This window comes from Mucilaginibacter sp. P4_D1 (genome assembly GCF_056401935.1).
This window is the reverse complement of the sequence record NZ_JBFUIJ010000007.1, coordinates 1-57,671: the sequence shown is the minus strand read 5'-3', so window position 1 is coordinate 57,671 and position 57,671 is coordinate 1. Positions and strand designations below refer to the sequence as shown.

The 57,671-nt window shown below is 42.8% G+C and carries 48 protein-coding genes and 4 tRNA genes; 20 read left to right on the top strand and 32 right to left on the bottom strand.

Annotated features, from left to right (window positions below):
* Nucleotides 1-302: 302 nt before the first annotated feature.
* Nucleotides 303-1,979 (top strand): hypothetical protein, encoded by a 1,677-nt coding sequence (locus tag AC1DV1_RS09050; RefSeq protein ID WP_477357787.1) that lies wholly within the window; start codon nt 303-305, stop codon nt 1,977-1,979.
* Between the two features lie 211 nt (nt 1,980-2,190).
* On the opposite strand, the gene AC1DV1_RS09045 is transcribed toward AC1DV1_RS09050, so the two are convergent.
* The 8 genes from AC1DV1_RS09045 to AC1DV1_RS09010 form a co-directional block, all read right to left on the bottom strand.
* Nucleotides 2,191-2,643: a cold-shock protein gene (locus tag AC1DV1_RS09045; protein WP_477357784.1), complete on the bottom strand. Its 453-nt coding sequence runs from the start codon at nt 2,641-2,643 to the stop codon at nt 2,191-2,193.
* Nucleotides 2,644-2,943: 300 nt separating this feature from the next.
* A complete protein-coding gene (locus tag AC1DV1_RS09040; protein WP_477357781.1) occupies nt 2,944-3,411 on the bottom strand; it encodes a hypothetical protein in 468 nt (155 codons plus the stop codon).
* A gap of 280 nt (nt 3,412-3,691) precedes the next feature.
* Nucleotides 3,692-3,764: transfer RNA gene (locus AC1DV1_RS09035), tRNA-Gly, on the bottom strand.
* Nucleotides 3,765-3,859: 95 nt separating this feature from the next.
* Nucleotides 3,860-4,132, bottom strand: coding sequence for a GIY-YIG nuclease family protein (locus AC1DV1_RS09030; RefSeq protein ID WP_477357778.1), 273 nt, complete (start codon nt 4,130-4,132; stop codon nt 3,860-3,862).
* A 91-nt stretch (nt 4,133-4,223) separates the two neighbouring features.
* A tRNA-Gly gene (locus AC1DV1_RS09025) sits at nt 4,224-4,296 on the bottom strand.
* A gap of 54 nt (nt 4,297-4,350) precedes the next feature.
* Nucleotides 4,351-4,435: transfer RNA gene (locus AC1DV1_RS09020), tRNA-Leu, on the bottom strand.
* A gap of 179 nt (nt 4,436-4,614) precedes the next feature.
* Nucleotides 4,615-4,687: transfer RNA gene (locus tag AC1DV1_RS09015), tRNA-Gly, on the bottom strand.
* A 112-nt stretch (nt 4,688-4,799) separates the two neighbouring features.
* Nucleotides 4,800-5,282 carry a regulatory protein RecX gene (locus AC1DV1_RS09010; protein WP_477357775.1) on the bottom strand — a complete coding sequence of 161 codons (483 nt, stop codon included), beginning with the start codon at nt 5,280-5,282 and terminating at the stop codon, nt 4,800-4,802.
* A gap of 61 nt (nt 5,283-5,343) precedes the next feature.
* Here AC1DV1_RS09010 and AC1DV1_RS09005 point away from each other — a divergent pair, with 61 nt between their 5' ends.
* Entirely contained in the window at nt 5,344-7,809 is a 2,466-nt protein-coding gene (locus AC1DV1_RS09005; RefSeq protein WP_477357772.1) for a bifunctional UDP-N-acetylmuramoyl-tripeptide:D-alanyl-D-alanine ligase/alanine racemase, read from the top strand.
* Between the two features lie 594 nt (nt 7,810-8,403).
* The gene (locus tag AC1DV1_RS09000; RefSeq protein WP_477357770.1) at nt 8,404-8,997 is read left to right on the top strand and encodes a DUF502 domain-containing protein; all 594 of its coding nucleotides are present in this window, start codon (nt 8,404-8,406) and stop codon (nt 8,995-8,997) included.
* A gap of 315 nt (nt 8,998-9,312) precedes the next feature.
* On the opposite strand, the gene AC1DV1_RS08995 is transcribed toward AC1DV1_RS09000, so the two are convergent.
* The 3 genes from AC1DV1_RS08995 to AC1DV1_RS08985 form a co-directional block, all read right to left on the bottom strand.
* Nucleotides 9,313-10,560 (bottom strand): TCR/Tet family MFS transporter, encoded by a 1,248-nt coding sequence (locus AC1DV1_RS08995; RefSeq protein ID WP_477357767.1) that lies wholly within the window; start codon nt 10,558-10,560, stop codon nt 9,313-9,315.
* Between the two features lie 81 nt (nt 10,561-10,641).
* Complete coding sequence (locus AC1DV1_RS08990) at nt 10,642-11,160, bottom strand: 3'-5' exoribonuclease domain-containing protein (protein WP_477357764.1); 519 nt, start codon at nt 11,158-11,160, stop codon at nt 10,642-10,644.
* 127 nt (nt 11,161-11,287) lie between these two features.
* Nucleotides 11,288-12,508: a TCR/Tet family MFS transporter gene (locus tag AC1DV1_RS08985; protein ID WP_477357761.1), complete on the bottom strand. Its 1,221-nt coding sequence runs from the start codon at nt 12,506-12,508 to the stop codon at nt 11,288-11,290.
* A 194-nt stretch (nt 12,509-12,702) separates the two neighbouring features.
* On the opposite strand from AC1DV1_RS08985, the gene AC1DV1_RS08980 reads away from it, so the two are divergent.
* Together AC1DV1_RS08980 and AC1DV1_RS08975 are read left to right on the top strand one after the other, a co-directional pair.
* Nucleotides 12,703-13,887, top strand: coding sequence for an acetyltransferase domain-containing protein (locus AC1DV1_RS08980; RefSeq protein ID WP_477357758.1), 1,185 nt, complete (start codon nt 12,703-12,705; stop codon nt 13,885-13,887).
* Between the two features lie 116 nt (nt 13,888-14,003).
* Nucleotides 14,004-15,956 carry a redoxin domain-containing protein gene (locus AC1DV1_RS08975; protein WP_477357755.1) on the top strand — a complete coding sequence of 651 codons (1,953 nt, stop codon included), beginning with the start codon at nt 14,004-14,006 and terminating at the stop codon, nt 15,954-15,956.
* A gap of 169 nt (nt 15,957-16,125) precedes the next feature.
* Here the strand turns inward: AC1DV1_RS08975 and AC1DV1_RS08970 are convergent, their stop codons facing one another.
* Entirely contained in the window at nt 16,126-16,833 is a 708-nt protein-coding gene (locus AC1DV1_RS08970) for an LOG family protein (RefSeq protein WP_090649563.1), read from the bottom strand.
* Between the two features lie 148 nt (nt 16,834-16,981).
* The gene (locus AC1DV1_RS08965; protein ID WP_477357752.1) at nt 16,982-18,484 is read right to left on the bottom strand and encodes a sodium:solute symporter; all 1,503 of its coding nucleotides are present in this window, start codon (nt 18,482-18,484) and stop codon (nt 16,982-16,984) included.
* Nucleotides 18,485-18,787: 303 nt separating this feature from the next.
* On the opposite strand from AC1DV1_RS08965, the gene recR reads away from it, so the two are divergent.
* Genes recR through AC1DV1_RS08950 form a run of 3 tightly spaced genes read left to right on the top strand, consistent with a single transcriptional unit; the run spans nt 18,788 to nt 21,044 of the window.
* The gene (recR, locus tag AC1DV1_RS08960) at nt 18,788-19,405 is read left to right on the top strand and encodes a recombination mediator RecR (protein ID WP_090649569.1); all 618 of its coding nucleotides are present in this window, start codon (nt 18,788-18,790) and stop codon (nt 19,403-19,405) included.
* Nucleotides 19,406-19,408: 3 nt separating this feature from the next.
* Nucleotides 19,409-20,242: a glycosyltransferase family 2 protein gene (locus tag AC1DV1_RS08955; RefSeq protein WP_477357749.1), complete on the top strand. Its 834-nt coding sequence runs from the start codon at nt 19,409-19,411 to the stop codon at nt 20,240-20,242.
* Entirely contained in the window at nt 20,229-21,044 is an 816-nt protein-coding gene (locus tag AC1DV1_RS08950) for an SDR family oxidoreductase (protein ID WP_477357746.1), read from the top strand. Before AC1DV1_RS08955 ends, AC1DV1_RS08950 begins: the two co-directional genes overlap by 14 nt.
* A 150-nt stretch (nt 21,045-21,194) precedes the next feature.
* Here the strand turns inward: AC1DV1_RS08950 and AC1DV1_RS08945 are convergent, their stop codons facing one another.
* Nucleotides 21,195-22,139: an ion channel gene (locus AC1DV1_RS08945; RefSeq protein ID WP_477357743.1), complete on the bottom strand. Its 945-nt coding sequence runs from the start codon at nt 22,137-22,139 to the stop codon at nt 21,195-21,197.
* A gap of 442 nt (nt 22,140-22,581) precedes the next feature.
* On the opposite strand from AC1DV1_RS08945, the gene trpD reads away from it, so the two are divergent.
* Genes trpD through trpA form a run of 5 tightly spaced genes read left to right on the top strand, consistent with a single transcriptional unit; the run spans nt 22,582 to nt 26,646 of the window.
* On the top strand, nt 22,582-23,571 hold the full coding sequence (gene trpD, locus AC1DV1_RS08940; RefSeq protein ID WP_477357740.1) for an anthranilate phosphoribosyltransferase: 990 nt from the start codon (nt 22,582-22,584) through the stop codon (nt 23,569-23,571).
* 2 nt (nt 23,572-23,573) lie between these two features.
* Nucleotides 23,574-24,218: a phosphoribosylanthranilate isomerase gene (locus AC1DV1_RS08935; protein WP_477357737.1), complete on the top strand. Its 645-nt coding sequence runs from the start codon at nt 23,574-23,576 to the stop codon at nt 24,216-24,218.
* Complete coding sequence (gene trpB / locus AC1DV1_RS08930) at nt 24,202-25,383, top strand: tryptophan synthase subunit beta (RefSeq protein ID WP_477357734.1); 1,182 nt, start codon at nt 24,202-24,204, stop codon at nt 25,381-25,383. The genes AC1DV1_RS08935 and trpB overlap by 17 nt, the downstream gene beginning before the upstream one ends.
* Before the next feature lie 3 nt (nt 25,384-25,386).
* Nucleotides 25,387-25,836: a hypothetical protein gene (locus AC1DV1_RS08925; RefSeq protein WP_477357731.1), complete on the top strand. Its 450-nt coding sequence runs from the start codon at nt 25,387-25,389 to the stop codon at nt 25,834-25,836.
* Between the two features lie 39 nt (nt 25,837-25,875).
* On the top strand, nt 25,876-26,646 hold the full coding sequence (trpA, locus tag AC1DV1_RS08920; RefSeq protein WP_477357728.1) for a tryptophan synthase subunit alpha: 771 nt from the start codon (nt 25,876-25,878) through the stop codon (nt 26,644-26,646).
* Nucleotides 26,647-26,684: 38 nt separating this feature from the next.
* On the opposite strand, the gene AC1DV1_RS08915 is transcribed toward trpA, so the two are convergent.
* From AC1DV1_RS08915 to AC1DV1_RS08890, 6 genes are all read right to left on the bottom strand, one after another.
* On the bottom strand, nt 26,685-26,834 hold the full coding sequence (locus AC1DV1_RS08915) for a hypothetical protein (RefSeq protein WP_477357725.1): 150 nt from the start codon (nt 26,832-26,834) through the stop codon (nt 26,685-26,687).
* A gap of 277 nt (nt 26,835-27,111) precedes the next feature.
* Nucleotides 27,112-28,299, bottom strand: a complete 1,188-nt coding sequence (locus tag AC1DV1_RS08910; RefSeq protein WP_477357722.1) for a tetratricopeptide repeat protein — start codon at nt 28,297-28,299, stop codon at nt 27,112-27,114.
* A gap of 42 nt (nt 28,300-28,341) precedes the next feature.
* A complete protein-coding gene (locus AC1DV1_RS08905) occupies nt 28,342-28,962 on the bottom strand; it encodes an L-threonylcarbamoyladenylate synthase (protein ID WP_477357719.1) in 621 nt (206 codons plus the stop codon).
* Between the two features lie 612 nt (nt 28,963-29,574).
* Entirely contained in the window at nt 29,575-31,698 is a 2,124-nt protein-coding gene (locus AC1DV1_RS08900) for an ATP-binding response regulator (protein ID WP_477357716.1), read from the bottom strand.
* Between the two features lie 597 nt (nt 31,699-32,295).
* Entirely contained in the window at nt 32,296-32,649 is a 354-nt protein-coding gene (locus tag AC1DV1_RS08895; protein ID WP_477357713.1) for a hypothetical protein, read from the bottom strand.
* Between the two features lie 868 nt (nt 32,650-33,517).
* On the bottom strand, nt 33,518-33,952 hold the full coding sequence (locus tag AC1DV1_RS08890; RefSeq protein ID WP_477357710.1) for a hypothetical protein: 435 nt from the start codon (nt 33,950-33,952) through the stop codon (nt 33,518-33,520).
* Between the two features lie 355 nt (nt 33,953-34,307).
* On the opposite strand from AC1DV1_RS08890, the gene AC1DV1_RS08885 reads away from it, so the two are divergent.
* The 5 genes from AC1DV1_RS08885 to AC1DV1_RS08865 all read left to right on the top strand — a co-directional run bounded on the left by AC1DV1_RS08885 (nt 34,308) and on the right by AC1DV1_RS08865 (nt 39,960).
* Nucleotides 34,308-34,517: a hypothetical protein gene (locus tag AC1DV1_RS08885; protein WP_477357707.1), complete on the top strand. Its 210-nt coding sequence runs from the start codon at nt 34,308-34,310 to the stop codon at nt 34,515-34,517.
* Complete coding sequence (locus AC1DV1_RS08880) at nt 34,504-34,755, top strand: PIN domain-containing protein (protein WP_477357704.1); 252 nt, start codon at nt 34,504-34,506, stop codon at nt 34,753-34,755. Before AC1DV1_RS08885 ends, AC1DV1_RS08880 begins: the two co-directional genes overlap by 14 nt.
* On the top strand, nt 34,745-34,939 hold the full coding sequence (locus AC1DV1_RS08875) for a PIN domain-containing protein (protein ID WP_477358131.1): 195 nt from the start codon (nt 34,745-34,747) through the stop codon (nt 34,937-34,939). The genes AC1DV1_RS08880 and AC1DV1_RS08875 overlap by 11 nt, the downstream gene beginning before the upstream one ends.
* A gap of 127 nt (nt 34,940-35,066) precedes the next feature.
* Nucleotides 35,067-37,079, top strand: coding sequence for a glycoside hydrolase family 127 protein (locus AC1DV1_RS08870; RefSeq protein WP_477357701.1), 2,013 nt, complete (start codon nt 35,067-35,069; stop codon nt 37,077-37,079).
* A gap of 652 nt (nt 37,080-37,731) precedes the next feature.
* Nucleotides 37,732-39,960: a putative Ig domain-containing protein gene (locus AC1DV1_RS08865; RefSeq protein WP_477357698.1), complete on the top strand. Its 2,229-nt coding sequence runs from the start codon at nt 37,732-37,734 to the stop codon at nt 39,958-39,960.
* Nucleotides 39,961-40,089: 129 nt separating this feature from the next.
* On the opposite strand, the gene AC1DV1_RS08860 is transcribed toward AC1DV1_RS08865, so the two are convergent.
* The 12 genes from AC1DV1_RS08860 to AC1DV1_RS08805 all read right to left on the bottom strand — a co-directional run bounded on the left by AC1DV1_RS08860 (nt 40,090) and on the right by AC1DV1_RS08805 (nt 54,155).
* Nucleotides 40,090-41,367 (bottom strand): MFS transporter, encoded by a 1,278-nt coding sequence (locus AC1DV1_RS08860; RefSeq protein WP_477357695.1) that lies wholly within the window; start codon nt 41,365-41,367, stop codon nt 40,090-40,092.
* Between the two features lie 10 nt (nt 41,368-41,377).
* Nucleotides 41,378-41,611 (bottom strand): hypothetical protein, encoded by a 234-nt coding sequence (locus tag AC1DV1_RS08855; protein ID WP_477357693.1) that lies wholly within the window; start codon nt 41,609-41,611, stop codon nt 41,378-41,380.
* 4 nt (nt 41,612-41,615) lie between these two features.
* Nucleotides 41,616-42,206 carry a TetR/AcrR family transcriptional regulator gene (locus tag AC1DV1_RS08850; RefSeq protein ID WP_477357690.1) on the bottom strand — a complete coding sequence of 197 codons (591 nt, stop codon included), beginning with the start codon at nt 42,204-42,206 and terminating at the stop codon, nt 41,616-41,618.
* A gap of 379 nt (nt 42,207-42,585) precedes the next feature.
* Nucleotides 42,586-43,491: a hypothetical protein gene (locus AC1DV1_RS08845; protein ID WP_477357687.1), complete on the bottom strand. Its 906-nt coding sequence runs from the start codon at nt 43,489-43,491 to the stop codon at nt 42,586-42,588.
* A gap of 156 nt (nt 43,492-43,647) precedes the next feature.
* Nucleotides 43,648-44,481 carry a sterol desaturase family protein gene (locus tag AC1DV1_RS08840; protein WP_477357684.1) on the bottom strand — a complete coding sequence of 278 codons (834 nt, stop codon included), beginning with the start codon at nt 44,479-44,481 and terminating at the stop codon, nt 43,648-43,650.
* A 196-nt stretch (nt 44,482-44,677) separates the two neighbouring features.
* On the bottom strand, nt 44,678-45,682 hold the full coding sequence (locus AC1DV1_RS08835; protein WP_477357681.1) for a fatty acid desaturase: 1,005 nt from the start codon (nt 45,680-45,682) through the stop codon (nt 44,678-44,680).
* Between the two features lie 120 nt (nt 45,683-45,802).
* Nucleotides 45,803-46,804: a YncE family protein gene (locus AC1DV1_RS08830; protein ID WP_477357678.1), complete on the bottom strand. Its 1,002-nt coding sequence runs from the start codon at nt 46,802-46,804 to the stop codon at nt 45,803-45,805.
* Between the two features lie 56 nt (nt 46,805-46,860).
* Entirely contained in the window at nt 46,861-49,962 is a 3,102-nt protein-coding gene (locus AC1DV1_RS08825) for an efflux RND transporter permease subunit (RefSeq protein ID WP_477357675.1), read from the bottom strand.
* Nucleotides 49,962-50,915, bottom strand: a complete 954-nt coding sequence (locus tag AC1DV1_RS08820) for an efflux RND transporter periplasmic adaptor subunit (RefSeq protein ID WP_477357673.1) — start codon at nt 50,913-50,915, stop codon at nt 49,962-49,964. Before AC1DV1_RS08820 ends, AC1DV1_RS08825 begins: the two co-directional genes overlap by 1 nt.
* A gap of 1 nt (nt 50,916) precedes the next feature.
* Nucleotides 50,917-52,152, bottom strand: a complete 1,236-nt coding sequence (locus tag AC1DV1_RS08815) for a TolC family protein (protein WP_477357671.1) — start codon at nt 52,150-52,152, stop codon at nt 50,917-50,919.
* An 81-nt stretch (nt 52,153-52,233) separates the two neighbouring features.
* Entirely contained in the window at nt 52,234-53,481 is a 1,248-nt protein-coding gene (locus tag AC1DV1_RS08810) for a sensor histidine kinase (protein WP_477357667.1), read from the bottom strand.
* Complete coding sequence (locus AC1DV1_RS08805) at nt 53,478-54,155, bottom strand: response regulator transcription factor (protein WP_477357664.1); 678 nt, start codon at nt 54,153-54,155, stop codon at nt 53,478-53,480. The genes AC1DV1_RS08810 and AC1DV1_RS08805 overlap by 4 nt, the downstream gene beginning before the upstream one ends.
* A 237-nt stretch (nt 54,156-54,392) precedes the next feature.
* Between AC1DV1_RS08805 and AC1DV1_RS08800 the strand changes: the two genes are divergently transcribed.
* Nucleotides 54,393-54,806: an EamA family transporter gene (locus AC1DV1_RS08800; protein ID WP_477357661.1), complete on the top strand. Its 414-nt coding sequence runs from the start codon at nt 54,393-54,395 to the stop codon at nt 54,804-54,806.
* Nucleotides 54,807-55,000: 194 nt separating this feature from the next.
* Nucleotides 55,001-57,472: a TonB-dependent receptor gene (locus AC1DV1_RS08795; RefSeq protein ID WP_477357658.1), complete on the top strand. Its 2,472-nt coding sequence runs from the start codon at nt 55,001-55,003 to the stop codon at nt 57,470-57,472.
* Nucleotides 57,473-57,671 lie beyond the last annotated feature (199 nt).

The window sequence follows — 57,671 nt, the reverse complement described above, 5'->3', positions numbered from 1 at the left end:
GAAATTAATTACAGACTGAAACGTCTTAATATCTCGTTCTGATTGTCCGTGCAATATATTTATCTAAATATCAAATAGTTGAATTGCTATTCTGGTCTGAATTCTATACGTTAAGCGATAATTAATCTTTTATTAATCGCCCCAGGCTTACTTTATAAGCAACCAATAATATCAGCGAAAATTTCACAAAATCTACTAAACAAATTAATCTGCAGCTATGAAAAGGAAACTCTTTGTACCTCCGTAGTGGGTACGCAGCTCCGTCGTTTAACCAATTATTAATTTTTTAATATCAATCCTTTATGACTTTTAAGAAAACCAATCTTATCTTGATGATAGCTTGCACGGCTGTCATCATCAGCTGTTCCAAAAATAAACTTAGCGCCCCAGCTACAACTCCGGATGGAAAAACAACCAAGCTTAAAACCTCGGCTTCTGCCGCCGGCGACGTTGTTGGTAAAGTGATAGTAGGCTACCAGGGCTGGTTTGCTGCACCTGGCGATGGTTCGCCCCTTAATACCTGGTGGCACTACGCTTCCGGCGACCCCTTTGGTGTGCCAACACCAACCAATGCCAGCATTATATCCTGGCCAGATGTTCGCGAGTATACCAGCACCTACACGGCATCCAATTTTGGCAACCTGGGCAATGGTCAGCCGGCCAAATTGTTTTCTTCGTTCAACGATCAAACAGTAAACACCCATTTTTTATGGATGCAACAAAACAACATCGACGGAGCTGCCTTACAACGCTTTAACCCTAACGGGCAGGAAGGGCCAATCCGCGATGCTATTACCGCTAAAGTTAAAACAGCAGCAGAAACCTACGGGCGTAAATTTTACATTATGTATGATGTGGGCGGCTGGACTAACATGCAATCGGAAATTAAAACAGACTGGACCAACAAAATGGCGGCCTATACCTCATCATCGGCTTACGCTAAGCAAAATGGTAAGCCTGTTGTGTGTATATGGGGCTTCGGTTTCAATGATACCAACCATCCCTGGTCGGCGGCGGTATGTCTTGATGTTATTAACTGGTTTAAAGCCCAGGGCTGCTATATCATTGGCGGCGTGCCTGCTTATTGGCGCGATACAAATAGTACCGAAGTTAGGCCAGGCTTTTTGGCGACATATAACGCCTTGAACATGATTTCGCCCTGGATGATTGGGAAGATTTCAAATACCTCGGAAGCCGATGGTTTTTACACCGACCATAATGTTGGCGATCAGTCTTATTGTAACGCCAATGGTATTGATTACCAGCCATGCGTTTTACCCGGCGATTTGCAAAAACACCAAAGAGTTCATGGCGATTTTATGTGGAGGCAATTTTATAACATGGTAAGGCTGGGCGCCCAGGGCATTTACATCTCCATGTTTGATGAATACAACGAAGGCAATCAGATTGCCAAAACAACCGAAACATCGGCCTATACGCCCGCTGGTTTGGGCTTTTTTTCGTTGGATGAAGACGGCACGGCTTGCTCTGCAGATTATTATTTACGCCTTACAGGCGATGGCGGCAAGATGCTGAAAGGCCAGATTGGGCTTACGGCTACACGCCCTACGCTACCGGTGGTATCGGGCAGTGTTCCTGCACCCATAGGGCAAACAATTACCATTAAGGGAAACAATAATCTTTATGTAAGCAGTGAAAACGGTACGCAGGCAATGAATTGTAACCGTACTACGGCACAGGGCTGGGAGCAATTTACCATTGTTGATGCTGGCGGAGGCAAGGTTGCCTTGATGAGCCAGGGTAAATATGTGTCTTCTGAAAACGGTACCCAGGCTATAAATTGCAACCGCACGTCGATTGGGGCCTGGGAACAATTTGACTGGGTAAACAACGGGAACGGCACATTTTCGCTGAGAGGAAACAACGCGAAATATGTTTCGAGCGAAAATGGTACCCAGGCTATGACCTGTAATCGCACCGCTGCCCAGACTTACGAATCGTTCCGCGTAAATCAATAGATATCTTAACGCAATTGAGTTTTTAAACTATTTTAGATGGCCGGCATATCGATAGCCGGCCATTTATTTAGACACCGATATCAGGAAGAAAGCTTTTTAAAACCGCTTCCGTAACCGAAAGGCGATACCTTAATTCCCGGTTTTTAGCCATTTTAACAAATGGCTATTGGAATGTCCAATGTTTTCGGAAATTAATGACCGCGAATGACGACTATTGCTTTTTTACTTTAATTGCATTCAAACCCTTGGCTCCCTGCTCGGTTTCAAATGTTACCTTATCGTTTTCCTGGATTGCTTCTGTAAGGCCGTTAGCATGTACAAAAATACTTTCCTGGCTTAGCAGGTCTTTGATAAATCCATAGCCTTTAGAATCATTATAGAAGGCAACCACGCCTTTACGCACCGGATCGGCAGGTGCAAGGTTTTCCTGTTTGGGTACGCCAATCTGGATATCCTCTGCTATAATCTTTTTCTTTTTAGCCGGATCGGGTGGGGTAGAGGTGATATTGCCATTCTCATCGATATAGGCCATCATATCTTCCAGTCCTTTTCCTTTACCTGAATTTGCTTTCCTTTCTTCAGCTTTATCTTTCTTATCCAGTTGCTTTTTAAACTTTTTCTTTTCTCTTTCTTTTTTACTAAATGTTTCTACTGATCTACCCATAAATTTAATATACGAAAAAACAGGGACATATGTGACATTTTTCTTGGGATTTGAAAAATATTTTTTTTTACCCGGATGCTGCCTGTTTTAAAGTAAGGTAACCGGAGATCGGTAGTACTTGGTTTCGGCGTACGACTATGGCTAAAGCCCCGGGCGCGATGGTTACATTGATCCGGTCACTTTAACCTGGATCGCTGAGTTTAGTCTATTTGTTTCGCGCTATTGAATTATTACAGGTGAATCTCAACGCATAAAAGTCTAATTTCGCAGCGTTGGCCGAGTTCAAAGCACTGCAAAAGACTATGTATTCCTGCTTGCTGCTTGTTGCTTATGTTTTCGTCGTGGAACCGGCACAACTTTGCAGCAATTGCCATCTTTGTCAAGTTGCTTGTTCGGAGGTAAGTATAATCCGTTTGTTTTTATGTCCTCGTTTCTTGTTAGCGTATTATCCGGATGGATTTTTCCTTCACGTATTTCGTAGTAAGCCGATGGTATATAATACATCGAATCGGGATTAACATACGCTTCCGTTAAATCCCTGCCCCCAAATTCCAGGTATCCATCATTGTCATAATCTTTAATAGGTGAAATAATGGCGTCAACCAGCAAAGTGGCTTTTGTGGGCGTGATTAAAAATACGTTTAAGCGGTCAACATTGGGGTTGCCAGCCATCGCGATAAACAACAAAACAGAACCATGATCTTCTATTAAGCGATTGGCCTTGCTTTCATAAAGTACGTCGTCGGCGTACCGTATTTTAAGTATCATTTTATTATCGTAAAGAATTTGCCGCCCGACCACTTTGATTGTATGGCCTGCCAATGTTTTAAAGCTTAATGTATTTTTTAGAGGTAACCGAAATGCAGAGAGCGTAACAACGGCGATTGCTAAAACTAAAATGTACTTGTAGTTCATGTTACGTGCAAAATAGGTACTTATTTTGACATCACCTAACTTTTAGACTGACCCCTTGATCCCTTATTTTTCGTCTCCGGCGATCAGAAACTGGCCATAAAAAAACCCCTCTTTTTGCAGAAGGGCTTTAATGAGCGAAAGACGAGATTCGAACTCGCGACCCCGACCTTGGCAAGGTCGTGCTCTACCAACTGAGCTACTTTCGCATTGGTATAGGCTCTCATTTATAACAAAACCCGATACGCCAGTATCAGGTTTTGTACTCAGAGCCCCGATCAAATCGGGGCACTCCGTTTACGGGCTACCCGATTAAATCTGAGGCGGGTTTATTAAATTTCAAGATTAAATTTTCGATAAATACCCGGCTCTTCATCGATTTTATATACAACTCTCTTGAGTTTGCTTCTGATTTTGTGTCGAAAGGTTCATAACTCATTACAACCCATGGTCCTTTGTTTTTGGTGGCTGTTACTTTCCCCGAATTATGTCGTTCCAACCTCTCTTCAAGATTTGAGGTATGACCAACATAATATCGTCCGCTTTTAATTGATTTTAAAATGTAGGTATAAAACATGAGGTAAACATAACAACTGATCCATTTTTTCACCAATGGCCTCCCAAATTGGTCATAAAAAAACCCCTCTTTTTACAGAAGGGCTTTAATGAGCGAAAGACGAGATTCGAACTCGCGACCCCGACCTTGGCAAGGTCGTGCTCTACCAACTGAGCTACTTTCGCGTTGATATAGGCTCTCATTTATAACAAAACCCGATACGCCAGTATCAGGTTTTGTACTCAGAGCGGGAATCGAACCCGCACTCCGTTTACGGGAACAGGATTTTAAGTCCTGCGTGTCTACCAGTTCCACCATCTGAGCAGGTGTGTTTGCCTTTTTGTTTACCACTTGGGCTGTGCCTGTACTCAATGTCGGACTAGAACCCGCATTTTAGTTTGCGGGAACCCCGATTGAAATCGGGGCGTGTCTACCAGTTCCACCATCTGAGCAGGTGATTAACCTTCAAAAATAAAACCCTTCTTTTTGATGGAAGGGCTTTGAGCGAAAGACGAGATTCGAACTCGCGACCCCGACCTTGGCAAGGTCGTGCTCTACCAACTGAGCTACTTTCGCATTGGTATTCTCCTGCTTTGAGGAAGCTGTGTGCCTATCTCGTTTGCGGGAGTGCAAATATAGACAGAATTGGATGTTCTGCAAGGGAAAATTTCACTTTTTTTAAAATAGTTTATAAGTGGTTGACTTTCAAAACATCTGCAACCAGGTCTGCCTCGTACCCGCGCCCCATAGCGTACTGTTGCAGCTTGTAACGGCGCTTTAGTTCATTTTTCTCGCTTATGGTGCCTGCTTTTTTTTCCAATAGCCTGGTTAAGGCTGTAAAATAATCGTCGGCATCAATGGTTAACAGCGCTTTTTTTATCAGTACATCGGGCACGCGTTTTAGTTTAAGGCCTTGTTTTATTTTTACGCGGCCCCATGCTTTCTGGCTAAACTTGCCTTTGGCGTATGCTTTGGCAAAGCGCTCTTCGTTTAAAAAATTACCTTGTATCAGTTCGCTTATCACCTGCTCAATGGCATCGGGCCATAAGCCCCATTCGTAAAGTTTGTCGCGCACCTCTTGTTGCGATCGTTCCTGGTAGGCGCAATAACTTTCGGCCTTCGCCAGGGCTATTTTGGGATCGGTTATCTTAATTTTTTTAGGGCCATCCATTGGCAGTCAAAATTCGTCAAAAAATATGCTATAGTTAAATTAATATGCCCAAATTCGTACCATGCTTAACAACCAGTACCAGATAACCGAAGTTAAACAGATCATTAACGCGGGTGGCAACATTGTAAAAGAATACATCATCAGTGCGCTTTTTACCGATAGCCGCCGTTTAAATAACGCTGCCGAAGGCTTGTTTTTTGCGCTGAGCGGCAGGCGTAACGGGCACGAGTTTGTTGCCGGCGCTTACGCAGCTGGTGTACGTAATTTTGTGGTGGAGCATGGCCCCGAATTTAACTTACCCGAGGCCAATTTTTTAATAGTAGCCGATCCCTTGGCTGCCTTGCAGGCTTTGGCCGCCTACCATCGTGGCCGGTTTAACCTGCAGGTAATAGGCATAACCGGCAGTAACGGTAAAACTATTGTAAAGGAGTGGTTATACCAGCTGCTTGCCGCCGATAAAAATATTGTACGTAATCCTAAAAGCTATAACTCGCAAATAGGGGTGCCGCTTTCGGTGTGGCAAATAAATAGCCGCAATGATCTGGGTATTTTTGAGGCCGGGATATCAACCATAAACGAAATGGAAAAGCTGGAGGCTATTATTAAACCCCAGGTAGGTGTGCTTACCCACATTGGTACCGCGCATGACGAAGGTTTTGCCAACAGGCGGGAGAAGGTTTTGGAGAAGCTTGAACTATTTAAAAACAGCCAAAAACTAATTTGTAATTACGACCTGCTGATAGATTTTCGGGCAGATATGCAGGCCAAAGAAGCATTTACCTGGAGCCGTAAATTTAACCAGGCCGACTTGTACGTCTTTAGCGGGACGGTGATCTCCAAAAATTATTACCTGCGCGCTTACTACAAAAAGCAGGAGATTGAATGCCTGGTGCCCTTTACCGACGAGGCATCTGTAGAAAATGCTATTGTTTGCTGGGCTACTATGCTGGCCCTTGGGTATAGTGCTGTTGAGGCTGATAAACGTATTGAACGCCTGGTGCCGGTGAGCATGCGCCTTGAATTAAAAAACGGCATAAACAATTGTTCGGTGATTGATGACTCGTATAACTCCGATCTGCAATCATTGGAAATTGCGCTTAATTTTTTAGGACAGCAAAATCAACATCAGAAAAAAACACTCATCCTGTCAGATATCTACCAGTCGGGGCTGCCGCAGGATGTGCTTTATCAGCAGGTTGCCGATTTGGTAGCTGGTAAAAAGGTGGATAAATTTATTGGTGTTGGCGAAGCTTTGGTAAGCCATCGGGATTACTTTAATGTAGAGGAACATCATTTTTTTAATGATACTGCAGCAATGCTACAACATCTGAAGCAGCTTGATTTTAAAGATGAAACCATCCTGATCAAAGGCTCGCGTAGTTTTGAATTTGAACGGATAAGCCGTGCATTGGCTCAGAAAGCGCATGAAACCATTTTAGAGATTAATCTGAATACCTTGTTGAGTAATCTTGATTTTTATAAATCTAAACTGAAACCAGGTGTAAAAGTGATGGCGATGGTAAAAGCCTTTAGCTATGGCAGCGGCACCTTTGAGGTAGCCAATATGCTGCAATACAATAAGGTAGATTACCTGGCAGTTGCCTATATTGACGAAGGCGCTGCATTAAGGCAGGCCGGCATCAATCTGCCTATCATGGTATTGAACCCAGAAGCTTCGGCATTTGATAAGCTGACGGAGTACAAACTGGAGCCAGTGATTTATAGCTTTGGTTTGCTGGATGATTTTGTGAGCTATGCAAAGGGGCGCAACATATCAAGCTATCCTGTAAACATCAAAATAGACACAGGGATGCATAGGCTGGGTTTCGAAAATCACGAAATTGATACGCTTTGCGATATGTTGGAAGCCAACAGGTATGTGCGTGTACAATCTGTTTTTTCGCACCTGGCAGCAAGCGAGGCCAGTAAACATGATGAGTTTACCAAAACACAAATAAAACGTTTTGAAAAAGCATTTAAGGAGATTGAACGCTCATTGGGTTATACCGTTATTAAACACCTGTGCAATACCGCTGGCATTATCCGGTGGCCATCGGCACAGTACGATATGGTTCGGCTGGGCATCGGCTTATATGGCATCGATTCGGCAGTGCCTGCATCAAACAGGGCGTTACAGCCCATTGCCAGCTTAAAAACAAGCGTGGCACAGGTAAAAAAAATAAAAGCAGGAGATACCATCAGCTACAGCCGCAGCGGTAAGCTGGCTAAAGACGGTAAAATTGCCACCGTGCGTATTGGTTATGCCGATGGCTATTTGCGGGCATTTGGCAATGGCGTAGGTAAAATGCTGGTAAAAGGAACCCTGGTGCCAACGGTGGGTAACATTACCATGGATATGTGTATGCTGGATGTAAGTGGCCTTGATGTACACGAGGGCGATGAGGTAGTTATATTTGACGAACAGCACCAGCGGATTGAGGAGCTTGCAGCCCAGATAGGCACCATCCCGTATGAAATGTTAACTAATGTTTCGCAGCGGGTAAAAAGGGTGTATTTTTACGAGTAGTTTTTTAGATGTTAAACTATAACAATTTTGCTATTCGACCCGCCGGGCAGCTTGGAACTTTAGGAGCCGTGAGGATTCAACATTAGACATCTGAAAGGCATTTTAATAGAAGTTGGCTGTAATAAACCGGTTTAGCAATTATTAATGGGTAACTTTCCTAAATACCCATGTTAATCGACTTTATTATGTCAAACATCAACAATCACGATAAAAAAGATATTCATTGCCCAACGTGTAACACAATTTCACATCACAGAACGCCAAGAGGAGAAATTTTTAAATTACTGTTTTTCTGGTTACCGGTTCAAAGGTTTAGATGTTACCAATGTATGCGGAAATTTTATATTTGGAGTTAAAATCTCTAAAGTTTTTTAGCAAGGTTTTGTCAATTCAACGGGGAGAGGTACGTGTAAAGTACCAGTGATGCTTTTTTAAATGGACAAGAATTCATTTGCCGACCTGTGCCACGTAAACTTACACACTTTGACTACAATAACATATCCCGGGGGCAGAAGCGCTGGAACGTACCCGTTATTTTATTTTTTTGCCAATTTAAAAGGGTGTATTTTTACAAGCAGGAAATTTCAGGGGCTTATGAACAATTTTGTACGGGTTTTAATCAGGTATTTTGCAAAAGGGCTGTTGGTAGTAGTACCTATTGGCGCAGCAATTTTTTTGATGTACTGGGGCGTATCAACAATTGATAAGGCGTTGAATTTGAGTGACCTGTTGGTTGATAAAACGGGCAAGCACCTTTACATCCCGGGCCTTGGGATACTGAATGTGATTGTGGTGATCATGATTGCCGGCATTTTAGTTACCAATGTAATAACCGACCCGATAAAACGCTGGTTTAAGCGCTGGTTTAACCGTTTACCCATCTTCGCGTTCTTGTATTCATCTATAAAAGACCTTACCGAGGCCTTTGTGGGTGAGGAAAAAAAGTTTAACGAACCGGTTTTGGTAGAGGTAAATGAGTTTGGGCTGAAAAAAATTGGGTTTCTCGTTCAAAAAGATCTTGCTGTTTTAGGACTGCCCGGCGAAGTTGCCGTATATTTCCCTTACTCATACTCGTTTGCCGGCCAGGTTATTATTATAGATGCCGGTAAAGTAAAACCCATTGATAAAAGCGCTGCCGATATGATGAAGTTTGTAATATCGGGCGGTGTAAGCGGTTTAGATCATTAATGTTACATCAATCCTGAAATGACAAATAGGATTTAGCCGAAACCGCGATGTTCTAAGGCAAAGGATGACAAATTCCGACTTTGAACTTACAGGGTAAACCCATCTAAATATTTCTTATGACCAACACCTGGAACAAATATTGTTATGCGCTTAAATCGCATAACACCTCAGTTTAGTGTTAACCATGTGTAAATAATAAATAATTGATTGTCAGGTATTTACAAAAATATTGCCCGAAATGTGTTAAGTTATGTTAACCCAATTTAGATGCTTTTGCCCTGTTAGAACGTACGACCAAGTACTCTTGGCTTAACACTAAACTGCTTTTACCTTTTTAGGAACGGGTACCTTTTTAAAACTCTTTACAGCCAGGAAAGCACTGGTGAGCATTAATACAGCACCCAATATATAAGGTGCGCCCGGGAAATAAGCCGTGGTATCTTTATGGGTGAACAAGTGAAAAACCGAACTCATCAGCAGCGGGCCTATGATAACAGCTACGCTGGTTAAACTGGTTAACGACCCTTGCAGCTCGCCCTGTTCTTTTGCAGATACTGTCCCGGTAATTAACCCTTGTAAGGCCGGACCCGAAATTCCGCCCAGGCAGTAAGGTACCATGTAAACATATACCATCCAACCGTGGCTGGCAAAGGCAATTAGCACCAGGCCAAGCGCGTAAAACAACAGGCCTGCTACAATATTTTTTTCCTGCCCAAACTTAGGGATGGTATACCTGATAAGGCCGCCCTGTATGGCAACCAGCACAACGCCAATAAATACCCCAAGGTACCCGATGCTAATCTGAGTCCATTGAAATTTCTCAATCAAGAAGAAAGCTAAAACATATTCCACGGCCTTTTGGGCTACATAAACCAGGGCAAAGGCACCAACCAGGCCGGCCAGGGCAGGGTAGCGGTTAAGGCTGCGTAATGAACTTATGGGGTTTGATTTTCTCCATTCAAATTTACGGCGGTTTTCAGGCGCTAATGATTCGGGGAGTACAAAATAGCCGTAAGCTGCATTAACCAGTGCAAAGGCGGCGGCGGCCATAAATGGCAACCTCACGCTGATCTCGCCCAGGAAACTACCCATAGCCAGCCCTACAATAAACCCCACACCCGATGCTGCGCCTACCAATCCAAAATTTGCCGCCCGGTTTTTGCCGGTACTCACATCGGCAATGTAGGCCGTGGCTGTACTGGTGCTGGCGCCGGTGATGCCAGCTATTACGCGGCCAACAAAAAGCCAGGCTATGGTAGGGGCAAAGGCCATGAAAATATAATCTATCCCAAAACCAAGTAATGAACTAAGCAGGATGGGACGCCGGCCATACCTGTCGCTCAGGTTACCTACAACCGACGAGAAAAGGAATTGCATAGAGGCATAGGTAAAAGTTAAGTAACCACTATACTGCGCGGCGGTACTTACATCAACATGGCCCAGGTTTTCGAGCAGTTTGGGCATTACCGGGATAGTAACCGCTAAACCAAGCACATCAATAAACAGCGTAACAAATATAAAGCCGAGCGCTGCCGACTGCTTCTTCTGAGGTTTTTTAGTCATTAATTTGATAAAGGTTTATTCGCTGTAAAAGTTTTCAAGATATTAATTTTGGCGAATATATAACCTATCCTATTATGTTATCTATAATTTAATCTTTAATTCGTGTTCGCGTTTTAGGGTGAGCAAGGCCTCGGCGTTTCCTTTTGCATCGTCAACCGGGTGATGGGTATGCGCTGTTTTGCGCAGGTGTTTAAAGTTTTTGAACATATCTTTAACCATACCTTTATACAGGCTGCCCAGGTTTTGCGAACTGAATCCAAATGGATTTTTACCCGTAAAGTGATGAAAATACCAGCAGATGAACATCCAATCGAACCCGTTATTGTCGCTGATGAAAATAGGTTGATCTTTACAAACAGTTTTTATCCAGGTTGCAAAATTGGCCATAACCGTGGCCGGGTCATCAAATGATAAAACTTCTTCGCGCGTATGGCCCGAAACAGCCAGCGCTTCGGGAATATAATTTTCAGATATCGGTTTTAATTGTCCGTAAAAAGTTTTATCGAGGCCGTCTTGTACAAGTACAGCGCCGAAAGAGATCATAGAAAAGTCGCCCGGAATTGGGCCGTCACTTTCTATATCTACCATAATATAAGCCATTGTTGTTTACTAATAATGTTATTGTTTGCCTTTTAAGGCGTGTCAAGCTTTAATTTAGCAATAATAAGGGACACTTACAATAGCGAGTTGAAATTTGAGGCCGCAAAATGATATCGTCAGTTTATTTTTACTTCTTTTTAAAACTCCTGATAGCCAGCAGGGCGGCCAATAGCATTAGTATAGCGCCCAAAATAAACGGAGCCCCCGGTAAATACAGGTGATTTTTAAAGTTGGTAAAATAGTAAAACAAGGTGGTCATTATCCATGGGCCAAATATCGAGCTTAAGCTCATGAGGCTGGTTAGACCGCCTTGCAGTTCGCCCTGCTCATTGGCTGGCACCTGGTTGCTCATTAAGCCTTGTAAGGCAGGCCCGGCAATACCGCCCAGTGCGTATGGTATCATAAATACAAACATCATCCAGGTATGGGTGGCAATTGCAAATAATATCAGCCCTGTGCTGTACAGCAAAAGGCCCATCCATATACTGCGCTCCAAACCCAGCTTGGGTAATGTTACCCGTATTAAACCGCCCTGAACCATAGCTATCATCAAGCCAATAAAACCTAATGAATAGCCTACTATATCTTCGCTCCAGTTAAATTTCAGGATGGTATAAAATGTCCACACGCTTTGTACAGATTGTGCCGCAAAATACACCAGGAACAGCGAGGCGGCGAGACCTATTACCGATGGGTATTTTTTTAGCTGTAATAGCGATCCCAACGGATTGGCGCGTTTCCAATCAAAGGGACGGCGGTGGTCTAACGACAGCGATTCTGGTAAGATAAAGAAGCCATAAGCCGCATTTAGTAACGCTAAACCGGCTGCCGCAAAAAATGGATAATGAACATTCCATTTTCCTAAAATACCGCCCAGTACCGGGCCAATAATAAAGCCGATGCCAAAAGCAACCCCTATCATCCCAAAGTTTTGCGCGCGTTTTTCGGGAGTGCTAATATCTGCGATATAGGCCGAGGCGGTTGTAAAACTTGCGCCCGTTATACCAGCTATGGTACGGCCCACAAACAGCCAGCCTATTGATGGTGCAAACGCAAGAAAAAGATAATCGATGCCGAATCCCAACAGGGATGATAACAATACCGGCCGGCGGCCATATTTATCGCTCAGGTTGCCAATCACCGGCGAAAACAGGAATTGCATTACCGAATAGGCCAGCAGCATAAGCCCGGAATATAAAGACGCCTGGCTAACGGTGCCGTGTATTAATTTCTCTATCAGTTTAGGCATTACGGGTATAATGATACCAAAGCCGATAACATCTATCAGCATGGTAACAAAAATAAAGCCCAATGCGGCCTGTGGCTTAAGTTTGACAGGTTTATCCATAAACCGCAAAATAATCATAAAATGTTATCGGCGGATATTAACTTTAAAAATCATTTGAATGTCTAAAATCGTCGCCTCATTGTTTTTTATTCCGAAAATTTAAAAAAAATAGGCAATTTGCAGCTTAAATATCCATCACTGGAAACCTAAAGCCCGATAACCCAACAGATCGGCCTGAACACTTAACAATTGAAATGACAACTACAATTAAAAACAGGATAACATCGATTGATTTTCTTCGTGGTACCATCATGATTATTATGGCGCTTGACCATGTGCGCGATTACCTGTATAAAGGCTCGTTTTTATTTGATCCGCTTGACTTGGATAAAACATTTGGCATATTGTTTTTTACCCGTTGGATAACCCATTTTTGCGCGCCCATTTTCATGCTGCTGGCAGGCACCTCGGCATTTTTAATGAGTCGCAAGAAAACCAAAAATGAGCTGTCTGTTTTCCTGGTAAAACGTGGCCTTTGGCTGGTATTCCTGGAGTTGGTGGTAGTTAACTTCGGCTGGAACTTTAATATCGCTTTCCCGATGTTGCTGTTTATTACCATATGGGCCCTGGGGATAAGTATGATTGTACTTGCCGCATTAATCCATCTGCCTAAAACCGCTATTCTTGTTCTTAGCCTCGTAGTTATATTCGGGCATAATTTATTGGATGGCGTGCACGTGGCCGGTAATAATATAGCCGGTTTTGGCTGGGCCTTCCTTCATGACCAGCGTCCGTTTTTCTGGGGGCATGAAATACTTTTAGTAGGTTATCCTATAGTTCCGCTGGTGGCAATTATGCCATTGGGTTATTGCCTGGGGCAATTGTTTACCCCGGAGTACGGCGTGGAAAAACGCAGGAAAACTTTATTTATCATTGGCGCTGCTTCCCTGGTATTATTTGTAGTAATCAGGTATCTTAACGTATACGGCGATCCTGTTAAATGGACCGTGCAGAAGGATGCATTTTTTACCTTCCTGTCGTTTATCAAAGTAAATAAATACCCGCCTTCGTTGCTGTATATTTTATTGACAGTGGGCTCGGCTTTGCTGTTCCTGGCCTTTACAGAAAAGCTGCAGAATGCTGTTGTCAGGGTAGTATCTGTGTACGGCAGGGTACCCATGTTTTACTATATTATCCATATCTACATTATTCACCTCATAGCCCTTGTTGCATCCGCCGTTACGCCTGGTCAGAACTGGAAAATCTGGGTACTTGATCAGCCTATCTGGTTTACTACATCGCTTAAAGGCTACGGGTTTTCGCTGCCGGTTGCTTACCTGGTTTGGATAGTTATTGTTATAGGCTTGTACCCGTTGTGTAAGCGGTACGATGCCTATAAACAGGCGCATAAAGAAAAATGGTGGCTGAGTTATTTGTAGCAAATACCATAAGCGTAATTTGGTACTATAATGAATGTTATTTATAGTTAATAAATGTTAACCGCTTTCTTTTTTGGTAAATAATAGTATTATTTTAGGGGTAAAATAATTTACCTATGAAATATCGCAAACTGCTGCTGGTTTTGCCTGCTATGCTGGCGCTGCAAAACATTTATGCGCAAAACAATCATCTTACTTTGTCGGCTCAGTTTCCGGCTGCCGCCGAAAAAATAAAATTAACCTATAACCCTGCCGGAACCGCCGTTGACGGGAAGAAGGATATCGTAGCCGAAGTTTATTTTATTGATGGCAAAGATAACCCCGTTGCCGATGTAACCCTAAAAGCCAGCGGCGCTTTGTTAACCGGCGATTTTACTGTGCCCGCACCTGCAAAAGCCTTTTTTGTAAAGCTGTACAGCGGCGAGGCCATTGATAATAATGCCGATAAAGGGTACCTGTTTTTTGTTTATCAAAACGGGAAGCCTATACAAGGTGCTTATGAAGCGGAGGCGTTTGTTTTAAGCAGCGGCGTTGGCGTACGATTTGGCGGTATAAAAGCCGATAACGACAAGGCCCTTGAATTGTTTAAAAAAGAAGATGAGGTGTATCCTAAAGGCGAGCGTCTTTTTAATATCCAATACTATTCTATACTGGCTAAGAAAAAAGATCCGCAAACTGTCGCTTTGGTAAACGCTAAAATAAAAACGCTGGAGAAAAGCAATGACGAGAAAGACCTGGTGCTGGCAACAAACATACTCAACTGGACAAAGCAGTCGGCATCAGCCGATTCGATGGTGGCGGTGATCAAAAAACGATTCCCCGAAGGTACAACGGCAAAAAATGATGCCGCTGTAGAGGTTTACAAAATAGCGGACCTAAGCAAAAAGGATTCGGCTTACAATGCCTATATCGCCAAATATCCACCCAAGCCAGAAGATAAAATTCAGGCGCTTGATTACGTCAGGACCCAGTTGGCTTCTGGTTATCTCAAAAAAGGTGATATGGTGGCCTTTAAGAAATATGCCGCCCTGGTAAAAAACAAAACTGTTTTAGCAGCAGAGTTTAATAATACGGCCTACGAGTGGGCCAAGGCCGGTAACAAACTGGAAGAAGCGGATAACTTATCCAGGCAATCATTGGATATCATGGCCGAAAGTGCTAAAAACCCGGTTTCTGGGGCTTATACCTCGGCAAAAACAGTGGCTAAACGTAGCCAGGAATCTTATGATATGTATGCCGATACCTATGCTTTTATTTTATATAAAGAAAAGAAGTATGATGAGGCTTTAAAATATCAAAAAGCTGTGTACGCAACCAATACCTACAACGATCCTGAAATAAACGAACATTACGTGTTGATACTGAATGCCCTTGGTAAATATGCCGAATCGCAACAAGTAATTGAAGGCGCTTTAAAAGCCGGCAAAGGATCAGATGTTTTAAAAAATGAGTTGAAAACCGATTATATGAAGTTGAAAGGCAGCCAGGCAGGGTACGATGAATATCTTGCTTCCCTCATCAATTTTGCCAGGAATAAAAAACGCGCTGAACTGGCCAAGCAAATGATTAACCAACCCGCATTGCCCTTTGCTTTAAAAGATTTTGAAGGCAACACCGTATCATTGGCCAGCCTGAAAGGCAAAGTGGTTATTGTTGATTTTTGGGCAACCTGGTGCGGCCCTTGTAAAGCATCGTTCCCTGGTATGCAAACTGCTGTAAACAATTTTAAGGACGATGCAGATGTGAAATTTTTATTTGTTGATACCTGGGAAAACGGCGATAACTATGCCGACGGTGTAAAGAAGTTTATCGCCGATAAAAAGTACAGTTTTTATGTGCTGATGGACGAAAAAGGTGCCGATGGTCGCCAATCAAAGGTGGTAACGCAATTTGGTGTTGATGGTATCCCTACCAAGTTTATCATCGACAAAAACGGAAATATCCGCTTTAAAGTTGTAGGCTTTGATGGCTCGGCCGACGGATTGGTTGATGAAGTTACCGCCATGATTGATATGGCTAAGGAGCCTGCCGCTGCTGTAGGTGTAGCCCCTAAGGAGAGCATGAAATAATTCCTTTCCATAGAATAATCATCGGGTAAAATCTGAAAGAAAACGTTATGACGTTCAACGGATATGGTTAAACAAATGTTCTGAACTACGTCGCAATGACGGCGAGGATAACTGAAAAAAAATGCCGCCCTGAACCAAGGCGGCATTTTTTTTTGCGAATAAAACATCTTTAAAAATTCGGCTTCAACACATATTTGTTGTAGAAACGGGTAATATGGTCAACTGCTTCTTCGGCGGTATCAACTACGCGGTAAAGCATCAGGTCATCGGGGTTGATGTTGTGCTGATCGGCTAACATTTTTTCTTCTATCCAGCTAAACAAGCCTTTCCAGTAATCAACACCCACAAAAATAATAGGGAAGCGCGCAATTTTACCGGTTTGGATTAACGTCATGGCCTCAAAGGACTCATCCATGGTACCAAAGCCACCCGGCAAAATGATGAAGCCTTGCGAGTATTTCATAAACATTACCTTGCGGATAAAAAAGTAATCAAACTCCATGATCTTATCCCTGTCGATATATTTATTGTGGAACTGCTCAAACGGCAGTTCGATATTTAAACCTACCGATTTGCCACCTGCTTCGTAAGCGCCTTTGTTGGCTGCCTCCATGATACCTGGTCCGCCGCCCGATATTACGCCATAACCATGCTCGGTAAGCAGGCGGGCAGCTTCTTCGGCCAATTGGTAATACTTGTTATCGTTATGGGTACGTGCCGATCCGAAGATGGATACACATGGGCCAATTTTGGCCAGTTTTTCAAAGCCGTCAACAAATTCGGCCATTATTTTAAATATCTGCCAGGAGTCTGTAACCTTTATTTCCTGCCAGTTTTTGTTTTCAAATGCTTGTCTTATTTTATCGTCTCCGGTCATATCCTTTGTTTTTTATTAGTCCGGAAGTCCGAAAGTCGGGAAGTCCGGAAGTAGTTATTGTTTAGTCCGGAAGTCGGGAAAGTCCGAAATTCTGGATGTGTTATTAGTACATTAAAGTTGTTAATTATGTTTTGTTGTTGATTCTCTTTTACCCTGCCACAACTTTCGGACTTCCAGTCTTCCTGTCTTTCGGACTCGAACTCAGCAACAAGCCGACAAAGGTAATTAATCCGTTAACAATGATGAGCTCATTGCTAAAAACATATCCGCCCAAAAGCGATTTTGATTCGGCATTTAAAAAGTAGCATATAGCAGGCGATGCCACACAAATAAAGGGTACCAGCTTATCCCTCACCTGCCTGTTACTTACAAATAAACCAAAGGAGTAAAGCCCCAGTAACGGCCCGTACGTGTACGATGCAACAGTAAATATGGCGCTCACCACCGCATCGTTGTTAATAGCATTAAATATCACAATGGTTAAAAACATCAGCCCCGAAAAGGCAATATGCACCATATGGCGTGTGCCTACCTTTTTTTTGCTGTTAAGATCGGTGCTTTTGTTAAATCCTAAAAAATCTACGCAAAAAGAGGTAGTAAGCGCGGTAAGTGCCGAATCGGTGGTAGCAAAGGTTGCCGCTGTAAGCCCCAGCATGAAAACCATAGCCGGTATAATACCCAAATGTTGCAGGGCGATGGTAGGGTACAGGTAGTCGGTTTTATTCACATGGATGCCGTATTTGCTGGCGTACATCCAAAGCAAAGCGCCTACGCTTAAAAAGAATATATTAATGACAACAAATACCCCGGTAAAGCTGAACATGTTTTTTTGGGCTTCCTTGATGTTTTTAAGGCTCAGGTTTTTTTGCATCAGGTCCTGGTCAAGCCCAACCATACCGATGGTTATGAATATGCCACCTAAAAAGGCTTTTGTAAAATGGAATTTGCTGGTCAGGAAATCGTTAAAGAAAAATATTTTGGCATAACTGCTGTTTTTAATAGCATCGGCAGCCTCAAAAATATTCAGGTGCAGGCTGCTACAAATGAAGTATATCGACAGAAATACAGATAAAACGAGGAAGAAAGTCTGTAAACTATCGGTGATAATAATGGTTTTTAATCCCCCTTTAAACGTGTACGACCAGATAAGCACCAAACAAATGAGGACTGTAACGGCAAAAGGAATATGGTAACTATCAAAAATAAATTTCTGTAAAACAATAACAACCAGGTACAACCGGAAGGATGAGCCGATAACCCTGCTGATGAGGAATATCCCGGCGGCGGTTTTATAGCTCCAGGTGCCTAAGGCGCCCTCGATATAACTGTATATTGAGGTGAGTTTTAACCGGTAATAAAGCGGAAGCAATACTGTTGCAATGATGAGAAAGCCGGCAGCGTTGCCCAGCACAAACTGGAAGTAAGAAAACTGATCGCCGGAGGGCGCGCCAACTTTGCCCGGTACCGAAATAAAGGTTACACCACTCAGGGCGGTGCCAATCATCCCGAAGGCTACCAGGTACCATTTAGAGTTGCGGTTGGCTACAAAAAAAGTATCATTATCTGATGCTTTGCGGGATGTAAGCCAGGAAATAACCAGCAACACTAAAAAATAACCGATAATAAATGATAATAGTATTCCTGGCGACATAGATGTATTTTTAGTCCGGAAAGTCGGTAAGTCCGAAAGTCCGGAAGTAGATCCGAAAGCCGGAAAGATCCGTAAAGTCCGAAAGTGAGTTGCAAAGTACAGAACAAATTAACTATTCACAAACTTTAGTCCGAAAGTCCGGAAGACGGGAAGTCCGAAAGTGGGAAAAAGGCCCTGAAGTCGGAAAGTAAATTGCATAAAGCAGAAGAAATTATCAAAATACAAACTTTAATCTTCCCGATTTCCCGACTTTCGGACTTTCCGACTTTCCCAACTTCCCGACTTATTCCTTAACTTCGCACTATGAATTTTTCGTCCAAATTACTGGAAAATGCTGTAGCAGAATTTGCCAAATTACCTGGGGTGGGTCAAAAAACCGCGCTCAGGTTGGTGCTGCATTTGCTAAACCAGGATAAACAGGATGTTGAACGATTTAGCACCACCGTGAGCAAGCTGCGTAACGAGATTATGTTTTGCTCGGTTTGTCACAACATATCCGATCATGCCGTGTGCGAGATTTGCTCGTCGCACAAACGCGACCGCAGCCTTATTTGCGTGGTTGAGGATACCCGCGACGTAATGGCTATTGAAAATACCAACCAATACAATGGCGTATATCACGTATTAGGTGGCTTAATATCGCCAATGGATGGGGTAGGGCCATCGGATTTGCAGGTTGATACCCTGGTTGAACGCCTGAAGGAAAACGAAGCCAAAGAGATCATTTTTGCCCTTAGCGCCACCATGGAGGGCGATACCACTTTGTTTTATTTAAACAAGCGCATAAAATCTTTCCACATTACCATATCAACCATAGCCCGTGGCATAGCCTTTGGAGGTGAATTGGAGTACGTAGATGAGATCACCCTCGGGCGGTCTATCGCTACACGTGTTCCGTATGAAAATTCATTGTCAAAGTAAGGTATGAAACTCTCTGTCATCATTGTAAATTACAATACCTGTGATATGCTCAGGATAGCGCTTAATTCGGTAATAAGGGCCGCTGTGGGCATTAATTACGAGGTTTTTGTGGTGGATAATGCCTCGGCAGACAAATCTGTAGAGATGCTAAGCGGTGAGTTTCCTGATGTTAAAGTAATTGCCAACACCAGCAACCAGGGGCTGGCAATAGCTTATAACCAAGGAATTAAAGAGACTACCGGAGAGTATGTTTTAGTAGTCAGTGCGGATACAATTACAGGCAAAAAGACTTTTGAGAAGGCGCTGGAATTTATGGATATGCATTTGGATGCCGGAGGGATGGGTGTACGGATGATAACGCCTGACGGCCGTTTCCTTGCCGAATCAAAACATGGGTTTACCGAACCCTGGGCCGTGTTTTTTAAACTGACAGGTCTGGCCAAATATTTTTCAAAATCGCGCCTTACCGATGTACAGCGTAAAGATTGGGTGGAGGAGTTTCAAACTTCAGAAACCGATGTGCTTAACGGCGCTTTTATGCTGATGCGTAAAGAAGCTATTGATAAAGCCGGGCTGTTTGATGAGCGTTTTCATACCTATGGATATGATATCGACCTCAGTTACCGTATCAGGCTTGCCGGGTTTAAAAATTATTACTTTCCCAAAACGTATATCATCAACTTCAATAGCCGTAATAATGTGAAATTTAGCTGGGATTATCTTAAGGAATTTTATGGTGCGATGATTATCTTCGCCGCCAAATATTWATTTAAGGTGCCCGAAATTAAAGTGGAGGGTTTGCCGCAGCTATTCCCTTCAACTTATGAAGTTAAATGATAAAGTTATAGTAATTACCGGGGCGTCATCCGGCATCGGAAAATCGTTAGCTATCGAATGTGCCAAACGCGGCGCAACCGTGGTTTTGGCAGCCCGACAGTATGTAACCCTTTGCGTAATAACCCAGGATATTGAAAGGCGCTACCAAACCAAAGCCCTGGCTGTACAATGCGATGTAACTATCGAGGATGATTGTGCTCAATTAATTAAACAAACCCTCATCACCTTTGGTAAAATCGATGTGTTGATAAATAATGCAGGCATATCTATGCGGGCGTTGTTTAAAGATGTTGATTTAAAGGTACTTAAATCATTAATGGATGTTAACTTTTGGGGCGCGGTGTATTGTACCAAATACGCACTGCCCGAAATTACCAAAACCAAAGGCAGCATAGTAGGCGTATCATCCATAGCGGGCTATAAAGGCTTGCCCGGCCGCGCGGGATATTCTGCTTCAAAGTTTGCCATGAATGGTTTTTTGGATGCCTTGCGGGTCGAAAACCTGAAAACCGGTGTACATGTATTAACCGCTTGTCCCGGCTTTACCGCATCAAACATCCGCAATACCGCGCTTAATAAAGAAGGAGTAGAACAGCGCGAAAGCACCCTGGAAGAAGATAAAATGATGACAGCCGACCAGGTAGCCAGGGTAATTGTAAATGGCATTGAAAATCGCTCGCGCACCCTGGTTTTAACCCTGCAGGGCAAACTTACAGTATTGCTTAGTAAGCTACTGCCAGCCTTTTTAGATAAGATGGTTTATAATGTATTTGCCAGGGAGAAGAATCCGCTGCTTAAGTAGTTCATTGGTTCATTTTTCTGAACCGGAATTCATCGAATTAAAGAATTTATTGAATTTTGCTTTTCAAATTCTGTTAATCCAGCGAATTCTGAAAATTCCGGTTCAGACAACAAAGCGATAAGACCAATGAACTAATGAACAAATGGTGAACTAATGAACCAATTGATATTCACTTATCTTACTCATATCCAAAATAGCCTGTCCGTCTTCATCACGATGAAATACAGGTACAAATTTGGCGCCCCAAACCACGTCCGAATAGATATAGGATGTTCGGGAATGTACAGTTTGTGAAAAGGTATCATCAAAGGTTTTAAGGATGACGGATAAACTGGCCTGTTTAGCTTCCAGTTCCTCCTGGGTCATGTCTTTTAATGGGCTGTTTTCATCAAGTGGATGCACCACCGTCCAGTTTACTGTCAAAATGCTCACAAACTTTCGTTCCAGTTCCAGTTGAAAAAACTTGCGGATCACCTTGCCGTTCACTTCTTCGTTATAGCCAAATACCACCTCAATCTCGAGGTCTATCAATATGTTACGCCTTAAATTGGCCAGCCTGAACATGAGCCCCCAGCCCTTATCACGGTAAGGAGCAACCAACACATTATCGCTATACAATATTTTAGCCGACGGCCTGGAAAACCGCCCGTATAATAAGCCAGTAGCTAAGGCAAAGGCCAATAAGCCCATCATCGATTCTAAAGCGGCCACACTGTTTGCGGCCATTCCCTTCGGACTGATGTGTCCATAACCCACGGTCGAAATAGTTTGGGCCGAAAAAAAGAACGCATCCATAAAACGGTCGAATACAGTATTGCCACTGCGGCCATCAAGCACGTCAGGACCCAATGAAATGTAGATGCATGCAAATATGATGTTGGCTGTAAAGTACCCGCTAAAAACAATAACCCAAAACTTGCGCCAGCTCATGGTAATAAGCGAGTGATAATTGTTTGCGGTAGAGAAACGCGGCAAGCCGGTACGCCTTACGTTGATAGATCCATCTTTATTAATAACCGGCTGGCTTTTTACCACAGGCTGCGTGCCAAAGCCAAGGTCATCTTCGGGGTTTATTTTTTCTTGATGTATAGCCATGTTTAATTATTGAATTACTGAGTTATTGAATTATTGATTTGAGCTGCAAAGGTGCTATTTTCATAATTCCGTAAAACAATATATTGGTTGCTGATAGTTCATTACAAATATTCATTTAATTTTTTATTCAATAATTCAATAATTCAATAATTCAATAATTCAATAATTCAATAATTCAAATTTATCTGTTTGTTTTTATAAAAACTATTTCCATATTTGTGGCATAAATGAAAATGAACGCATTAAACAACAATTGGTGGTGGCTTAACGAGATATCGTAAGGCAATTCCGTGTTTGTTTAAAAAAATATATTCAAAGGAAGGGTTGCCATACGGTAACCCTTTTTTTATTAGCCCCCCCGGCCCCCTGAAGGGGGAGGGAAAAAGTCGGGGGGAGTTGAGTTAACAATTAAAAAGTACCCCCCTTTAGGGGGCCAGGGGGCATGAAACAGATACTTAATCATCTATTCGAACACAAAACCTTTAGCCGGGAGCAATCAAAAGGGATTTTGATAAACATAGCTCAGGGTAAGTATAACAACTCGCAAATGGCTGCGTTTATGACGGCTTATTGTATGCGCAGTATTACCGTTGATGAGCTGGAAGGCTTTCGCGATGCGATGCTGGAACTTTGCCTGCCCATTGATTTGCAAACCAGCGAACTGATAGATTTGTGCGGAACCGGTGGCGATGGTAAGGATACCTTTAATATATCTACTCTTGCATCTTTTGTAGTAGCGGGAGCGGGTTATAAGGTAGCCAAACACGGTAACTACGGTGTATCATCGGGTTGCGGCTCGTCAAACGTGATGGAGTATTTGGGGTACCAGTTTACCAACGATGCTGACAAACTGAAACGCGGAATTGACAAGGCCAACATCTGCTTTTTGCATGCACCGCTGTTTCATCCGGCCATGAAAACGGTAGCGCCTATCCGCAGGGAACTGGGGGTGAAAACATTTTTTAATATGCTTGGTCCGCTGGTTAATCCGGCGAAGCCTGAAAACCAGCTGGTTGGTGTTTTTAACCTGGAGTTGGCAAGGGTATATGCTTACCTTTACCAAAAATCGACCACTAAATATACCATAGTGAATGCTTTGGAGGGTTATGATGAGGTTTCCCTTACCTGCGATTTCAAAACCTTCTCGGCCGAGGGAGAAAAGATAAATAGCGTTGAAGCACTGGGTTTTGAAAAGCTTCATCCATCAGAAATTACCGGTGGCGATACCGTAAGTGCCTCTGCCGCAATATTTAGCAGCGTGCTTAATGGTGATGGTACCAACGCGCAAAACAATGTAGTGCTATCCAACGCGGCCCTGGCTATCAGGACTATTAACCCCGAAAAAACTTTTGCCGATTGCTTTTACGAGGCCGAGGAAGCCCTGCTAAGCAAAAAAGCGCTGAATAGTTTTAACCTGCTATTGCAAAACTAAACATGAAAATAAAAGTTTGCGGTTTAAAAGATCCAGAAAATATTAAAGCGGTTGCCGCTTTAAACCCCGATTACCTGGGCTTTATTTGCTACGGGCTTTCGCCGCGATATATTGGTCAATTATCTGCAGAAACATTCAAAAAACTACCAGGAAACATTAAAAAAACAGCAGTTTTTGTGAATGAAAGCGCACAAATAGTCAACTCTTTAATACACGCCTACAATTTTGATGTAATACAACTACATGGCAACGAATCGCCGGAATTTAGTCACAGTTTTCGGGATAGGGTTACCGTGTTTAAAGCATTTGGATTGGATGAGAATTTCGACTTTAGCCAGCTGGATAATTACGTAAACAAAGTAGACTATTTCCTGTTCGATACAAAAACTGCCGCCTACGGTGGCTCGGGTAAAACTTTTGACTGGGGGATGCTGGAAAATTATAAACTGGATGTCCCCTTCTTTTTGTCGGGCGGCATCAGCCTTGATAACCTGGAAGAAATTAAAAAGATTAACCACCCGCAATTTTACGGGGTAGATTTAAATAGCCGTTTTGAAACGGCGCCGGGTGTTAAAGATACCGGCAAACTAAAACAAGCATTTGATATCATCAACAAGCAAACTATTACAAATGAAATACGGAGTTAACGAGCAAGGTTATTATGGCGATTTTGGCGGCGCCTATATCCCCGAAATGCTTTATCCAAATGTTGAGGAGTTACGACTTCAATATATCGACATTATTAATGATCCCGGTTTTAAAGCCGAATTTGACGACTTGCTGAAAAACTATGTGGGCAGGCCTTCGCCGCTATATCATGCTAAAAGATATTCGGAAAAGTATGGGGCCAACATATTTTTTAAACGCGAGGACCTGAACCATACCGGATCGCACAAGATTAACAATGCTATCGGGCAAATTCTGCTGGCTAAGCGCTTAGGTAAAAAACGTATTATTGCCGAAACCGGCGCCGGGCAGCATGGTGTGGCCACAGCTACTGTTTGTGCCTTGATGGGTATTGAATGCGTGGTTTACATGGGCGCGGTTGACATGGAACGCCAGGCCCCCAATGTATCGCGTATGAAGATGCTGGGTGCTACGGTAAGGCCGGCTACATCGGGCAGTAAAACATTGAAGGATGCCACCAATGAGGCCCTGCGCGATTGGATAGGCAACCCCGTTGATACCCATTACATCATCGGATCGGTGGTTGGGCCGTACCCTTTTCCGGATATGGTGGCCAGGTTCCAGTCGGTGATTTCCGAGGAGACCAAAAAACAGTTATTGGAGCAAACCGGTAACGACCTGCCTCAATACGTAATGGCTTGTGTAGGTGGCGGCAGTAACGCCATGGGCATGTTTTACCATTTTTTGGATGATGGAGACGTGAAGCTGGTTGCAGTTGAAGCAGCAGGCAAAGGTGTCGACAGCGGCCACTCGGCAGCAACCACATTTTTGGGACAGGAAGGTGTGCTGCATGGCAGCCGTACTATACTCATGCAAACACAGGATGGGCAGGTGGTTGAACCATACTCAATATCGGCCGGGCTGGATTACCCGGGTATTGGTCCGCAGCATGCGCACCTGTACAAAATAAATCGCGCCCAATATACCAGCATTACCGATGATGAGGCCTTACAGGCAGGCTTATTATGCTCGCAAATGGAAGGCATTATCCCGGCCATTGAAACAGCCCACGCACTGGCACAACTGGAAAAGATGACATTCAAAGCCGATGATAACGTTGTTATCTGTATCTCGGGCCGGGGCGATAAGGATTTGGATACTTATATTAAGCACTTCAACTATTAAGCTGTGGCTGTAATTAAATATCACGATTGGCTTATAGAGACCGATAGAGAACAAAACGAACAGCTATATAAGCAAGTTGAAACAACGGGAACGCAAAGTTGTGGATGCGAAAACTGCAAATATTTTGATAGTATAAGCCATCGGGTTTTTCCTGCCGAGACAAGGGAGTTATTTGAAGCGCTGGGGGTGGATATTAACAAAAATTGTGATGTTTCTGATTTTGGGACAGAAGAAACCGGTCATATGTTTCTTGGTCGTTTTCAATTTGTTGGAAGCTTACTTGAGGGACACGATAGTAGCGTTCCGACAGCAAGCGGTGGCTTTACTGTAGATCTGCTGCCGCTGAATGACACATTTAAAATAGGATTTACAAAATTGATCTCTGATTCATTTTTTAAAGACGTGCCTAACCTGGTACAGATTGAATTTATGGCCAGGGAGCTTTACGGATAAATTAAGAGTTGAAAAATAATTACTAAACAGGGTTAAAATATGAACCGCCTAAACGAGCTTTTCGCTACCAAAAAGAATAATTTATTATCTATATACTTTACCGCGGGTTATCCCGCGCTAAATACTACCGTTGATATTGCCGAGGCTTTGGAAAAAGCCGGGGCCGATTTCCTTGAAATTGGTTTCCCGTACTCGGATCCCGTGGCCGATGGACCAACAATTCAGCACAGTTCTGAACAGGCTTTGGAAAATGGCATGACCCTTAACGTGCTGTTTGAAGAACTGACCGAACTACGTAAGCGCGTTACTATCCCTATTTTATTAATGGGTTATTTTAACCCCATAGTACAATACGGTATCGAACGTTTTTGCAAAAAGGCAGTTGAATTAGGTGTAGATGGCGTAATAGTGCCCGATTTGCCTATGTACGAGTACGAGGCCAAATACGCCAATTATTTTACAGATAACAACCTGAGCAATATATTCCTGGTTACCCCGCAAACATCCGAAGATCGCATTCGTAAAATTGACGAACTGAGCAACAGTTTTATATACCTGCTTTCGTCATCTTCCATCACTGGCGGCAGCTTGCAGCTAACCAATAGTATCGAAGATTATTACAAACGCATTAAAGCAATGGAACTTAAAAATCCAACTATCATAGGTTTCGGTATCTCGGATAATAATACCTTTAAGCAGGCATGTGCTTACGCAAACGGTGCTATTGTAGGTAGTAAGTTTGTGAAGCTGCTGGCTGAAGAGGGGTATATGGAGAAGATATCGGGATTTATTAAGGGGATAAGGCCGTAACGGTAAAGTGAATGCAACCTAACATTAAAAAAAGATTGTCATTCTTCCTTCAGGGTTTCGCCAAATTTTACCACTACCCATGACATGTTCGATTTTCCTGTCATCCTGAGGAACGAAGGATCTATCAGCTGTGCGTGACCGATAGAAAGGTTCGCGAATAGATACTTCGTACTTACTACCCATGACATGTTGGGGGGCGAGGTGTGTAGGCCTATCACCCTGAGCCTGTCTAAGGGTCGCGCGTAGAGGCCTTTGCCCACCTTGGTTCGACAAGCTCACTATGACAGCCTCTGTGCGACGTCATTCCTCGTTAAGAATGTTGCGGAATTCTATCACTAAGGATGACAACGGAACAGTATATATCATGAATACATTTCCAACTCCCCTTTACCGCACATATGTTGGTGCTTAAATCGACAATATACCGGGAAGATAGCACTGAGGGCACAGCCATCGGGAAAAAAATTAATGATTTGGACTACCGGCTAACTTATCACCCGCAATCTTTATATATTGGTCAATCATATGTGTAAGCGGGTCTATTTTAAAAGCTACTTGCAGTTGCTCCATTGCTTTGATATAATCTCCCAATTCTAAATAGTAGATACCCAGGTTTCTATAGGCATAGGCATTTTTATCATCTAATCTGATGGCCGTATCAATGTCGGCTAAAGCTTTATCAGTCATTTTCATCATAAGATGAGTAAAAGCCCGGTTTGAATAACCATAACTAAATTCAGCATTAATAGTTAATACTCTGTCAAAATCGGCCAGGGCCTCGGGGTATTGTTCAAACACGTTATATGTAAATCCCCGGTTGCAAATGGAAAAGATATTGTTTTCATTCAGCGCGATAGACCTGTTATAAAAGTCCATAGCCTGCTCATGTTCATTTAATTGCGAAAGTGTATAACCAATATTACACGAAAGGTCGCTATCTAAAATAAAATCGAGCTGATAGATAAACCGGCTATAAAATGCTTTTGCCATTTTATATTCCCCTAATTCGCTGTACGCCCTAATTACTACGCTTAACATATCAGGACTTATCCATTCGTCTCTTACTTTTTCGAATAATTTAATAGCCTCGCGATAATTTTGAGCCTCGTATAAGTCACAAGCTGCAAAATAATCGGCCTTTTCTTTCCTCGATTTGAGCAACCGTAACAATTGGTAACCATCGCAGTAAGTTTGGGAGCCATCGGCAAGGATAATTGCTTTTTTAGAAGGGTATATGTTCCTCAGATCTATAAGCGCCGAAATCGAAAGAACCATGGCAAATACTTTCAACGAACCGTGGAGGTTGAATGAAAAGGTTATCCAAAGTGCAATACCGGCAATTATTAGGGACATTAGCGGACCGAGTAAAATGACAGTAAACTGTTTGCTAAGCTTTAGGCTGGATGTGTTGCTGCGCACCATGCCTCTTCGCCATGTTAAGGGGTTCAGTAAAAAATGAATGGCTAACCTGTTTGATAAATTAATTTTTCGCGATTTTTCATCATCGCCATAAGTACCCAAATAAATGCTCACTTTTTCTTTTGTGAAAATAAGCGAGGGGATAGCATGGCCAACCTCGTGTAAAAAAGTAGTGGTCGCGCTTGTAACAATAAATAACAGGTAAAGGCAAAAAAGGATGGTTGCGTAATCCAAGGTTTATAGGTTAAGCTATAAAAATAAGGATATAAAACGTTTTTACAAATACATCTCCAAATCTCCCTTACCCTCACGAATTACTTCAAACTCGCCGTTGGTACAGTCAACCACGGTTGATGCTACGTTATCTCCGTAGCCGCCATCAATTACGATATCAACAAGGCTCTCATACTTTTCGTAGATCAGTTCCGGGTCGGTAGAGTATTCGATGATATCATCATCGTCGCGGATAGAGGTGGATAGGATGGGGTTGCCCAATACGCGTACAATTTCGCGGGCAATATCATTGTCAGGAACACGGATACCAACCGTTTTTTTGTTGCTGCTTAATAGCTTGGGCACTTTATGGCTTGCGTTAAATATAAAGGTGAACGGGCCAGGCAGCGCTTTTTTAAGCACACGGAACGTTGCGTTATCTATCGGTTTGATATAATCAGAGATGTGGCTTAAATCGTAGCAGATGAAGGAAAAATTAGCCTTTTCGGGTTTAATGTTCCTGATTTTGCAGATGGCTTCAATAGCTTTATGGTTGGTGATATCGCAACCAAGCCCGTAGATGGTATCTGTAGGATAAATAATCAATCCGCCTTTGCGCAGCACTTCAACAACCTGCTCTATCGCTTTAGGATTCGGATTTTCGGGATATATTTTAATGAGCATATTTAATAGACAAATATACGCTGAAGTAGTTTAAAAAAATGTATGTAATAAAAGCGAGGTCGTTTTTAATATGAATGATTTGTTGCTGTTCGAAAACCTGTTGCTGTTCGAGGTCTCCGACTTCGAATCACTATGTCTGTAGTCTCCAGACTACAGTGTTTTCTTTCGAATATGAAATCTTATGGTATACTTATATTATCAAGTGGTTGCTGTAGTTGCAAATTACAAACATAATCGTCCGAAGTCGGAGACTTCGAACAGCAGGGCAGTTTTTTTATAAATATAAAAACGAGATGCTATGCTTATGATTTAATCATCCTGGATATCGAGTAGTTGAAAAACACATATCCTAATATTGGAATTAGGCACACTATAATGAGCCATTTTAAATGTGTTACAAAAGACATTACCTCCCGATATCTGCGGCTGACTATTATGAACCTAATAATTAAATAAAAATGAATTACCGGTAAAATCCATAGCAGGCTTATTAATAAGCTAACAAGAAAGGATGAGGTTTGGTTCATATTGTTATTTTAAAAATTTGATTTTGGCATTACCCTCTGTTCGTCGGAAACTTCGGACAGCCTGGTTAACCACACTACTGTATGTTCAATTTAAATTTACCGGGTTCGGTTTTAATACCTTAACCACTGTATCCACCAATTGTGTATCTACAACAGATTTTTCGATAACATCGGCAAACCCCATATCTAAGTATTTTTCTGCAGCTGCCGTTACGCCGCTTATAGCAATTACAGGTAACTTACCGGAGGTGTTTGATTTTTGTATGGCGGTCAATAATTCGGCAACATCTGTTTCAGGTGCTGGCAAAGCTGCAAGCACAACGTTTACATCGTTTTTGGCAATTATCTCTAATGCTTGTTTTGCGTTGCCTGCCTGTAAAAAATTGATATTCCACCGGGCCAGTATCATTTTTAACGACATTAAATCAAGCTCATTGTCGTCAACCGCCAAAATGGTAATACCATTCAACAGTAACGCAGGGTCAAGCGTGTCGGGTTTAACAACTGCCGCGGTATTGCTTTTTTCATACGGAATAGTAAAACTAAAGGTAGTGCCTGCCCCGGGCTTGCTGCTTACGGTAATATGCCCGTCCTGCAGCTTTACCAGCTGTTTGCAAATAAATAAGCCCAGGCCGGTGCCTGCTTTTCCATTTGATGAACTGGTTTGATAGTATTTTGAAAACAAGTTTGCCTGCTGATCCGGACTAATCCCGTCCCCGGTGTCCCTGACATCAACCATCAGCTTATTTTCCGGACTCACCAATTCGGCTATTACCCTGATGCCGCCTTCTTTGGTAAATTTAATAGCGTTGCTTAGCAGGTTAACCATAATTTGTTTAAGCCGAAGGCTATCGCCCAGTAAAATAGCGTCTTTGTCGCCTTTAAAATGATAATCTAACGTTAACCCCTTTTTAGTTGCACCAAACTCCATGCTTTCCACAACTGTTTTTAACGCATCATCGGGATTAAAAGATTCCGTACTGATTTTAAACTCGCTGTTTTCCATTTTTGCGGCATCCAGCGTGTCGTTCAGGGTGCGCAGCAGCATATCCGATGAGTGCTTGATAGAATCGAGCATGTCGGCTTGTTTTTGGGTAAGGTTGGTTTTACCAAAAATGTACAGGAAGCCCCTGATGGCGGTAAGCGGGTTACGTACCTCGTGGCTCATATGCAAAAGCAGGTCCATTTTTTGCTGGGCAATGGTAACCGATTGTTCAATTTCTTTGTGTAACTGCAGCTCGGCCCGGTTAAGCTGAATGATGAATAAAATGAGCAGCGTAGCAAACACAAGCACCAGGAATAAAGCAATAAGCGAGAAGGTATTTAACAACCCCGTGGTTTCCTGGTAGTTTTTAAACAATATATCCCTGAACTCGCTCGTCGCGTTGTAATTTAATTCCTTTATATCATTAATAATGCGTTCCAGCTCATTACTGATATGCGAATTCAGGCCAATCAGCTCGCGCTGCATCGTTATCAGCTTCAGGTTTTGTTGTTGCAATTGCTTCAGGCTGTTGGCATAAGCTTTCTGGTCCTTGGTTAATAGCTTTTGTGTAGATGCATTAACCTCCTTTAAATTGTTGCGGTGGTTAATTTCAATTGCCGATATCGCCTTATCGTCTTTATTGTTAATAGCATCTTTAATTCGTTTAAAAAGGCTCCTTTTTGCCGACGGCGTTATTTTTTTAACGGTATCTGTTTGGATTTTAAATGATTTATTGACGTTGCCGGAAAGCTCCTGTGCATACTTGCCGGCTTCTATATTAAATGCGGCATAAACAGTAAGCAGCGAATCGAAATTATGCTTAAGCCCGAAGAGCTGGTTAGATAGGGTTAACTTTTTTTGATACCACGACTTTATTTTATTGCTTTGGATGATGTTAAGGCTGCTTGTATCGGCATGTGCTTTAAGCAAAGTGTCCAGTTCGTTAAATGCCGAAGTTAGCTTTGTTTTATAATCGTCGCTATTTTTACTGTTGGTGTTGAGTAACGACGCCTGGAAATCGTCTTCGGCCTGGTGCAGTAATAACAATATATGCTCGGGATGGTGATTCCCCTGGCCCATGTTGTTGGCCAGTTTAGAAATGTTCTCTAACTTTTTAGTAATTGACGTGCGGACAATAAGCGCTGTAACTGAAAAAATGATGGCGAAGGCAAGGAACGCAAAAAGAATTTTTCGGGCTAAAGTTTTGGTATACGTTGTTGGCATAAAATTGCGTTTGGCACAACTACACAAAGTATAGTCAGGTTGGTAAAATTATCAAAAATTAAGCGCATTTAAATGATGATGTTGTTAATAGCCGGGAAGCATATAATGAGGTGTTGAAAAATGATAGTCATCTCGATTGTTTCGGGAGCCCATGGGCAGGTGGATCACATGATATATGCTTAGCACGTGGGATGCTGAAACAAAGTACCCATTACATGTCTATTTTCGAAACGCCTATGCCTGTCACCCYGAGCCTGTCGAAGGGTCGTGCGGGGAGGTTTTTGCCCGCTATGATTCGACAAGCTACTTATCATGTGTTTGGGTTTACACAAATATTCGGTTTTGAACGCTGGCCACCACTCACCCCGGCTACGCTTCGCCGGCGGCCCCTCTCCGGCTTACGCCGCATAGAGGGTGAACTCCATTTTTTCTTTTCTTTTTTTCGCCCCTCTATGCGACGCAGTCGAGGGGCAGACGCCCCGATATTTATCGGGGTCGTCGGGGTGAGTCGTAGCCGCCATGCGATAAACGTCACTTCCCCTGCAGGATTTAGCCGAATTGTATAACTTATAACAACGCCTGCAATATAACTTAACGCTACTTCCTTTTCAGCGTAGTATGTGCCTTAACCCCATTAGCCGCAATGTCGACGCCAATAGAATCGCCATAAAATTTGCCACTGTGTGGTATTTTGATATCGCCAAGGGTAACTGTAAACGTGAATTTATCGCCGTTAATTTTACCATCGTCAACGGGGAGTTCGCCTTTAGGGGTTTGTACAGTGCCGGTTAGTTTATCACCATCAATTTTAAAATTGTAGGTTAAGGGATATTGGTCGCCATTCTCCATGGTTAAAATTCCGCCCCAGCTTCCGCTAAAATCGGCAATGGCAGCTAAACAGGCAAAAAAGCAGCAGCACAGCAATACAGTTGTTAAGAATTTTCTTTTCATAACGTGTTGTTTTTCTGTAGCTAAAAGTACTGTTGCTATTAAAATTTATCATAAACAATAGGTTAAGTTTAATAATGGGTAGAAACTATGTTATAGTTAGAAGTTTTTCGCGCAAAGATCGCAGAGGCGCAAAGTGATTAGCTTATTTTTCTTAACGATTTTGTGCGAAAGGATTGTAAATGAGACCACGTAAGCAGTCGCCCTGCGTGGAATAGTTCAGTATAACAGATGCTGAAATTAAAATGCCATCTCTCCGAGGGTTTATCATAAAGGCGTTTTGTCAACAGTTTTATTGACGAGATATTTTGACAATAATTTTATTGACAGATTTTGTGTAGCGAGATGGGCCGTGCCTACAGCACTTTCGCGATTGTTTTAAATTACCCCGGGTTGCAACCCGGGGCTACAATATGTTTCGGGCTTATGGCCCTTAGCTGCAATTGTATGGGTAGGGGGGGATATACTCTAAGTAAAGAAAATAGAGGCATAGCCCCGGCTTGTAGTGGCGATAATAATATGATCCTTATGGGGAGAATTGGGCAGGATCTAAGAAATTCTTTAAATCAAGGAAACAGAGACATAGCGGCGGCCTATATTGCGGCAATAATATATGATCCTTAGCGGGGGGCATTGGTCAGGAACTAAGAAATACTCTAAATCAATAAGTAGAGGCGTAGCCTCGGCCAATATTGTAGCGCCGGGTTTCAACCCGGTGTAAAATAAGCAGGAGGTAAATGAGAACCGTAGGTTCGGCACATATAAAACCTTGGAATTCGCAATTTCTTTGGAACTCATATCAAGCCGCAAAGCTTATGAGAAACAAGGCATGAGGCAGATCCCCATCCGCCTCACGCAAAAACAATAAAGCTTACTCAAATTTATCGGCTATTACAAAGATCTTCATTCCCGGCTTTTCCTCGGCTTCAAACGTAAGCGTAACTTTGCCTGCTACGCCGGTGATAGTTATGGTTGCGGTTCTGTCATGACCATTATCATCACTAAGTTTCGCTTTAATAACGGTTTTACCTTCTTTGAAAGGCGTTTTCCAGTCGCAGGTTTTTGAGCTGATTGTTCCCGACATCTTGTGATCGTCGCCACCGGGAACAATGGTTACATCTGTTTTAGTAATTGTAACAATGGTGTTTTCATCCCTGCTGTCAGTGTTGCCCTGGTCATCAACCTTACTTGTTTTTGATGATGTTAAGGTTACAGTTTGGTCGCACTGCGCAAAACCTGCAGTGGTACCGGCTACCAGCAAAAAGATGATAATAACCGCTTTTTTTAAATGGAATGCTGTTTTCATATACTGATGATTAAGTTTAAAATAAAGATGGGTTTTTATATAGTATTATGCAATGCAAAGTACTATATAAATATAAATAATTATGAATGAAATGATTTTTTATCAGGTCACTTTTCATAAAATGTGAATCTTAGGCGTTGTTTGGTGAGCGTGTTACTAGTGTTAAGTCAACAGTATTAAGTCGTAAGTCTAAAGTTGAATTTTTTCTGTTTCGACTTAGGACTTTAGACTTTGGGCTAAAGACGATCCGTCAATTTATCGTTGACACGACACTAGGCACCGTTAAACCGTTTGAATAAAAAATGGTATATAAAAAATATTCTTTAAATTTGTTTTACATCGTTAAATAGACTTTATGAGTATTTTAAAATATCCGTTAAATAATGCCCAGATAGAATTGATGAAACTATTTGGAACCAACTTGTCTGATAATGACCTTACAGATCTGAAAAATTTGTTGGCCCGTTTTTTTGCTGATAAAGCCATTAAAGCTGCCGATAGTATTTGGGACGAAAGGAACCTTACAAATGATGATATGGATAAGTTATTGAATGAGCAACGGTAAAAAGCTTGTCATCGTTCTTGATACTAATATCCTGCTTGTATCGGTTTCAAGCCGCTCAAAGTATCATTGGCTTTACCAGGCTCTTCTGAATGATAAGTATCAGCTTGCAATTACAGCTGATATTCTTTTAGAATATGAAGAAATGATAGGCACACATTGGAACAATAACGTTGCGCTGAACGTTATCAGATCTATAACCGAACTTCCGAACGCATTATTTACCCCAAATTTATTATAATCTTAATTTAATTACTGATGAAGACGATAACAAGTTTGTTGATTGTGCTTTTGCTGCAAATGCCGACTATATAGTTACTCATGACCGCCATTTTAATATTCTTAAAACAATTCCTTTTCCTCGTATCCCATTAATTGACATTCATCAGTTTCAATTGCTATTGCAATCTCAAAAATTGATTTAATATTAAAATTATCTCCGGATAATTTCCTGCTATTAGCAGTTAAAATTAATTAGTGTTAAAACAACAATTAATGTACATTTGAAATGTAGTATCTTTATATTGTTATCGCCAATTATATTAACCCGTTATGCGTAAAAACATCTGTTTATTATTAGCTGTATGCTGCAGCTTTTCGGCCTTTGCACAAAAACAGCAGGATTATCCTATTCAGCCGGTTCCGTTTACCAGTGTAAAACTGGCCGATCATTTCTGGAATTCGCGGATTGAAACCAACCGCACGGCCACTATTCCGGCATCGTTTACCCGTTGCGAAAGTACCGGYAGGGTAAAAAACTTCCAGATGGCGGCAGCCCATTCGGGCAAATTTTGTACTACTTACCCCTTTGATGATACCGATATTTATAAAACAATCGAAGGCGCATCATATTCGTTAGCGGTACATCCAGATAAGCAGCTTGATCATTACCTCGATTCAATAATTACCATAGTAGGCAAGGCGCAGGAACCGGATGGCTACCTATACACCGCCCGCACTATCGACCCAATACATCCGCAAGCGTGGGCCGGCCCCGAGCGCTGGGTGAACGAGCAGAATATGAGCCACGAGCTTTACAATTGTGGCCATATGTACGAAGCTGCCGCCGCTCATTTTATGGCTACCGGCAAGCGCAATTTTTTAAATATCGCCCTTAAAAACGCCGATTTACTGGTACGCACTTTTGGTCCCGGTAAACGTACGGTTGCACCTGGCCATGAAATAGTTGAGATGGGCCTGGTGCGCCTGTACCGCATCAGCGGCAAAAAAGAATATCTTGACCTGGCTAAGTTTTTTATTGATGCCCGTGGCCACAAGGAGTACAACAAAAAAAGCAAAAATCCTTTCGAGAACGGTGTTTACTGGCAGGATGATACCCCCGTTACCAACCAGGACGAAGCCGAAGGCCACGCCGTACGGGCAATGTACCTGTATTCGGGCATGACAGATGTAGCGGCCCTCACCGGCGATAAAGAGTACATCGCCGCTATTGATAAGATTTGGGATAACATGGTGAGCAAAAAGATTTATGTACAGGGCAGCATAGGCGCTGTTGGCGATGGTGAACGTTTTGGCGGCAACTACGAACTGCCAAACACCACCGCCTACAACGAAACCTGCGCGGCTATCGGCAATGTTTTCTGGAACCAAAGGATGTTTTTATTGCACGGTGATTCAAAATATATCGACCTATTGGAGAAAACCCTGTATAACGGCTTAATTTCGGGTGTTGGGCTCGATGGGAAATCTTTCTTTTATACCAATGCCATGCAAATCCGCGATAGCTTTACGCATCCGGATATTGAACGTGAGCGCTCGGGCTGGTTTACCTGCTCCTGCTGCCCAACCAACATCGTACGGTTAATTCCTTCTATCCCCGGTTATATGTACGCCCAAAATGGCAAGGATGTGTATGTAAACCTGTTCATCAGCGGATCGGCAAATTTAAAGGTTGCCGAAAAGGCGCTTAAAATTACCCAGCAAAATAATTACCCATGGGATGGCGGTTTGGTATTCAGCATCGATCCGGCATCGGCTATGGATATGAACCTCAAAATACGTATTCCGGGCTGGGCACAGGATAAGGCTATCCCGTCTGATTTGTACAGTTACGAGAAACCATCGGCACAAAAAATAGAAATAAAAGTAAACGGTAAAGCTGTTGATTACCAAATGGATCATGGCTATGCGGTGATCAGCAAAAAATGGAAAAAGAACGATAGGGTAGAGCTTACCCTGCCCATGGATGTACAGCGCGTAATAGCCAACGAAAAACTGGCCGACGATAACGGCAAAATAGCCATCCAGCGCGGTCCTATCATGTATTGCGCCGAGTGGAAAGATAATGCCGGCAAGCCAAGCAGTTTTATTATCCCTAAAGATGTTGTTTTTACCCCAAGCTATAATGCCGACTTGCTAAATGGCGTAATGACATTAAAGGCCGATGTAAAAAGTGTTAACGTTGATGAAGCAAACCAGAATGTAAGCACCGTTACCAGCACGTTAACGGCTATTCCATACTACTCATGGGCCAACCGTGGTAAGGGCGAAATGACCGTTTGGTTTCCGGAACAGGTGAAGTATGTGGATTTGTTGAGTAAGTAAAAGCTGGGCAGGCTGTTATTGTTAAATTGATGTCCTAAAACTACCGTCATTGCGAGTATCCACCAGCCTATGCTTGAAAAAACAGTAATGACATAATTGTAAACGGGGCTTTTGTAGAGACGCAACATTTTGCGTCTCCCGCATGCAAATCACACATGCAAATTGAGCCTGTAAATTTTGAATGTCCTGGGGGAGACGCAAAGTATTGCGTCTCTACATTAAAAAAACAACGCTGATAATCAATAGCTTATAATGACGCGTTTGTAAGTCAATGACCTTCAGTGTATATTTAAAAATACTTCTTATTGCGAGATGTGGAATGATTATTAGAAAAGGGCTGTCATGCTGAGCCCGTCGAAGCATAGCGGGCAAAGGCCTCTGCGCGCGACCCTTCGACAGGCTCAGGGTGACAGGCCTTTTATATGTTAAGCCAACACGTTATAACGATTTTTTTCAGGTTTTACCTGATGGTTACTCGCAATGACGATTTTATACTATCCCCCTTTTTTAATAAATGTTACACATACATTTCTATTTTCTTGAAATGTTTATACCTTTAAAAAGTATAAACAAACCAGTAAACCATTCTGAACCAATTGCAGGCCGCCTTTAATTTATGGCGACTGTTAATGGTATCATTAAAACATTAATTATGATAAGAAAGATTTTTATCCTATTATTCCTTGCTACGGGTTACCTGACAGCCTCTGCGCAGGAGGTTTCCATTAGCAAAGGCTGGAAATTTACAGTCGGCGATTCGGCTCAGTGGGCGTCGCCAACTTATAACGACCAGCATTGGCAGGCAGCCAACCTTAACGACAACTGGGAACGCCAGGGGCACCCAAATTACGATGGCTTCGGCTGGTACCGTACCAAAGTGGTTATTCCGTCGTCATTAAAAGATAAATCGTACCTGAAAGATAGCCTGCGCTTAAATTTAGGCACTGTTGATGATAACGATGAAGTTTACCTTAACGGTAAACTGGTAGCCAAATACGGTGGTTACGGCGGTACTATAAAAGATGGCCATTACGGTGGTCGCTCGTATACTATAGCAGCAAACAACCCTGCTATTTTATGGGATAAAGAAAACGTGCTTGCGGTGCGCATATTTGATACCGGCGGCGATGGCGGTTTGGTAACCAGCGGCTACGGCAGCACATTCAACATCACCATGGCCGATGTAATGGATCATGTGGCTGTAAATACCGAAGCTGATTTTGTATACGGCGATAACAACAGCCTGAGCAAAAGTGTTAAATTACACACTACAAATGCGTACCAGTACAGCGGCACCCTTGCATTTAAAGTAACCGACCCGGAAAACGGCGCTGTGCTTTACGAAAAAACAAACCCGGCCAATTTTACCAGCGGCAAGCCGTTTACCTACTCGTTTTCGATAGCGCGCCTGGCAAAAAGATCATATACCATCAGCTATAGTTTTACCGATACCAAATCGGGCAAATCGATAGTGCAAACAGAAACTACGCCTTACATTTTAACGCCTTATCCAACGGCTAAAGTAAAAATTAATGGTGCCGATGTATTTGGGGCGCGGCCGGGACACCCGTTCCTTTACCTGATACCGGCCACCGGTAAAAGGCCGTTACTGTACAAGGTTGCAGGGCTTCCCGAAGGTTTAAAAGTTGATGCCGCAACCGGGGTAATCAGTGGTTCGGTAGCTCAAAAGGGCAATTACCCGGTAACTTTTACGGTAAGCAATAGCCTTGGCGCCAAAACAAAACAATTCACCATTAGCATTGGCGATAATATTGGTTTAACCCCTGCTTTAGGCTGGAACAGCTGGAATGCCTGGGGCCTGAGTGTTAACGACGAAAAGGTACGCATATCTGCCAAAGCTATGATTGATAAACTGAGCGCGCACGGTTGGGCTTACATCAATATTGATGATGGATGGGAGGCAGAAAACCGCGCTGCCGACGGCAAAATTGTAACTAACAGCAAATTTCCCGATATGAAAGGCCTCGCCGATTTTGTGCATGGTTTAGGCTTGCGCATAGGTATTTACTCGTCGCCGGGCCCGCGTACCTGCGGCGGCTTTTTAGGCAGCTGGCAGCATGAAGACCAGGATGCCCAAACCTACGCCGGTTGGGGTATCGACTATTTAAAATACGATTGGTGCTCATACTCAGATATTGCACCTAAACCAGATCTTGATGGATTGAAGAAACCTTACCAGGTAATGCAGGCCGCATTGGGTAAAGCAAACCGCGATATCATGTACAGCCTTTGCCAGTATGGCTGGGGCAATGTATGGGAGTGGGGTGCTGATGTAAACGGCAATAGCTGGCGCACAACAGGCGATATCCAGGATACCTGGCAAAGTATGGCCACCATTGGATTTAACCAGGGCCCGGCAGCACCACATGCCCAGCCTGGCCATTTTAACGACCCTGATATGCTGGTTGTTGGCAAAGTAGGATGGGGGCCAAGCCTGCATAATACCAGGCTTACATTTGATGAGCAGTACACGCACATCAGTTTATGGAGCCTGTTAGCATCGCCTTTGTTAATTGGTTGCGATATGGGGCACCTGGATGCCTTTACATTGAGCCTGCTTACCAACGATGAAGTGCTGGCCATTGACCAGGATGCTTTGGGCAAAGGTGCCAGCCAGTATATCAAAAAATATGATTACCAGGTTTGGGTAAAAGAGTTGAAGGATGGCGGCAAGGCAATAGGCCTGTTTAATACATCCGATAAATACCAAACCATCAGCCTTGATAAAACCGACCCGGCTATAGCTGGCTATACCAAATTCAGGGACGCCTGGCAGCAAAAGTATATTGTGGTTACCGGCAATGCCCTAACTGCTAAAGTAGCGCCGCACGGTGTACTGCTGGTACGGGTAGAAAAATAAGCGCGAAATTGTTATCATATAAAAAAGACTTACATGGGTTAAACCGTGTAAGTCTTTGTTTTAAGGATAGACGTACTCAAAAAAGCTTTTGTTCTGTCTTGATTCTTGACTCTAATCTCTTGACTCTTCTTACATCGCCTCGTGAATTACCGCGTCCTCCGGTAGCACTATCTTATTGCTATCCGCTTTTTGCTTAATAAGGTTATTTACGCGCCACATTAAAAAGATGCCTAAAACCGAAATGCCAACTATCACATAGCCTACGGTATTGTAATGCTGCAGCGGGCTGCCTTTGCTTTGCTGCGTAACTATGATACCGGCAACCGCGGCGGCAACACCGCCTGCTATTTGTTGCAGCGATGCGTTAATGCTCATGAACGCGCCACGGTCGGCCATCTCGGGAACGGCGCTGGTGAGTGCCGATGATGGTATCATGCGGCTCATGATGCCCATCATCATTAAAATATTTAATATCATCACCAATATTAATGGTGTTACCCCCAGGTTGGTATATACCACGCACATCAGCATCATCCATATAGATGCGGTTGCAAATATTTTAAACTTATCTATCTTATCGCTTAGCTTACCTATAAGGGGCATGATGATCAGTGAACTTACGCCCGAAACCATAAACAGTAAAGGCAGCTGCTGGTTGGTTAGCCCAAGGTTGTTAACGGCAAAGGCGCTGCCGAAAGGCATCATCATAAAACCACCAATTGATAACAGAGCAGTTGCTGCAAAGCCTACCCGGTAATTGGCTTTGCCAACGGTATGCAGCAGGTGTTTATATGCCGATCTATCTGTTTGTACCGATAGATGTTTTACGATAGGCTGCAGTTTGACGGCTATTAGCGTGGCAATACAGATGCTTAGTGCAGCTACCATCCAAAATGGTGCTTCCCAACTCCAGGCGTTGGCTAAATAAAGGCCTATAGGTACGCCTAAAACCTGGCTGCCGCCAAAGCCCATTTGTATAAAACCCATAACGCGTCCGCGTTGCTGTAGTGAAAACAAGTCGGTAACGATGGCCATTGATATGGAGCCGATTACCCCGCCAAACAGCCCGGTAATAATACGAGCCGCCACCAGCACCACGTATGACTGGGCCATGCCGCAAAAAATGGTACCGGCAATAAAGCCGATATAGAAAAACAGCAATAACTTTTTACGGTCGAACTTATCGGCGAAGCCGGCGGTTAGTAAACCGGAAATTCCAGCACTAAAGGCATAGGCCGATACGGCAATGCCAAAAGCTGAAGGTTTTAGGTTAAGCGATTTCATGAGCATATCGCCAAGCGGCGACATCACCATAAAATCGAGTATCACGGTAAACTGGGTGATAGCCAGTAAAAATATTACCAATTTTTGGTAGCCTGTAAAGGCTAAGGATTGTTGATTGTTCATCGTTTTTTGGTCAGGTTAATTCGCAGCATTGATAGCCGCGAAGGGTTATTATTTCAATTATTTGCGCGTGCGTTAGTGTTGCTGATACTACCCGCAACACGCAGTCGCTGTCGTCCATATCAATGTTCCAGCATTTTATATCGGGGTTGCCGTCAAACAAGCCATGTAAAAATTGCTTTTCGCTATCGCTGTTAATGTTAGTTTTAAATAACAGTATGTGTTTAAAATCTTCTGTAGTATCCATACGCTTATTTTTTTAGGGCTTTTATCACCAGGTCGAAGGTTTTCCAGAGTATCTCGTCTGTTAGTTTAAAGGGCATACCGCTCAGACTTTTGCCTTCTTTATCAAAACGGATCAGGTTATAAAAAGGGGCAAACGCTATCGACCAGTATATTTCAAAAGGCATCGCGTCTATCTCGCCGCGCTCAATGATGTTTTGCATAAAGCTACCCATTATCACCTTAAAGTCGGCCATGTAACCCGACAGGAATTGTTCCTGGTAGCTGGAACTACGCAGCTGATCAAAAAACAAGTTGATACCTGGCTTTTCTGCCGCGTAGCGGTAACGGTTTTCCCATTGCCTGCGCAGGCCCTGCTCAAAAGTCATCCCGGGATCAAAATCTTTTACAATTGTCTCTTCCATTAACCGTAATTCTTCCACGGCAATGTTAATAATCAGATCGTCACGGTCTTTATAGTATATGTAAAGCGTGGCCACCGAAATTTGACAGGCCCTGGCCAGCTTATTCATGCTAAATCCTTCCAGCCCATCTTTTATTATTAATTCGATAGCTTTCTGTTTTACTAACTGTACCTTGTCTGTATCTCTTAATCTCATGATGAAACAAAGATAAATAAATATTCATTCATTTATAAAGAATATTTATTTATGAGATTGTGATGGCAGTTGTGGTGGAGTGTGTAGGAAAATTTATGTGAAATGGGGGCGGGGTTCTCTTCGGAATTTTTTCGGAATTTTACAATCTAGCTGAGATGTTGGGGGAGCTTACACGAACTTCGATTGAACGCTGGTCACGACTCACCCCGGCTACGCTGCGCTGGCCGACCCTCTCTTCGGCTGAAGCCGCAAAGAGGGTGAAACTCCCTTTGCTTTCCTTTTTTAGCCCCTCTATGCAATGCAGTCGGAGAGAGGGGAAGACGCCCCGATGTATCGGGGTCGTCGGGGTGAGTCGACTCGCCGGCATACGAGGGCGCAATTACTTCTTCGGGCTATCGTAATAATAAATGGGCGAGAATACGCCTTCGCTGGTAGTATAGTATCCTTTGCCGTCGGGGGTAAAGCCTATGGCTTCACCTTGTTTTTCAACGGTGTAAGGCAACTCCTTGGGTTTCCTGGCCATGGCATCCCATACATGCTCATTGGGCTGGCGTTGCCAATAGTAAACCTTTTCGTAGCTTTTTAACAGAATTTGCTGGCCGTCTTTGGAAATATCCCCGGCAGTGATCCATTTAAACGGTCTGAAACCGGGGAAGAACAGTTGGGTGTGCCTGGTTAAGGTAAGCGTATCATTGGCTTTATAACTCAATGGCGCTGTATAAACCGCTACGGTGTCGCTGCGCTTGGTTACAATGTATAAAAGCTTTTCAACCGGGTCAATCATTAAAGTTTCAGCATCTTTCGGGCCATCCGGATACTTCAAATTAACAGCCACAGGTACAGCATGTGTTGTGGTATCCTGCGCCCATAAGGTATTTTCCAAAAAACGGTAAATGGTAATCACTTTCCGGCTTTGAGCGTTATCACCAATATCGCCAAGGTAAACATAGCTTTTGCCGTTTTGCGGACCGGGGCCAACAGCAATATCCTCACAATCCTGAACACCTAAATGTTTATTTTTGTCGCCTTTAAAATAAATGGTAGCCTTTAATTTGCCCTCGGGGCTTATCGAAAAAAAGCGGCTGGTATCGCCGCTATCATTATGCACATAATAAACATCGGGGTTAATAGATGAGGCCGCTATTCCAGATGTTTCGTCCATTAATTTGCTGTTTAGCGTGCCGCTTATTGGTTTTTTATCCAACAAACGGTGTTTGGCATACGCGCCTAAAAACAGCAGCATTACAAAAGGTATCAGGATCTGTAATTTCTTTCTTCGGCTCATGTTACTGTTGCAAATAATAACGCAAATAAATCATATTAGTATGAAGTTTTCATTATTTAAATGCAATTTTTAATAATGTGTGCAAAAATGAGGCCAAAACTTGTAAACTTTGGTGCCGAGATGCAATTTCTGACGAAATGGGCTTTGCTCCTTAATTTAGGCTTGTTTACGCCTTTGTGGATGGTCAAACTTTTGAAACGGGAGCTTTATTACATTTAAAAATCTACCGTTCAGGTTTTCGTCCATATGGGTGTCAATACCAAAAACAATATCTTTCCTGTCCACGTTGGCATAGGTTCCAAACAGCCTGTCCCAAATGCTTAGCACATCACCATAGTTACAGTCGGTGTAAGGCAGCTGGTAGTGGTGGTGCACATGGTGCAGGTTGGGGGTAATAAATAGCAGGCCAATAATTTTGTTGAGCCTTGAAGGTAATTGGAACTCGGTATGGGCAACAATATTTGAAAACGACTGAAAGGTTTGCCTTAATATTAAAACGCCAATAGCCGGGCCGCAAATAAATACCCAAAGCATTAAAAAGCAGGTGCGGATACATGTTTCGCAGGGATGCTCCCTAATGGTGGTAGATACATCTACCTTAAGATCGCTATGGTGCACCAGGTGAAATTTCCATAGGGGCTCTATCTTGTGCATGGTAACGTGGTACACATATTCGCAAAAATCCATCATCATAAACATCACGATGTAATATACCCAGGGATTGGTGTGAAAAGGGATGAAATTGATAAGCCCCCAATGGTGGGCAGTGGCCCAGCCGGATATTAAAACTACAAAGGTGGTTAATACCAGTTGGATAGGCAGGGCGGTAAATATGAATAAGGTATTAACCGAGGTATGTTTCCATTTTATCTTTATTCCGTCAAAAGAGGCCAGCATTTCGGCAAACCACAGGCCCGTGATTACACCGGCGTATAAAAGTACTTGTGTAAGGTCTTCGTGCTGAGAAAAAAATGAGCTCAGTTTGTGCATAGTCAAATTAAAATAGAGACTTAAAGATAATAACTTTGTTACAATTACCTTAATCCTATGTTAATTCTTCATTAAATATTCATTTTTCTGTCAAAAAAAATGAGCATAATTCTGATTGTTTTTAACTCGTAAGCTATTAGCTTCCAGTGCAGTGTGTAAAAACAAGAAAGGGCATTGTAAAATGCCCTTTCTTGTTTTAGTGTTCTTTTATCATTTCCACATCGGGTTTGGATACATCGGTGAGTGCAACCCGGCCGCGGTCCTTACGCAATATGCGGTTAAAAAGTGAAATTTCGCGATCAAAAAGGAACCGGAAAAATAGTTTTGTCCATGAGGTATGATAGTACAACGTATCATAAAATTCAGGGGCGGTTTTCTTGATTTCGGGTAATTTATTCCAGGGGATAGAAGGAAAATCGTGGTGTTCATTATGGAAGCCAACATTGAAGGCCACCGCATTAAAATTACCATAGTAGCTGTAAGTTTCCTGCTCAACACTGTGTGTTAGGTAGTGCTCTTGTATCCAGCGTGCACCAAGCGGGTGCAGGCCTACCGAAAACGAGAAGCTAAGCAGTAAAAACGCTACCGAATGCCAGCCCATAAAATAAGCTATAGCTGTTGTAAAAATAACCTGCAATAAAAAGTTGGTAATTATCCAGCCATCAATAGGATGTATCTCTCTTAACCGTGATAGGCGAAAAAGCTGGAAAACCGGAAAAAATAGTAACCAGAGCGCTTTGCCAAAAAACGAATTGCTGATGAGTTTTGCTTCCCATTTGTTGGGCAAATCGGCATCCAGCTCATGTACACCCTGAAAAGAGTGGTGTTTGATATGGTATTTTTCGAACGAAATTGCGCTTGGCAATATTTGCGGCAAATTGGCAAACATAGATGCCCAGCGGTTGGCGTTGCGGTTTTTAAACAGCAGTTGGTGGGTGCACTCGTGAATCATCACAAACAATGCATGGTCGGCAAAGGCGCCCAACAGGTAGGCCGCACCAAATACCCACCACCATGATTGATCGCGCAGAAACCAGGCTAAAACTACCTGGAACGCTACCAAACCAACAATAGCAAATATGGTATTGGGGTTTTTACCTATCAGCTTGCGCAATTGCGGAAACTGCTTTAAAATTTTTTTTGTACGGATACGATGTGGTTCAGACTCGGAAGAATAAACAAAATCAGTTCTTTTAATCATATAATATGTAAACGTTAAATATAGGAATAACGTTTTAAAAATATMATTTTGCAGTCAAAATAAAAGTTAGATATCTAAAATTCACAAACATTTCATGATCTTTTTATATACAAAATAAGCTTACTGTAGCTTGTAAACCAGTACTTTAAATGTACCGGGCAGGGCCTTTCGTGTACCGGGTTCAAACTCGGCCACGCTTAAGTAAATTTTGTGAGTTTTAGTATCCAGTGCTAAAGTTTTAGCACGCACTGCAGTTTTTAGCGTTTGAATAACGCTGTATTCATCAGCCGATTTTTGTTTGATAATGGTGGTTGTACCATCGCCATTGGAGCAAAATATAAGCTTAGTTTCGGCATCATAAGCCACGGCATCAACACCTGCGCCAATTGGTATGGTGGCTGTTACTTTCCCGGTATTGATATCAACAACGCTCATTCCCTTATTTTCGCGGCAGACAGTAAATACGCGCTGATTGGCGGCATCTAAAGCAAGGCCGGTAGGGCCGCCGCATGGTGCCAGCGGGTAGTTTTTGAGCACTTTAAGGGTTTTGCTGTCAATAATATTCAGACTGTTTTTATCTTCCAGGTTGTTATATATTTTGCCTTTGCCATCGGGCACCGCAAATTCGGGGCCGCCACCCAGGGCCACTGTGCCAACCTGTTTTAAAGTTTTTGGGTCGATAACCGACGAGTTGTTGCTTTCGCCGTTGAAGCTAAAAATGCGGTCCGAATAAGCATCATACATAATGGCATCAGGTCCCTTGGCATCGGTGAGTGGGATGGTAGTAATTGTTTTCAGGGTTTTAATATCAAATGCCACTACCGCATTGGCCCGGCCATCGGTTATAAAGCCACGGTTTAGTTTATTTACAATGGCAATACCGTGCACGCCTTTCATATCATTGATAGCTCCCACTTCTTTATCGGTAGCCAGGTCAATAACGTTTACCTGTGTGCCGTGCGATACATATAGGCGGTTGTTTACTTTATCAAGTGCCAGGTAATCGTACCCGCCATCGCCGGTTAGCGGTATGGTTTTGTCGGCCACGTAGGTTTGGGCTTTTAGGGTAAAAGGCGCTAAGCCAATTGCTGCCAGGGCAAAAATCAAAATTTGCTTTTTCATTTTATAGATTTGTTTTTTGCTATGAAATTAGACGTCGAATCTGTAGAAATATTGGTTTAACTGGTATGTACTTCCTGTGTTTCGCCGGTAGGGAAATTATAGCCTTTGCGGTAAATAATACGCATCATACTTGGTAAAACAATGAGTAATAATGGCAGGGCAGCTAAAAATCCACCTATAACAGCAATAGCTAAGGGCTGATGCAGCTGCGCTCCGGCGCCAATGCCCAGCGCCAAAGGCGTAAGCGCTATAATAGCTCCTAAAGCAGTCATTAATTTGGGTCTTAAACGGGTTGATATGGAATAAATGATAGCCTCGTCGACGCTTTTTGTACGGGCACTTTCTTTAAACTGCAAAAAGGTGAATATGGCATTTTCGCCAATGATGCCCACTATCATAATGAGGCCGGTATAACTGCCCACATTTAATGGTGTATTAGTAATAAACAATGCCAGAAAGCTTCCCGAAATTCCTAACACAGCCATTATCAAAATTAGAATGGCGATCCTGAACTCTTTAAACAAAAATAATATTACCCCAAAAACCAATAAACTTGAAGTTACCAGGATAATCAGTAATTCTTTAAACGATTGCTGTTGCTCGGCATACGCACCGCCGTATTCAACATGATAGCCTTTAGGCAGGTTTATTTTTGAACTGATGTTTTTTTGAATCGCCGGAATTACCGATCCTAAATCGCTGTTCTCCAACCTGGCGGTAATCACGCCCATTGATTGCAGATCCTGGCGGTTAATTTCGGCATCGCCGGCACTTATATTAACGGTGGCCAATTGGCTGATAGGGGTTAATTTACCATTGGCCAAAAATACGTTGAGGTTTTTGATTGCGTTGATATTTAACGATCTGTTGCCCGGGTACACCATCCGGATGGGTGATAGCTGCAGGGGCTCGTATATATTACCTACCACATTACCGTCCAATGCGGTTTGCGCCTGGAATTGCAGTGATGCAGGAGTAATATTGTATTGCGCCAGTTTTTTATAATCGGGGATGATACTTACCGACGGGCCTGCAATTACAATACCGTCAAAAACGTCGGCAGTGCCTTTAACCGCACTCACCTCGGCCGCTATTTGTTTGGATAGGTTTTGCAATACGTGCTGATCATCGCCAAATACCTTAATTTCAATGGGCTGGGTCGAACTCATTAAATCGCCCAGCATATCTGTAATTACCTGGCCAAAATCAACACGGAGGGCGGGCTGCGTTTTTTCAATTTCGGCCCTGATATCGCTGGTTACCTCTTCAGTGGTCTTTTCGTGTGTCTTTTTTAGCTGTATCAGGTAATCGCCGGTATTTGGCTCTGTTATAAAAAAGCCCATTTGCGTTCCGGTACGGCGTGAATATGCGGCAACGTCAGGATGTTTGGTAATGATCTTTTCAATCTCGCGCAGCATCCGGTCGGTTTCTTCCAGCGAGGTGCCCGGCGGCGAGCTATAGTCAAGCACGATACTGCCTTCATCCATATCGGGCAAAAAACCGGTTTGCAGCTTTGAAGGTACTAAAACAATTACAACGATAAAACCAATCATTATGGCAATACCTATAAACGGCTTCAGGATAAAAAACGATACCCAACCCTGTCTTTTTACTTCGTGCGTTTCTTCTTTGGCGTTGGCGGCATGGCCATGATGGTTGCGGGTTAAAAACAGGTAAATAACGGGCAGCCCTATCCAGGTTACAAAAAACGAGCAGATGAGCGTAATGATCATGGTATTGGTCATTACTTTAAAATAGGCGCCGGCTACACCGGTCATGAGCAAAAACGGGATGAAAATTACGATAGTACTGATAGACGAGCCCAGCATAGCCGGAAACAGGTAGTCGATGGCCTTTTTCAGTAGCTTGCTGGTGGGTTCGTCGGGGTGTTCTTCGTGTGTGCGGTGAATTTGTTCAACCACCACAATGGCGTCGTCAATAATTAAACCTATGGCCGCGGCTATGGCGCCAAGCGTCATGATGTTAAAGGTATAGCCAATTACATACAACACAATAAGTGTAAGCCCCAGTGTAACGGGGATGGTTATGAGGATGGTGGCGCTGGCTTTTAATGACCGCAGGAAGATGATAGCAACAACAATGGCCAGTAACAGGCCTATCCAAACACTATCGGTAACGCTTTTAACCGAATCGTTCACAAAATCGGCCTGTACGTAGTAGGGTTTTATGGTTACATCCTTTGGCAGTATTTTTTGCAGCGCAACAACTTTGGCCGCCATGTCTGTAGATAACGTTATCAGATTGGCGCCCGGTTGTTTTATTACGGCTATCAACACGCCATCGTGCCCGTTGGCATTTATCTTGGTATATTCAATGCCCTCGCTTATTTGTACCGATGCGATATCTTTAACCTGGATAACCCTTTTGCCGTTATTGCTGATCACCATGTTTTCCAGTTGATCTTTACCTGTTACGGTTGCATCGGTTACAGTGAGGTAAAGCATTTTATAGTCGGACAGGTAACCTTCGGATTTGATGAAGTTGGTTTGCGCCAGCGAATTACTGATCATATCCGGCGTTAGCGACAGGGCTGTCATCCTTTCGCGGTTAAGCACCAGCCAGTATTCTTTGGTTTTACCGCCTATTACCATGATCTCTGATACGCCGTTAATTTGCGATAAAAACGGTTTAACCGTGAATGTTGCCAGTTGTTTTAATTCAATAGGCGATTTGTCATGGCTCTCCAGCGTGTACCCGCTCACCGGTAAAATAGAAGGGTTCATTTTTTCGACAGAGATATTTACCCCCGCCGGCAATGAGTTTTGAATTTTAGCTATCTGCGATTCTATTTGTTGCTTGCTCAGGTCAATATCTGCGCTCCAGTCCATATAGGCCGATATTTCGGCACTGCCGCGGCTGGTGGTACTGCGCACAATTTGTAAGTCGGGCACTTGCTTTATCGCATTTTCAAGTGGTTTGGTAACCGTTATCATCATTTGATTAACGGGCTGTAAGCCGGCATCGGCAATTACTTTTATTTTAGGAAAAGTGATTTCAGGAAAAAGGGATGTTTGCAGTTTGGTATAGGCAAAAATACCCCCCATCAATATTAAAGATAATACAAGCAGTAAAGGCTTACGGTAAAAAATGAAAAAATTTTCGACCTTGTCAATTTTAGTTTCTGCAACTTTTGCCATTACTGTACAATTTTAACTTTAGCGGTATCGGCCAAACCGTAGTTACCGCTTATGATAATCTTATCCTGTCCCGAAAACTTAGGTGACAGGATCTCGACCCTGTCGCCGCTTTCAATGCCTTTTTTTACTGGTGTTTTAACCGCCGTATTGGTGTTGATCAATTTCATTACCCAAAACTCTGTTTGAGTTTCGTTTGATAAAATGGCCGAGCTGGGCAACGATATGGTATTTGTTTTGGCTGTTTTTACTATGCGCGCCCGTGCTACCAGGTTTTCGGGAATCTGGTTTGATGAATTTACTTTGATAATTACACCCTGTGTTTGCGATAGGGTATCAACCGCGGGCATAAATGAGGCTACGCTGCCGTTCAGCTTAGTGCCATCGGGCAGGGTAAGCAGTACATCCTGGTTGTTAGATACCGACGCCCGAAGTTCATAAGGCAACTGCATGATAAATACAAAGCTGCTCCTGTCGCTTATGATAGCTAATTGTTCGCCATCCTGCACGTAATCACCCAGCTGGTGGTTCAATTGGGTAATGTAACCATGCTCGGATGCTTTAATTTTGTTAACGCCCGAAAATTTGAAGGTAGTATCTAATATGTTAATGCTGTTGCCAATGCTTTGCGCTTCTTTGGTTTTTATGGTGAACAGCACTTCGCCCTTATTTACATAATGCCCAATTTGAGCGTTTACTTTTTGTATATAACCTATGGCATTTGCCTTTACATAGTTTTTTTGAAGGAATGATGATGTGGCGTTCAACTCAATATAATTGGTGAGTGAACTTTGGTCAATGGTGGTAACTTTTACGGGTGTTTCGGTTACAGGTGCGGCAGCCTCGCCGGCATCGGCCTCGGGGGCGCTTCCTTTACAGGAAAAATAAACCAATGCTACTGCTGCAATGATCAATATGTTTTTTGAAAGGGAATAAGCGGTAGGATGTATTTTCATGTTATTTATTCCAGTAGTTTAGTTGGTTTACCAGCTGAAGCCTGGTTACGGTAGTTTGTGTAAGTAAGTTGGTTATGGTGTAGTAGCTATTAACGGCCAGTATCAAATCGGCAATTTTAACGTCGCCGGTTTGCATCAATTGGGTATCCACCTTAATCAGGCTTTCAGCATATTTAATTTGCTCTTTTATCTGGTTAAGGAGGTTGTCATTTTGGTTTATTTGCTGGTTAAGCTGCGCTATTTGCTGCTGATATTGTGTTTTAAAAAAAGCTTTATTGGTAGCATGGGTTTCTTGTTGCAGCTTTAACTTTTTGTACATGAGCTTGCGTTGCCCGCCATCATAAATAGGCATGGTAATGCTGAAACCAACGCTGGTACCAAAATTTTTATAAGGCTGTGCGCCAAAATCGGTATTAAAGCCACCATCGGCAAAAATGTTGGCTTTTGGCCTGTAGCTAATGTCAATCAAATCTCGCTGGTTAAGCAACCGCAAACTATCTGATTTAAATTGCCTGAAGAATATACTTTCAGATTCAGCAGCGGTTGCCGTTTTTTGAATCACCGGCTCGGCTATTTCTACAGCACTGGTATCGGCCACACCGGCCAGGTAGCTCAGTGTTGCGTAATCATTTTTATATTGTATTTGCGCCTGCGATAACTGTAGCTGCTGTTGTTTTAAAGTAACCAAAAATGCAAGGTACTCGCTTTGCTTGTAAACGTTGTTGCGGGTAAGTTTTTTTAAAAAGCCTTCTTCTTCGGTAAGCAGCTTTACCACATCGGCATTAAATTTTACCTGCTGCAGGCTACCGTAGGCGGTTATGTATTGGGCAGTAATGGTTCTGCTTAAATCCTGTGCCGACAGCACGGTTGTGTTATTAACCGAGTCGCGCTGCAGGTCTATTCCGGCCAGTTGGGCATTCAGGTTGCGCTTGCCAACAATTTGTTTGTTTACTCCCAATAACGCGCTAAAGGTTTGCACGTTGGTAATAGCACCGGCGTAACCATAACCGCCTATAACCGGAGCAAAATATCCGTTGCTGTTGGCATTTACCTGCGGCTTAAGCCCGGCGCGCAGCCTTAAGCTGTCTATTTGCGCGGCGGCAAGCTGGTTTTTTAAATCCTTAAGTAAGGGACTGTTGTTTTTTGCAAGCGCTAAATAATGATCGAGCGTATATGTTTGTGCCTTTACGGCAGTACAGATAACTGTAAATAATAGAAGGCCGAAAAACCACTTCATTAACTGATGGATAAGTTCAATTTAAACATAGCTAAAGTATAGCATAAATCTGTAAAAAATTAGGATGGCAAAATATCAAATTTAAAAAACGATGATGAAGATATGGTGAGGGTTTTGGTATTGATAATTAAGGTTAAAATCAAGACTTTGGCAAATTTGCCTGCTGATGGTAAGCCCAAGCCCGCTGCCATCGGAATGGGATGACTTATGGAAACGGGTAAATATTTTATCCTCGTCCAGCGGCTCATTTGCTCCGGTATTTTTAATGGTTAATGCTTCTGTGGTCAGGCTAATCACAATTTCGCCGCCTGCGTGATTGTGCCGCACGGCATTAATGATCAGGTTGTTCAATAAAATTTCAATAAGGTACCTGCTTCCGGATATTTCTTTGTCCTCCAACCGGGCGGTTACCGTGATCTGTTTATCCGCAAAGATATCTTCCAGCTGTAGCAGCATTTCATCAATTAATTGTTTAAGGTTGATGGTTTGCTGATCGGTAAGCAAGCGGTTTTCTATTTTCACCAACAGTAATAACGATTGATTAAGCCGGCTCAACCGGGCTACTGCGCTGTATAGGTCGTTGAGTAATTTGCTTTGCCTGTCGTTAAAGTTTTCGGATTGTATTAAGGTATCTAATTTGGAGTTGATGACTGCAATGGGGGTAAGCAACTCGTGCGATGCATTTTCGGTAAATGTTTTAAGCTCCTTATAATCATGCTTTGCCCTGATGGTCATGGCGGTTGCTGCCTGGTTTAAATCGGCAAACTCATCAATGCGGGTTTCGGTTTGGGTAATTTCTTTATTATCGGTGATGTTGAATAGCTTCATCTCCTTTAAAATAGCATGGAACGGCTGCCAAAGGCGATTTAGAATAAGCCTGTTGGCAACAAGCAATACCAGTAATAAAAATAAAATCAGTCCAAAAGTAATAGTAAAAATAATCTGGATCAGGTCCTCAGTTTCTACTTTCGATTCAACGATGAGGATTTTATAGTATTTGCCATCAACCGTAATTGAGCTGATAAGCCCCCGGCCCGATTCAACTTCGTCCTTATCTTTTTTATACAGGGTGTCAATAAATTCGCGTGTAACGGAATTAGGTGTGGCCTGGGTAAAGCTTATTTGCTGGTCTTTGGAGTCGAAAACCTGGGGGAGTTGTTTGTTGAGTTTTACGTAATCAAAAACCTCATCTTCCTCTACCTTTAAAGATTTATCGGCCTGGTCAATTAATATCCAGCTGATGGCCTGGTAGTATATAATGCCGGTTATCAGCATCACAACTATGGTGGTAATAATATTTACCCGGTTATATAAGGTAATGAGTTTCATTGCCCGGCAAATTTATAGCCCATACCATAGGCTGCCTGTATATAATCGTTGGCGCCGGCTTCTTCCAGCTTTTTGCGGATATTTTTTATGTGCGAGTAAATGAAATCGAAGTTGTCGGCTAAATCGATGCCATCGCCCCAAAGGTGCTCGGCTATGGCATTTTTTGATACTACTTTGCCTTTGTTGGCAATAAAATAAATAAGCAGGGCAAACTCTTTACGGGTAAATTTAAGTGGCTTATCATGCACGCTCACCGTTTTGGCTTGCAAATCGATGCTGATTTCGTTAAAAACAAGCAGGTTACTGCCGTTATACATTTTACGCCTGATAATGGCCGATACCCTTGCCTTAAGCTCCGACAGGTGAAAGGGTTTTACCAGGTAATCATCGGCACCCAGATCTAACCCCTGCAAGCGGTCGTCAAGAGAGTTTTTGGCCGATATGATGAGCACGCCGTCGGTATGGTTATGGTCTTTTAACCGTTTTAGTATATTAATACCATTGCCACCAGGCAGGGTAATATCAAGCAAAATGCAGTCGTAAGTATACATTTCAATTTTGGAAATGGCTGCGGGGTAGGTAGCGGCGGTTTCGCAGATATTACCAGCCTCGGTAAAGTACTCTTCAATACTCTCGCGCAGGCCCTCTTCGTCTTCAATGATCAGTAACTTCATTATGTTATACGTTGTACGTTTTAAGTTGTACGTTGCGTATTCATTATAATATGCAACTATGTAAAGGTAGTAGTCCAATTTGTATACATTTTGGATTTGACCAGATTTACTACAGCTTTAGCAAGCAAATTAGCTTAATAATTGTTGATAATTTACAAAAACGTACAACGTACAACTTTCAACGTACAACTTAATTGTTGATAATTTACAAAAACGTACAACTTAAAACCCAAAACTATGTGGTGGATTTACGCTCTACTATCGGCATTGTTTGCCGCGCTAACTGCAATATTTGCCAAAATAGGCATTAAAGGAGTAGATACTGACCTGGCAACGGCCATTCGTACGGTGGTTATTTTGATACTGGCCTGGGCTATTGTGTTGTTTAAAGGCAGTAACCAGGGAATGAGTGGTTTAACCAAAACCAACTGGACGTTCCTAATTCTGTCGGGCTGCGCTACCGGTCTGTCATGGATTTGCTATTTCAGGGCTTTACAGTTGGGCAAGGTATCGCAGGTAGCCCCGGTTGATAAGTTAAGCGTGGCACTGGCCATTGTATTGGCAGTGGTATTTTTAGGTGAGCCCTTGACGTTGAAGAACGGGATAGGTGCCTTATTAATTATAGCGGGGACTTTGGTGCTGATATTTTGAGAAGAGAGGCAAGAGGGTAGAATCAAGAGATAAGATTGCTTTGTCTTGGCTCTTGATTCTACCTTCTTGCCTCTTTCCTACGGATTCTTACTCCCTGATTCTATTTTTAACCTTATTGTAACAATAACACAACAAATCAGAATTTATCCAATGTTTGTCTTCAAATTCGCACCCAAATGAGCGATTTCAAGATAATGAAGACCAGATATATACTACTACTTTTATTTGTACTGTTTACAATAAACGCCTGGGCACAAGCACCTGCGCCCAAAGGCAAAATAAGCGGCAAAGTTACCGATGCCGCTACAAAGCAACCGGTTGATTATGCTACCATATCTGTTTATAAACAAGGTGTAGCGGCCCCGTTTAATGGCATCAGCACCGACCCGAAAGGTAATTTTACTGTGGACCAGATTCCGCCGGGCGAATACCGGATTACCGCCGACTTTTTGGGCTACCAGCGTACTACGGTTGACCATGTAATAGTTAAGGCCGGCGCTACCACCAACCTGGGCGAGGTGTTGTTATCGCCAAATACACACCAGTTAAAAGATGTAACTATTACAGCTACTACCCCCACTGTTCAAAATAAAATTGATAAAATGGTATACAACCCCCAAAACGACCTGAGCGCACAGGGTGGTGTTGCTATAGATATCCTGAAAAAGGTGCCACAAATTACTGTTGATATTGATGGTAATGTAGAGTTGCAGGGTAATGCTAATATCCGGTTTTTAATAAATGGTAAACCATCCAGCATATTTGGCGCCAGCCTGGCCGATGCTTTGGCCAGTATTCCGGCCAGCCAAATCAAAAGTATTGAGGTGGTTACCAGTCCCGGTGCCAAGTACGATGCTGCGGGTACAGGTGGTATCATTAATATTATTTTAAAGGATAGCCGGGTTGAGGGTATTAACGGCAGCGTAAACCTATCGGCAGGTACCCGCCGCGAAAACGGATCATTTAACCTGAACATGCGTAAAGGGAATTTTGGCGTAAACGCGTTTTTTAGCGGTAATGCGCAGATAAACAGCAACGCACCCAATACCAGCAACCGTACGTCTACAGACGGACTTGGAAACACTACCACTCTTTTTCAGCAAGGCAGTAATAATTTTAAACGTAACGGTTACCAATCGGGATTAAATTTTACCTGGAACATCAGCAAACACGACGATCTTACCGCATCTGTAGGTTTTAACCATTTTGGTAACCATGGCAATGGCATAACCAACCAGGACGAAAATAAAGTTGACCCGAACGGGATCGAACTTTCTGATATTAAAACCCTGCGCACATCAAGCAGTAAGTTTAGCGGTACATCAACAGATGTTAGCCTGGCCTACAAAAAAACATTTGAGAAGGAAGGGCAGGAGCTTGATATATTGTATTCATCAAGCTTTGGTAACAATAGTTTTAGTTCGTCGCAACTGTTGCAGAACTTACAGGCCGGAACCATACCTACCGGTATTACCAATAATAATCCGGGTAAGGATAGGGAAACCAACATCTCGGTTGATTACACACACCCGCTAAGTAAAAATTTTACCGTTGAAACAGGTGGTAAACTTGATTTTAACCACATTAACAACAATGTAGTTACCGACACTTTGTTAAATGGCGCCAATGTGCCCAACTATAACCAAACCTATGGTTTTACCTATGATCGTAAAATTTATGCTTATTATTTATCATTAACTACTTCGGTATTCAATAACTTTTTAGATATCAAGGCTGGGTTAAGAGATGAATATACGGTAACTACTGCCGACTTTAAGAACACCAATATCCCCAATTACAACATATTAGTACCATCATTGGTGTTCTCACACAAAATAAGCGAATCGCAATCAGTTAAATTAAGCTATACCCGCAGGATTGAGCGCCCTGATTACGGCGACCTTAACCCTTTTCTTAACATCAGCGATACCCACAACATCAGCACCGGCGATCCGACCTTGAAACCGGAGCGTGGCGATAACTTTGAATTGGGTTACAACAAATCATTTGATGGCGGTGCAAACATCAATATAGCAGCGTTTTACCGCAAAAATACAGATGACCTGCAACGCTTCACTACTTTTTATGACACTTTAAGAATTGATGGCAGTACGTATACCAATGTATCATTAACAAAACGGTATAACCTTGGCTCCGAGGAGCGCGAGGGTATTAACATCTACGCATCGGTACCTATTACTAAAGCATTTAACCTGCGCACCAACATGATATTTTCTGAACGTACAAGCAATAACCCGGGCAGCCCAAGTGTTAGCGGGTTTACTTACCGTTTAAATTTAAATGCACAGTACAGTTTTGGTCATGATTTAAGTGCCGAATTTTTTGGCAACTATAATTCATCGCAAAGAAGCATCCAGGGAACGCAGCCTAAATTTGTGTTTTACAACTTTGCCATGCGTAAAATGTTCATGAACAAAAAGGCAAGCATTGGCCTTACCGCTTCAAATCCGTTTGCCAAATATGTAAGCCAAAGTTCCACCACATATGGTACCGGCTTTAACCAAACCAATATCAGGTACATTCCTGTACAATCATTCGGCATAAGCCTGAGCTATAAATTTGGCAAGCTTGAATTTAAGAAAGAAAGAGAGAAAGATGATAACGGCGGCAAGCAAGATGATATGCCTGCTGATAAGGGGAAGTAAGCTGAAAGCCTAAGGCCCAAAGCCAAAAGCTTCTTCAAAAAAACGGCCCTTGATTTTTTTTAAAATCAAGGGCCGTTTTTTTTAGCCTTTAGCCTTTAGCCTTTAGCCTTTAGCCTTTAGCCTTTAGCCTTTAGCCTTTAGCCTTTAGCCTTTAGCCTTTAGCCTTTAGCCTTTAGCCTTTAGCCTTTAGCCTTTAGCC

Coding starts and splice junctions, on each gene's coding strand:
- AC1DV1_RS08840 (WP_477357684.1), bottom strand. CDS start 44,481: ATGCACAAACTGAGCTCATTTTTTTCTCAGCACGAAGACCTTACACAA.
- AC1DV1_RS08805 (WP_477357664.1), bottom strand. CDS start 54,155: ATGAAGTTACTGATCATTGAAGACGAAGAGGGCCTGCGCGAGAGTATT.
- AC1DV1_RS08945 (WP_477357743.1), bottom strand. CDS start 22,139: ATGGCTATACATCAAGAAAAAATAAACCCCGAAGATGACCTTGGCTTT.
- AC1DV1_RS08975 (WP_477357755.1), top strand. CDS start 14,004: ATGAAATATCGCAAACTGCTGCTGGTTTTGCCTGCTATGCTGGCGCTG.
- trpD (WP_477357740.1), top strand. CDS start 22,582: ATGAAACAGATACTTAATCATCTATTCGAACACAAAACCTTTAGCCGG.
- AC1DV1_RS08795 (WP_477357658.1), top strand. CDS start 55,001: ATGAAGACCAGATATATACTACTACTTTTATTTGTACTGTTTACAATA.
- AC1DV1_RS08820 (WP_477357673.1), bottom strand. CDS start 50,915: ATGAAAATACATCCTACCGCTTATTCCCTTTCAAAAAACATATTGATC.
- AC1DV1_RS08895 (WP_477357713.1), bottom strand. CDS start 32,649: ATGAAAAGAAAATTCTTAACAACTGTATTGCTGTGCTGCTGCTTTTTT.
- AC1DV1_RS09005 (WP_477357772.1), top strand. CDS start 5,344: ATGCTTAACAACCAGTACCAGATAACCGAAGTTAAACAGATCATTAAC.
- trpB (WP_477357734.1), top strand. CDS start 24,202: ATGAAATACGGAGTTAACGAGCAAGGTTATTATGGCGATTTTGGCGGC.
- AC1DV1_RS08980 (WP_477357758.1), top strand. CDS start 12,703: ATGACAACTACAATTAAAAACAGGATAACATCGATTGATTTTCTTCGT.
- AC1DV1_RS08990 (WP_477357764.1), bottom strand. CDS start 11,160: ATGGCTTATATTATGGTAGATATAGAAAGTGACGGCCCAATTCCGGGC.
- AC1DV1_RS08950 (WP_477357746.1), top strand. CDS start 20,229: ATGAAGTTAAATGATAAAGTTATAGTAATTACCGGGGCGTCATCCGGC.
- AC1DV1_RS08825 (WP_477357675.1), bottom strand. CDS start 49,962: ATGGCAAAAGTTGCAGAAACTAAAATTGACAAGGTCGAAAATTTTTTC.
- AC1DV1_RS09050 (WP_477357787.1), top strand. CDS start 303: ATGACTTTTAAGAAAACCAATCTTATCTTGATGATAGCTTGCACGGCT.
- AC1DV1_RS08810 (WP_477357667.1), bottom strand. CDS start 53,481: ATGAAACTCATTACCTTATATAACCGGGTAAATATTATTACCACCATA.
- AC1DV1_RS08985 (WP_477357761.1), bottom strand. CDS start 12,508: ATGGATAAACCTGTCAAACTTAAGCCACAGGCCGCATTGGGCTTTATT.
- AC1DV1_RS09010 (WP_477357775.1), bottom strand. CDS start 5,282: ATGGATGGCCCTAAAAAAATTAAGATAACCGATCCCAAAATAGCCCTG.
- AC1DV1_RS09045 (WP_477357784.1), bottom strand. CDS start 2,643: ATGGGTAGATCAGTAGAAACATTTAGTAAAAAAGAAAGAGAAAAGAAA.
- AC1DV1_RS09030 (WP_477357778.1), bottom strand. CDS start 4,132: ATGTTTTATACCTACATTTTAAAATCAATTAAAAGCGGACGATATTAT.
- AC1DV1_RS08890 (WP_477357710.1), bottom strand. CDS start 33,952: ATGAAAACAGCATTCCATTTAAAAAAAGCGGTTATTATCATCTTTTTG.
- AC1DV1_RS08850 (WP_477357690.1), bottom strand. CDS start 42,206: ATGAGATTAAGAGATACAGACAAGGTACAGTTAGTAAAACAGAAAGCT.
- AC1DV1_RS08830 (WP_477357678.1), bottom strand. CDS start 46,804: ATGAAAAAGCAAATTTTGATTTTTGCCCTGGCAGCAATTGGCTTAGCG.
- AC1DV1_RS08880 (WP_477357704.1), top strand. CDS start 34,504: ATGAGCAACGGTAAAAAGCTTGTCATCGTTCTTGATACTAATATCCTG.
- AC1DV1_RS09040 (WP_477357781.1), bottom strand. CDS start 3,411: ATGATACTTAAAATACGGTACGCCGACGACGTACTTTATGAAAGCAAG.
- AC1DV1_RS08860 (WP_477357695.1), bottom strand. CDS start 41,367: ATGAACAATCAACAATCCTTAGCCTTTACAGGCTACCAAAAATTGGTA.
- AC1DV1_RS08845 (WP_477357687.1), bottom strand. CDS start 43,491: ATGAGCCGAAGAAAGAAATTACAGATCCTGATACCTTTTGTAATGCTG.
- AC1DV1_RS08965 (WP_477357752.1), bottom strand. CDS start 18,484: ATGTCGCCAGGAATACTATTATCATTTATTATCGGTTATTTTTTAGTG.
- AC1DV1_RS08900 (WP_477357716.1), bottom strand. CDS start 31,698: ATGCCAACAACGTATACCAAAACTTTAGCCCGAAAAATTCTTTTTGCG.
- AC1DV1_RS08935 (WP_477357737.1), top strand. CDS start 23,574: ATGAAAATAAAAGTTTGCGGTTTAAAAGATCCAGAAAATATTAAAGCG.
- AC1DV1_RS08815 (WP_477357671.1), bottom strand. CDS start 52,152: ATGAAGTGGTTTTTCGGCCTTCTATTATTTACAGTTATCTGTACTGCC.
- AC1DV1_RS08905 (WP_477357719.1), bottom strand. CDS start 28,962: ATGCTCATTAAAATATATCCCGAAAATCCGAATCCTAAAGCGATAGAG.
- trpA (WP_477357728.1), top strand. CDS start 25,876: ATGAACCGCCTAAACGAGCTTTTCGCTACCAAAAAGAATAATTTATTA.
- AC1DV1_RS08885 (WP_477357707.1), top strand. CDS start 34,308: ATGAGTATTTTAAAATATCCGTTAAATAATGCCCAGATAGAATTGATG.
- AC1DV1_RS08865 (WP_477357698.1), top strand. CDS start 37,732: ATGATAAGAAAGATTTTTATCCTATTATTCCTTGCTACGGGTTACCTG.
- AC1DV1_RS08835 (WP_477357681.1), bottom strand. CDS start 45,682: ATGATTAAAAGAACTGATTTTGTTTATTCTTCCGAGTCTGAACCACAT.
- AC1DV1_RS08800 (WP_477357661.1), top strand. CDS start 54,393: ATGTGGTGGATTTACGCTCTACTATCGGCATTGTTTGCCGCGCTAACT.
- AC1DV1_RS08915 (WP_477357725.1), bottom strand. CDS start 26,834: ATGTCATGGGTAGTAAGTACGAAGTATCTATTCGCGAACCTTTCTATC.
- AC1DV1_RS09000 (WP_477357770.1), top strand. CDS start 8,404: ATGAACAATTTTGTACGGGTTTTAATCAGGTATTTTGCAAAAGGGCTG.
- recR (WP_090649569.1), top strand. CDS start 18,788: ATGAATTTTTCGTCCAAATTACTGGAAAATGCTGTAGCAGAATTTGCC.
- AC1DV1_RS08970 (WP_090649563.1), bottom strand. CDS start 16,833: ATGACCGGAGACGATAAAATAAGACAAGCATTTGAAAACAAAAACTGG.
- AC1DV1_RS08855 (WP_477357693.1), bottom strand. CDS start 41,611: ATGGATACTACAGAAGATTTTAAACACATACTGTTATTTAAAACTAAC.
- AC1DV1_RS08995 (WP_477357767.1), bottom strand. CDS start 10,560: ATGACTAAAAAACCTCAGAAGAAGCAGTCGGCAGCGCTCGGCTTTATA.